The organism is Alkalihalobacillus trypoxylicola, from assembly GCF_001590785.1.
GTDB classification, from domain to species: Bacteria; Bacillota; Bacilli; order Bacillales; family Bacillaceae_D; genus Alkalihalobacillus; species Alkalihalobacillus trypoxylicola.
This window is the reverse complement of the sequence record NZ_LTAO01000014.1, coordinates 1-44899: the sequence shown is the minus strand read 5'-3', so window position 1 is coordinate 44899 and position 44899 is coordinate 1. Positions and strand designations below refer to the sequence as shown.

Annotated in this window: 34 protein-coding genes; 30 read left to right on the top strand and 4 right to left on the bottom strand. The window is 33.0% G+C overall.

Features of this window, described 5'->3' with window-relative positions:
• Nucleotides 1-594 precede the first annotated feature (594 nt).
• Nucleotides 595-1398: an SGNH/GDSL hydrolase family protein gene (locus AZF04_RS11360; RefSeq protein ID WP_061948819.1), complete on the bottom strand. Its 804-nt coding sequence runs from the start codon at nt 1396-1398 to the stop codon at nt 595-597.
• Between the two features lie 374 nt (nt 1399-1772).
• Here AZF04_RS11360 and AZF04_RS11355 point away from each other — a divergent pair, with 374 nt between their 5' ends.
• The 20 genes from AZF04_RS11355 to AZF04_RS11260 all read left to right on the top strand — a co-directional run bounded on the left by AZF04_RS11355 (nt 1773) and on the right by AZF04_RS11260 (nt 29455).
• Nucleotides 1773-2540 carry a peptidoglycan-binding domain-containing protein gene (locus AZF04_RS11355; protein WP_061948818.1) on the top strand — a complete coding sequence of 256 codons (768 nt, stop codon included), beginning with the start codon at nt 1773-1775 and terminating at the stop codon, nt 2538-2540.
• On the top strand, nt 2540-2845 hold the full coding sequence (locus AZF04_RS11350; RefSeq protein WP_061948817.1) for a peptidoglycan-binding domain-containing protein: 306 nt from the start codon (nt 2540-2542) through the stop codon (nt 2843-2845). The genes AZF04_RS11355 and AZF04_RS11350 overlap by 1 nt, the downstream gene beginning before the upstream one ends.
• Nucleotides 2832-4025, top strand: coding sequence for an N-acetylmuramoyl-L-alanine amidase (locus AZF04_RS11345; RefSeq protein ID WP_061948816.1), 1194 nt, complete (start codon nt 2832-2834; stop codon nt 4023-4025). The genes AZF04_RS11350 and AZF04_RS11345 overlap by 14 nt, the downstream gene beginning before the upstream one ends.
• A 160-nt stretch (nt 4026-4185) precedes the next feature.
• Complete coding sequence (locus tag AZF04_RS11340) at nt 4186-5760, top strand: peptidoglycan-binding protein (protein ID WP_161485263.1); 1575 nt, start codon at nt 4186-4188, stop codon at nt 5758-5760.
• Nucleotides 5732-7207 carry a peptidoglycan-binding protein gene (locus AZF04_RS11335; RefSeq protein ID WP_161485262.1) on the top strand — a complete coding sequence of 492 codons (1476 nt, stop codon included), beginning with the start codon at nt 5732-5734 and terminating at the stop codon, nt 7205-7207. Before AZF04_RS11340 ends, AZF04_RS11335 begins: the two co-directional genes overlap by 29 nt.
• A gap of 183 nt (nt 7208-7390) precedes the next feature.
• On the top strand, nt 7391-9376 hold the full coding sequence (locus AZF04_RS11330; RefSeq protein WP_174522658.1) for an acyltransferase family protein: 1986 nt from the start codon (nt 7391-7393) through the stop codon (nt 9374-9376).
• A gap of 105 nt (nt 9377-9481) precedes the next feature.
• The gene (locus AZF04_RS11325; protein ID WP_061948812.1) at nt 9482-12796 is read left to right on the top strand and encodes a CDP-glycerol glycerophosphotransferase family protein; all 3315 of its coding nucleotides are present in this window, start codon (nt 9482-9484) and stop codon (nt 12794-12796) included.
• A 381-nt stretch (nt 12797-13177) separates the two neighbouring features.
• A complete protein-coding gene (locus AZF04_RS11320) occupies nt 13178-14917 on the top strand; it encodes a tetratricopeptide repeat protein (RefSeq protein WP_061948811.1) in 1740 nt (579 codons plus the stop codon).
• Nucleotides 14918-14953: 36 nt separating this feature from the next.
• Nucleotides 14954-16501, top strand: a complete 1548-nt coding sequence (locus tag AZF04_RS11315; protein WP_061948810.1) for an acylphosphatase — start codon at nt 14954-14956, stop codon at nt 16499-16501.
• Nucleotides 16502-16709: 208 nt separating this feature from the next.
• A complete protein-coding gene (locus AZF04_RS11310; protein WP_153017249.1) occupies nt 16710-17933 on the top strand; it encodes a tetratricopeptide repeat protein in 1224 nt (407 codons plus the stop codon).
• A 159-nt stretch (nt 17934-18092) separates the two neighbouring features.
• A complete protein-coding gene (locus AZF04_RS11305) occupies nt 18093-18914 on the top strand; it encodes an ABC transporter permease (RefSeq protein WP_061948808.1) in 822 nt (273 codons plus the stop codon).
• Between the two features lie 17 nt (nt 18915-18931).
• On the top strand, nt 18932-20239 hold the full coding sequence (gene tagH, locus AZF04_RS22150; RefSeq protein WP_061948807.1) for a teichoic acids export ABC transporter ATP-binding subunit TagH: 1308 nt from the start codon (nt 18932-18934) through the stop codon (nt 20237-20239).
• 11 nt (nt 20240-20250) lie between these two features.
• A complete protein-coding gene (locus AZF04_RS11295) occupies nt 20251-21285 on the top strand; it encodes a glycosyltransferase family 2 protein (RefSeq protein WP_061948806.1) in 1035 nt (344 codons plus the stop codon).
• Between the two features lie 159 nt (nt 21286-21444).
• Complete coding sequence (locus AZF04_RS11290; RefSeq protein ID WP_082795317.1) at nt 21445-22716, top strand: CDP-glycerol glycerophosphotransferase family protein; 1272 nt, start codon at nt 21445-21447, stop codon at nt 22714-22716.
• Between the two features lie 22 nt (nt 22717-22738).
• Nucleotides 22739-23932 carry a CDP-glycerol glycerophosphotransferase family protein gene (locus AZF04_RS11285; RefSeq protein ID WP_061948805.1) on the top strand — a complete coding sequence of 398 codons (1194 nt, stop codon included), beginning with the start codon at nt 22739-22741 and terminating at the stop codon, nt 23930-23932.
• Nucleotides 23933-24012: 80 nt separating this feature from the next.
• A complete protein-coding gene (locus tag AZF04_RS11280) occupies nt 24013-24768 on the top strand; it encodes a CDP-alcohol phosphatidyltransferase family protein (protein WP_061948804.1) in 756 nt (251 codons plus the stop codon).
• A gap of 152 nt (nt 24769-24920) precedes the next feature.
• Nucleotides 24921-25316 (top strand): glycerol-3-phosphate cytidylyltransferase, encoded by a 396-nt coding sequence (tagD, locus tag AZF04_RS11275; RefSeq protein WP_061948803.1) that lies wholly within the window; start codon nt 24921-24923, stop codon nt 25314-25316.
• Between the two features lie 129 nt (nt 25317-25445).
• Nucleotides 25446-26840 carry a sugar transferase gene (locus tag AZF04_RS11270; RefSeq protein ID WP_061948802.1) on the top strand — a complete coding sequence of 465 codons (1395 nt, stop codon included), beginning with the start codon at nt 25446-25448 and terminating at the stop codon, nt 26838-26840.
• Nucleotides 26841-27160: 320 nt separating this feature from the next.
• Nucleotides 27161-28594: a lipopolysaccharide biosynthesis protein gene (locus AZF04_RS11265; protein WP_061948801.1), complete on the top strand. Its 1434-nt coding sequence runs from the start codon at nt 27161-27163 to the stop codon at nt 28592-28594.
• A 60-nt stretch (nt 28595-28654) separates the two neighbouring features.
• Nucleotides 28655-29455, top strand: coding sequence for a glycosyltransferase family 2 protein (locus tag AZF04_RS11260; protein ID WP_061948800.1), 801 nt, complete (start codon nt 28655-28657; stop codon nt 29453-29455).
• An 85-nt stretch (nt 29456-29540) separates the two neighbouring features.
• On the opposite strand, the gene AZF04_RS11255 is transcribed toward AZF04_RS11260, so the two are convergent.
• On the bottom strand, nt 29541-29906 hold the full coding sequence (locus AZF04_RS11255; RefSeq protein ID WP_061948799.1) for a hypothetical protein: 366 nt from the start codon (nt 29904-29906) through the stop codon (nt 29541-29543).
• Nucleotides 29907-30241: 335 nt separating this feature from the next.
• Between AZF04_RS11255 and AZF04_RS11250 the strand changes: the two genes are divergently transcribed.
• The 4 genes from AZF04_RS11250 to AZF04_RS11235 all read left to right on the top strand — a co-directional run bounded on the left by AZF04_RS11250 (nt 30242) and on the right by AZF04_RS11235 (nt 34292).
• Complete coding sequence (locus AZF04_RS11250) at nt 30242-31678, top strand: O-antigen ligase family protein (protein WP_061948798.1); 1437 nt, start codon at nt 30242-30244, stop codon at nt 31676-31678.
• A 54-nt stretch (nt 31679-31732) separates the two neighbouring features.
• Entirely contained in the window at nt 31733-32275 is a 543-nt protein-coding gene (locus tag AZF04_RS11245; protein WP_061948797.1) for a hypothetical protein, read from the top strand.
• Between the two features lie 43 nt (nt 32276-32318).
• Nucleotides 32319-33074, top strand: a complete 756-nt coding sequence (locus AZF04_RS11240; RefSeq protein WP_061948796.1) for a glycosyltransferase family 2 protein — start codon at nt 32319-32321, stop codon at nt 33072-33074.
• Between the two features lie 138 nt (nt 33075-33212).
• Nucleotides 33213-34292, top strand: coding sequence for a glycosyltransferase family 4 protein (locus AZF04_RS11235; protein ID WP_235599974.1), 1080 nt, complete (start codon nt 33213-33215; stop codon nt 34290-34292).
• 546 nt (nt 34293-34838) lie between these two features.
• Here AZF04_RS11235 and AZF04_RS11230 read toward each other — a convergent pair.
• Together AZF04_RS11230 and AZF04_RS11225 are read right to left on the bottom strand one after the other, a co-directional pair.
• Nucleotides 34839-36314, bottom strand: coding sequence for an SH3 domain-containing protein (locus AZF04_RS11230; protein ID WP_061948794.1), 1476 nt, complete (start codon nt 36312-36314; stop codon nt 34839-34841).
• A 321-nt stretch (nt 36315-36635) separates the two neighbouring features.
• Complete coding sequence (locus tag AZF04_RS11225) at nt 36636-37670, bottom strand: LCP family glycopolymer transferase (protein WP_061948793.1); 1035 nt, start codon at nt 37668-37670, stop codon at nt 36636-36638.
• Between the two features lie 826 nt (nt 37671-38496).
• On the opposite strand from AZF04_RS11225, the gene AZF04_RS11220 reads away from it, so the two are divergent.
• From AZF04_RS11220 to opp4C, 6 genes are all read left to right on the top strand, one after another.
• The gene (locus AZF04_RS11220) at nt 38497-38946 is read left to right on the top strand and encodes an Lrp/AsnC family transcriptional regulator (protein WP_061948792.1); all 450 of its coding nucleotides are present in this window, start codon (nt 38497-38499) and stop codon (nt 38944-38946) included.
• Nucleotides 38947-38972: 26 nt separating this feature from the next.
• Nucleotides 38973-39962, top strand: coding sequence for an ABC transporter ATP-binding protein (locus AZF04_RS11215; protein WP_061948791.1), 990 nt, complete (start codon nt 38973-38975; stop codon nt 39960-39962).
• Nucleotides 39959-40978, top strand: a complete 1020-nt coding sequence (locus tag AZF04_RS11210) for an ABC transporter ATP-binding protein (RefSeq protein ID WP_061948790.1) — start codon at nt 39959-39961, stop codon at nt 40976-40978. Before AZF04_RS11215 ends, AZF04_RS11210 begins: the two co-directional genes overlap by 4 nt.
• A 113-nt stretch (nt 40979-41091) precedes the next feature.
• Nucleotides 41092-42771, top strand: a complete 1680-nt coding sequence (locus AZF04_RS11205; RefSeq protein WP_061948789.1) for a peptide-binding protein — start codon at nt 41092-41094, stop codon at nt 42769-42771.
• Between the two features lie 79 nt (nt 42772-42850).
• The gene (locus AZF04_RS11200; RefSeq protein WP_061948788.1) at nt 42851-43798 is read left to right on the top strand and encodes an ABC transporter permease; all 948 of its coding nucleotides are present in this window, start codon (nt 42851-42853) and stop codon (nt 43796-43798) included.
• 15 nt (nt 43799-43813) lie between these two features.
• Nucleotides 43814-44749, top strand: a complete 936-nt coding sequence (gene opp4C / locus AZF04_RS11195) for an oligopeptide ABC transporter permease (RefSeq protein ID WP_061948787.1) — start codon at nt 43814-43816, stop codon at nt 44747-44749.
• Nucleotides 44750-44899: the final 150 nt, after the last annotated feature.

Here is a 44899-nt window from a genome sequence, read left to right as displayed (position 1 = left end):
ATTATCATATCCTCCGTGTGTGATGGTTTTTCGTCGAACTCATTGTAACACGGACATGATAATGGCCTTTTCTTTTTACACAATTATATGGACTTAATCAAAAGAAGAGCTCTATTCACCCGAAAAGAGAGCTCATCCAAGAAAGTGGTCAAAAAGGGACAGTCTATTCATCCGAAACACAAGCGCACCCAGGAAAGAGGTCAAAAGGAAGAGCCCCATTCATCCTAAAAGAGCTCATTCTCATCATAACGGTCAAAAGGAACAGCCTCATATCGACTTTTTTGCCACTCTTTCAGACTTCCTTACATATACATGTTATAAAGAAATGACGATTAGCCGACAATGTTGGGTAAGGAGGCTTAAATCGGATGAATGAAGAAGGTAATTTGTTTAAAGGGGTTCTATGGGGGGCTGTTATTAGCCTACCAATTTGGGGAGTAATAGCAGGGGTAATAAAGTGGTTGCTATAATCGTTTAAAGTAGTCATGTGGCAAAAGAGTCGAAGGATTCTTCTCCCACTTCAAATGAACAATCTCCCCGACAAACTGAACTAGAGTAAAGAAAAAAGCTGTAGCTTTGGCTACAGCCTTTCATTTATTCAGTTAAGTAATCATACATAAATTCAGCCCATACTTGATGTCCTGCTTCATTTGGTCTACCTTCTTCTAAATAATCACGTATTTCCTCAGATTGAATATCCGGCCAAGCTTGCCAGTGATCGGCGTATAAATAATTTTGTTGGGCAGCATAGCTTTCAAGTTCTTGTACTTGTGTATAATAAAGCTGTGGAGAATAGATTGGATTAGGCGGCATTACTACCACAGTTGTCTCTTCTAATTCTTCCGAAAAGCTATCCATCATCTGTTCTATATAAATTAAACTATCACTTATTAAGACTACACCATTATCATTTAATATAAACGGTTCAAATAAAATTAAATCAGGGTTCCATTGAATCACTTCTTCTAAGTACTCTGACTGAATCACTTCAGCACTTGAAAGAGAATTAACATTAAAAATCGTAGAGTTTACATCTGTAATCCGCATTAATAAATCATCTAGCTTTCTTGGCCAGCTAACATCGGCAAATCCATCGTTTTCAATTGACCTTGAGCCAAAATATGCAATAGTTAGCTCATCCTCTTTTGTCGGAATTTCTCCTAATAAACCAGTTAGTTCAGCTATATCCCCACTGCCAGTGTTATTATTATTTGTAGTAGAATCGTTAGTTGACTCATTTTTTGTAGATGGGCTCTTTTGATCGGACTCATCAACAGCTATTACAGCGTTCTTAGCATCAGCGGCAATATTGTCCAATTTTGATTGATATGAAATATGGCTGACTACCAAAATAGCTAAACAGCCAATAACCATAATTATGTATAGTGCATTTTTCAATGAAAAAGCTCCTTTCAATTCGCTAACAGCTTAATAAAATAAGCTCTTTTTATATTATAGAGAATGGAAGATAAAAGTAAAAGAGAAATTTGTCAATTTCTCTCATGATTCGTAAGTTTCAGACTTATTCTGTCAATTTATATAATACATGTGTATGCATATGTATGTATTAAAGTTATAAATAGGTAATTTTAAAAAATAGGAAAAGAGACCCTATCTAAAGTCCTTATTTTGTTTAGTGTGTCAATGTGAGTTGATAATAAAATAAAAGACATGGTACTATAATAAGTAGTTATAAAAAGGGTTATTAGGTCTCATGAACTAGTAATTTTATTTTTTGCTGATTGTTCTTAAAGAAAGGGGAAAAATTGATTTTGAATGAAAGTTTTGAAACTAGTCAAAGTAAGACAGCTGTAAATTCTACTATGAAGAGATTCGGATTTTCTTTATTAGTAGTGCTACTCTCATTAATCATCGCATCAAATGTCGTTTATGCCGATGTGGACTCAGAGAAAGAATCTAATGATGAACAGACTACTGAAACACTAGATTCTGATGAAGACAATAACCCTACTGAAAATTCAGTAGAAAATGAGAGTGATAGTAATGAAAATGAGGAAATACTCGATACTGACTCTCGAGAAGCGGAAGATGATTCTATTAAAGATTCGAATGAGGCCCAATTAGAGGAACTTGAAGAGATTGTTGAACCACAAGAAGGTGGAAAACTTACTGAGGACGAGCCTGTAATGAGAGTTTCTAATCTCTCTGCATCAGTACCGGTTTTAAGAAACGGGATGCGCCATGCAGAGGTGAAGGTGCTCAAGAACAATTTAGCAAAGCTCGGATTCCCAGTACCAGGTAACGGTACAACCCTTTTCGGTGCTGACACCGAAAGAAAAGTAAGAGAATTTCAAGCTTATTACAAGCTAGGTGCTGATGGTGTGGTCGGACCCGCTACACAAGCGAAAATTAAAAGTATCTTAGATAGTCCATTACAAAATGGAAAACGTCATAGTTCTACAGTGACCTTAAAAACAGATTTAGGAGCAATTGGTTATCCCGTACCAGGAAATGGAACAAATGTCTATGGGAATGATACTGAAAAAGTCGTGAGGCAATTTCAAAGAATGGTCTTGTAGTGAATGGAATAGCCGATGAAATTACTTTGGCGAAGATAGCTGAATTAAGAGGTTCCTCTGGTTCAATGCCGGTTCTTCGAAATGGAATGCGTCATGCAGAGGTGAAGGTGCTCAAAAGCAATTTAGCAAGCCTTGGATTTCCAATTCCAGGTAGTGGGACGACCTTTTTCGGTGCAGATACGGAAAGGAAAGTAAGAGAATTTCAAGCCTATTATAAGTTAAATATTGATGGAGTGGCTAATGCYACAACACAAGMGAAAATCAAGAGYATCTTAGATAGCCCACTGCAAAATGGAACGTCATAGTAGTACAGTGACCTTAAAAACAGATTTAGGAGCAATTGGTTATCCCGTACCAGGAAATGGAACAAATGTCTATGGGAATGATACTGAAAAAGTCGTGAAGCAATTTCAAAATGAAAATGGTCTTGTAGTGAATGGAATAGCCGATGAAATTACTTTGGCAAAAATCGCTGAGATAAAGAAAGCTCAAGATTCTGTACCAATTCTTCGTAATGGAATGCGTCATGCAGAAGTAAAGGTGTTAAAAAGTAATTTAGGCAAGCTTGGTTTTCAGGTGCCGGGAAATGGAACAACCCTTTTCGGTGCTGATACAGAAAGAAAAGTAAGAGAATTCCAATCTTATTACAAGCTAGGTGTAGATGGTGTCGTTGGACCAGCTACTCAGGCGAAAATTAAAAGTATTTTAAATAGTCCATTACAAAATGGAAAGCGCCATAGTAATACACAGAAGCTAAAAAAAGATTTAGCCGCGATCGGCTATCCAGTACCAGGAAATGGAACGACTCTTTATGGAAAAGATACGGAAAGGGTCGTAAGACAATTTCAAAGAGATTATAAACTAGCTGTTAATGGTATTGCAGATGAAATAACTTTAGCTAAAATTGCATCAATTCGTTCAAGTGGAAAAGTGACTAAAATTTTTATTGATCCTGGGCACGGAGGTAGTGATCCTGGAGCAACAGGTAATGGCCTTCTAGAAAAAACAATAAATTTAGATATTTCTCAAAGAATTGAAAAGTATCTAAATCAATATCAAAATGTTGTGGTGAGAATGTCACGTACTAATGATACATTTGTTTCACTTTCCTCTAGAACTAAAATGGCAAACGATTGGGGCGCTGACTACTTTGTGAGTGTACATGCAAATGCTGACAATCAAGAACAGGCGAATGGATTTGAAAGCTTTATTCATAGTGGTGCTAGAGGCACGGCTGATGCTAGAGCTAAACAATCTATCATTCATGATCATATTGCTAGAAATATTTCAGAAACTAATCGTGGAAAGAAAGAAGCTAATTTTCAGGTTTTAAGAGAAGCTAATATGTCTTCTATTCTATTAGAATATTTATTTATTACAAATAGACAAAATAGTAACCAACTCAAAAATAGTAGTTACCGAGATAGAGTTGCCAGATTAACCGCTGAAGGAATTGCACAAGCATACAATTTAAAAAAGAAATAATAACAAAACATCTAAAGCGAATCTCTTTTAGAGAGGGTACTTTAGGTGTTTTTTATACTAGTTATATAGTCTTGAATTGAATGTGGTACTTGAATGAAGTGTGAAACTATAAGATACTAAAGTAGGAGTTGAAGATAAAATGATAGGAGGTGAAACTAAAGTGAGGAAAAAAATTATGGCAATTTCTTTAAGTGTTATTTTGATAGGAGTTCACTTTAGTTCAAGCATTACATTTGCTCAGGAGGGTGACATTGAAAGTAATAATGAGCAAACTCAGGATGAATCTAGTACTTCTGAATTAGAAGTCGATAATGAACAACTCAGTTCAGAAGATGATGAATTAATCGTAGATAAAGAAGATGTTATAGAAGAAAACGCTATAGAAACTTCAACAGAAGACGAAGAAAAAATCAATTTAGAAGATTCTAAGATTGAAGACGATACTGAGGAAATTACTGAAACAAAAAGTCTCAATCAAGTTTTACATACGGCAAGTAATGAATTGAAAAATGGTGACCGTGATCAAAGAGTAGTTACGCTAAAAAGAAATCTGGCTAAGCTTGGGTTTCCAGTACCAGGTAATGGTACTACTTTGTTTGGCTTTGAGACAGAGAAGCAAGTGAGAGAATTCCAAAAGTACTATGGTATTCCAGTAACAGGGACTTTAAATATGCAAACTGAGAATAAAATAGCTGATATTTTAAAGACCCCTTTGCAAAATGGGAAAAGGCATAATGATACGATTCAACTAAAGAAAGATTTAGAATTTTTGGGCTACCCGGTTCCTGGGAACGGAACCAATGTATTTGGAGATGATACGGAAAAAGTCATTAAACAATTTCAAAAAACTCACAATTTGGTTTGGAATGGGATCGCTGATGAAGTTACATTAGCGAAAATTAAGGAATTAAAATCAGCTCCATTATCCAATGGTATGAGACGAGAAGATGTTAAGACACTAAAGGAAAACTTGGCAAAGTTAGGTTTTCCAGTACCAGGTAGTGGGACGAATTTATATGGAAATGACACGGAGAGAAAAGTAAGAGAATTTCAAGCTTATTATAAACTTCCTGTTGATGGTGTTGCTGGTTCAAGTACGATAAATAAAATTAATAGTGTACTAAATAGTCCTTTGCAAAATGGGAAAAGGCATAATGATACGATCCAACTAAAGAAAGATTTAGCGCTTTTGGGCTACCCTGTTCCTGGGAATGGAACCCATGTATTCGGAGATGATACTGAAAAAATCGTAAAACAGTTTCAAAAAGCACATAAACTAATTCAGAACGGGATTGGAAGAACGCTCGCAAAAATTGAGGAATTAAAATCAGCTCCATTATCCAATGGTATGAGACGAGAAGATGTTAAAACACTAAAGGAAAACTTGGCAAAGTTAGGTTTTACAGTATCAGGTAGTGGGACGAATTTATATGGGAATGCCACGGAAAGAAAAGTGAGAGAATTTCAGTCCTATTATAGACTTCCTGTTGATGGTGTTGCAGGTCCAAGTACCATTAATAAAATTAATAGTGTACTAAATAGTCCTTTGCAAAATGGGAAAAGAAATAATGCAACTGTACAATTGAAAAAAGATTTAGCCTTTTTAGGATTTCCAGTTCCAGGGAATGGAACAACTCTTTATGGAAATGATACAGAAAGAGTCGTAAAACAATTCCAAAGAGCCCATAAACTGATTCAGAATGGGATTGGCGATAAGAACGCTCGCAAAAATTGAGGAATTAAAATCAGCTCCATTATCCAATGGTATGAGACGAGAAGATGTTAAAACACTAAAGGAAAACTTGGCAAAGTTGGGTTTTACAGTATCAGGTAGTGGGACGAATTTATATGGAAATGACACGGAAAGAAAAGTAAGAGAATTTCAGGCTTATTATAAGCTTTCTGTGGATGGTATTGCAGGGCCAGGCACTATAAATAAAATGAACAGTGTACTAAACAGTCCGTTACAAAATGGAAAAAGAAATAATGCAACCAAGCAATTAAAAGAAGATTTAGCCATTTTAGGCTATCCTGTACCAGGAAATGGAACAACTTTATATGGTAATGATACGGAGAGGGTAGTTAGACAATTCCAAAGAGATTATAAATTGGCGGTAAATGGGATTGCCGATGAAATTACACTCGCAAAGATAGCTGATTTAATTAAAAATCCAGTAGTAATAACGGAGTATACTAATTACGGCTGGACGCTTAATCAAGCAATAAATTACCAAATGCAAGGTGGAAGAAGTACGACCGACAAATATAGAGATGCTCCAGCTTTTGTTCATAAAGATTTTATTCAAATACTAGGAAGTACTTCTACAGGTTATAGAGCTAAATTATCTAAAGGAGAGAATATTGGTAGTACGACTGCAGATAGAAATAGAGTAAGAGTTTTTCAAGCTGCTAGTAATACCTCACATCTTTTTGGATATTTAACCTATAATTCTAGTAGGGATACTATCGTTGAAGTTATCGGTGAATTATCAGGAAATTGGTACACAATAAAATATGATACATTCAGATATGCAACATCAAGCGATGTTAGAGAATTTTTGGATCCTAATAGGAACGACCAATTCCAGCATTTGAGGCTTGATTCTAGTGTTGGTGTAGCTTCATCTGAACTAAACAAAGTTATACAGGGAAAGGGTATTTTATCAGGGCAAGGACAAGCATTTATAAATGGTGGTAGAATACATGGTATTAATGAAATTTATTTGATTTCACATGCCCTTCATGAAACAGGTAATGGTAGTTCCGTTCTAGCAAATGGTGTAAGAGTAGGTAAAAATCGAAATGGTCAGTTAGTGAGAGTAACTTCAAGTAATGAACGTAACTTAACTGAAATTAAAACAACCTATAATATGTATGGAATCGGTGCTATTGACAATGATGCAGTGAACGCAGGAGCTATTAGGGCATATGAAGAAGGTTGGTTTACACCTGCAAGTGCAATTGAAGGTGGAGCAAAATGGATTGGAGAAAGATATATTCATAATGCAGATAAACAAAATACACTTTATAAGATGAAGTGGAACCCTAATATGAGTAATGGTGGTTGGAGACAATACGCAACTGATATTGGTTGGGCTGTTAAGCAAACAACCAATATGAAAAATATGTATAATCAATTAAATAATCCAAGATATCATTATGATATAGCAAGATATAATTAATCTTTAAATCTAGTTTTCTTCCTAAAAGAAAACTAGATTTTTTATTGATAGATTACTAAAAAAGGATAATTAAAAAAGATTTTAGTAATTTGTTGAAATTTGAAAGAACGGAATGTTCTCTAAAAAAATATTATGATATAGTTTAGGGTGGAGTAAATTTATAAATAGGAGTTTGAACCCATTTTGAATGAACCTTTAATTAATATTAATCGGAAGTTTAGACCTGAAATAGAGGGTTTACGTGTAGTTGCTGCATTACTTGTAGCGGTATATCATATTTGGTTTAATCGTATTTCTGGTGGAGTAGATGTATTCTTTGTTATTTCTGGGTTTTTAATTACAACATCTATTATTTCAACTATCAATCGAACAGGCGAAATACGTTTTTGGCCTTTTATTATAAAACTAATAAAGAGACTGTATCCATCAGTACTTTTTGTGTTAGGAATCGTACTACTATTAAGTATTTTTTTCTTGCCTTCTTCAATTATGGAAAAAACTATCCGTGAGGTAGTTGCTTCTATGTTTTATTATCAAAACTGGCAACTAGCAATCTCTAGTACGGATTATTTAGATTCTTCTCAAATGAAAACACCAGTTGAACATTTTTGGGCTTTATCAATACAAGGCCAATTTTATATTATATGGTTTTTAATATTTAGTTTCATAGTAATGTTCATAAAAAAGTACAAACATCTTAGTGTAAAAAAAGTAATTAATAGTATTCTAGGAACCTTGTTTATTATATCTATGATTTATTCAATATATTTAACAAATGTAAATCAGCCATGGGCATATTTTATAACATTTACTCGTGTATGGGAGTTTGCTCTTGGAGGCTTAATTTGTATAAATTTGTCTTTTATTAAATTAAACAACTTTCTTGCGACGATATTAGGTTGGATTGGATTGATAGGTTTAATTTTAACTGGTATTTTATTTGAAGTTTCAGAGATGTTCCCTGGCTATATAGCTTTATGGCCAATGGCGTGTGCTTTTTTAATTGTTATATCAGGTACACGCGAAACAAGCTATGGTGTTAAACGAATATTAGCTTTACCATTCATGGTTAAGTTGGGTGGGATTTCTTTTGGTATTTACCTATGGCATTGGGTATTATTACAGTTTTATCGGTTTAACGTACAAGAAACTCCTAGCTTTATTGAAGGGATGCTAATTATTGTTTTATCGATAGTACTTTCTTTTTCAATGACTTATTTTATTGAAAAGCCAATTCGTAGTCATAAGAGTAATAAATATTCTTTTAAAAGGTTAGGAATAATGGTTAGTGTAAATGTAATTCTAATTAGTGGGTTATTTTACAATGGCTATATGAATGCAAAAAATTTAGAAAATCGGGTTCTAGATACAGATTATCCTGGAGCATTAGCTGTAATGTCAGAAGTTGTGGTGCCTGATAAAGAAGCTATACCTGATTTTGCAAATGTTTTTGGTGATTTACCAAAGTCGCATATAGATGGTAGTAATCAAAATCTAAGAAATAGCGATTTAAAGATTGGTGAGTATGGAGAGACAGAAGATTATGATGCTACTATCGCTTTAATAGGAAGTTCTCATTCCCAACATTGGTTAGGGGCTATTTTAGAAGCGACTAAAGATTATAATTATCGTGTATTAAATGTGACACGTTCGGGAACTAGGTTCTCAACCGGATATGATGATGATGATTTAAAAGGAATTTGGAATTTAAATGTTCTTGAATTTTTGGAAGAAAATCAAGATATTGACCTAGTAATTGCTCAAGCAACAGCTGCCAGTACTTCTAATGAAAGAATCTTAAGTGGAATGACTGATCAATTACAGCATGTTAAAGATGAATTCGACATTGACGTCCTAGCTGTTCGAGATAATCCTAGGTATAGTTTTAATATACTTGAATCACTTGAGACATACGGTGAAGAACAAACTATTATAAAAATGAATGATGAAGATAATCAAAAAGATGAAGTGTTCTGGAGACAGTTTGAAAAAGAGAATCAATCATTATATAAGATTGACTTAACAGAATTTTTTATTGTAGATGACGAATTTAAACCGGTAATTGGGAATATTAGAATTTATCGAGATACAAAGCATTTAACAAACAGTTATTCAAAAAGTTTTGGAGCAGTGTTTGAAAGTGAAATTAATGACATACTTTCAAAATAAAGCTTCTTTGTACTTAGTATAATGTTATAAAAATGACAAAATTATTTTAATGATTCTATCCTATAATTGAGCTCTGAAAAAATAAATGTAAGTAGGGATTTTATAATGATTTTCTCAAATTTATTGAAAAGAAAACAAAAAGGCAAAGGTAAATTATCAATTACAATAAAGCAAGAATTAGATTTATTAACATTAAAAGGTGAGTTACAGAAACCTGAACTGCAGATTGTAGAGTTGTGGATTCAAAATCGTGAAGAATCGGATAGGAAAATTAGGGTTGCAACTCAAAATGCATCTAATCAATTCGATTTTACTGTTTCATTAAAGCAGGTTTTGAATCAAATCTCTTACAATGACGAGAGTGCGGTATATGATTGGTTCTTTAAAATAAAATGTCTAAAAGAATCATTACCAAAGTCAAAAGAACTTGCACAGGATGTAATTTATTATGTAGAAGAAGGATTAGAGTACACGGAATATTTTATTCGCTGTGGTAGGTTCTTTAATACATCTACCTACAACTTAAATCCTATTCAAATAGAGGGAAATAAGGTTGAAAATTACATTACCGCTAAAGGGAATTTATCTCTTATAAAAAATGGATCTGCAATAAAAGCTCCAAAAATACAAATTGATACAGTGAAAAGTAAAAATGGTAAAGTGACATTAAAAGGTCATATTTACTCTGGTAGCTCATTATTAGAAAAAATGGAATTAATAACTATTGGGCGACAAAGTGCTAATGAGTTGATAAGTAATTACACTCAAATTACACATGTAAAAGAATACTCTATTCGTAAATTTGGATTAAACAAATATGCTTATAAAGCTGTAATAGATATAGAGGAACTTAATAAATTAGGGACATTAAGAGAAGATATTTATGATTTATATTTTAATGTTAAATTTTTAAATCATGATGAGTGTATGAAAGTTCGTATAGGAAAACCGACAAAAAAAGCTAAGTTATTTACGAAAGATACGTATCTTGTAGAAAAGAATGATGCGATTATTTTAAACCCATATTATACTTTTAAATTGGAAAATTTATCTTTTGAAATTTATCATTATGAAGCTGATACCTTTAAATATTTAAAAACCATTTTAAAGTATATATGGATAGTAAAACTATTTAATAGTCATAAAAATGTATGGTTAGTTGGAGAGAGAACTTACAAAGCCCAAGATACAGGCTATGCATTCTTTAAATATATGCGACAAAATCATCCAGAGAAAAATGTCTATTATGTAATTGAAAATAACTCACCTGAGAAAGCAAATGTTGAACCTCTAGGGAATGTGTTGAAATACAAGTCAAAAGAACATATTTTAAAAACTATTATTGCTAAAAAGATTATCTCATCACATCATGCAGATTATCTTTATCCATTGAGAACACCATTATTTAAAAAGAAAATTAAAGCAACTACTGTATTCTTACAACATGGAGTAATGGGAACCAAAAATATGGTGGCGAACTATGGTCGTAATGCTTATAATTTCGATACGGATTTGTTTATGGTGAGTTCCGATTTCGAAAAGAAAATGATAGTGAACGATTTTGGGTATAATCCAAAAGATGTATTTATAACTGGATTATCTAGATTTGATCAACTTTTTGCCAAAGATGTAACCGTAAAAAGACAAATCTTAATCATACCTACATGGCGTGATTGGATAGTCAACGATCAGAAGTTTTTAGAAAGCGAATATTACGAACGATATCGAGTATTAACAGAAAGTACAATTCTAAAAAAACTTGCAGACCAATTCAATTTTGAAATCGTCTTTTGTCTTCATCCTAACATGCAAAACTTTAGTAAATTCTTTAGTAATACAGGTATTAAGGTCGTTAATCAAGGCGAAGTAGATGTACAGTATTTAATAAAAGAAAGTGCAATGATGATTACTGATTACTCAAGTGTAGGATTTGATTTTAGTTTCCTATATAAACCAATTGTATATTACCAATTTGACCGTGCAAAGTTTATCGGAAAAAAGCCATCACATTTGGATTTGGATAATGATTTGCCTGGTGAAATTGTGTTTGAACTTGAAAAATTACTCCTTACTGTGGAAGAATACGCTAAAAATAATTTCAAAATGAAAGATGAATATAGGAGAAGAGCGGACAAATTTATTAAGTATCGGGATCAACATTCGTCTGATAGAATTTACAATGTTATTCAAAATAATGTTGTAAGAAAAAGGTTGAAAAACAATCCTCACTATCAGTTAGTGCAAAAAGGGATTTACAATAGGTTTAGAAAAAGCCGTCTATATTTTCCTATAATGAAATTTATGTATAAACTTGGTAAGAACCTAATCCCTGTTGATAAAAAATTAATTTTGTTTGAAAGTGGTATTGGAAAACAATTAGGAGATAGTCCTAAAAATATCTATGATGAGATAATTAGACAAGGCTTGGACTATAAAAAAGTGTGGGTATATAATAAACAGTACCGTTTTGAAGATAACAATACAAAGGTTATCAAAAGGCTTAGCCCTCAATACTATTACTATTTATTAAGAGCACGCTATTGGGTTAATAATCAAAACTTTCCTTCCTATTTAGATAAAAGGAAAGAGACAACCTATTTGCAAACATGGCATGGCACACCATTAAAGAGAATGTTGTTTGATATTGAAAATGTTCAAGGTAGAAGTGATGATTATGTGGAGAGAATAGGGAAGGTAATCCAATACTGGGATTATTTAATTTCACCAAGTCGATATGCAACTAATGCTTTTAAAAGTGCCTTTAAGTTTAAGGGGAGCATATTAGAATTAGGTTATCCTAGAAATGATATTTTTTATTCAAAAGATAGAACACTGATAGGTAATGCGGTATTGAATAGACTTCATTTACCATCTGATAAGAAAGTAATATTATATGCACCCACCTTTCGTGATAATCAGACATCAAAGAAAAATAAGTTTTTATTTGATATAAAAATGGACCTTCACCAAATGAAAGAGGCACTTGGAGATGAATATATCATCCTGTTACGAATGCATGTAGTCATTCAAAATAAATTAAATATGGACGAATCACTAAAAGGTTTTGTATATAATGTATCAAGTTATCCGGATATTCAGGAACTGCAGTTAATATCGGATATCTTAATTACAGATTACAGTTCTGTCATGTTTGATTTTGCTAATACAGGAAAGCCTATACTATTTTTCACATATGATTTAGCAGAATATCGTGATAATATAAGAGGTTTCTATATGGAATTTGAAGAGGAAGCACCTGGGCCACTTTTATACAATACAAACGAAATAATAAAAGCCATTAAGCAAATAGAACAATTAAATAAATTATACGAAGATAAGTATAATGCGTTCCAAAGCAAATACTGTGCTTTAGAGGATGGGAATGCTAGTGAACGAATAGTTAGTAAGGTTTTTAAGTGAAATCCTAGAGCAAACTCAATAGAGAAAATAATTATTATCTTTTACATTAATTAAATTAAAATCAGTTAGCATAAGTGATGAAACGTGCTCCTGTTACTTTTTAGCTAATTTTATCTTTTAACTTAAGATCTGCTAATAAATACTGCTAATATTTTTGGTCCTTAAATCAATTATATTTATGTGAGCTAATAAAATAAACACCACTCTATAAAGCAGTAAAGAAGGCAGCTTTGCTCTAGTTATTAAAGAAACAAGTAGAGTCTTTGTAAAGTTAAGATGTAACAAGGATTCTACAGTTCCCCATACTATAAAAAGTGGTAATCTTTATGGGAAATACAAATAAATAGACGAAGGAAATATATATAAATAGGAGTAGGTAAAGTGAAAAGGAAAGAATCGTATTATATAAAAAAAAGTGATAAGGGGCTGAAGCTCTTAGAAGAAGGATTATCCCTTTACCCAAATAATGAAGGTTTGAATAGACTAATGGCAAAGTTTCTTTATGAAAGTAAAATCGCGGATAAATCAGTATATTATTGGGAAAAGACTATTGAAATTCAAGGTGGCAAACCAAACGTTAGTGATTCGATCGGTTTGGCTAAGGCATTAAATGAAGAAGGTTCCAATAGTAGAGCTATTAAGGTTTTAACACAAATAGTAAAAAATAATCCTAAAAATCAAGAAGTTCAATATATACTTGCTAAAACTTATCGATTAACCGAACAATACCAAAAGGCAATTTCATTATGGGAACTTTTATTTAGTAATAAAAGTTTTAATGCCTCAGAAGCGGATTTCATTGAGTCAGCTGATAATTACAGCAACTTACAAAAATATGTAGAAGCAAGTAATATTTTAATAGAAGGTTTGAAAAAAAATAAAAGAAGTTCAAATATCCTAAGTAAATTAATAGATGTAACATTACTATCACAAAGATGGGAAGAAAGCTTAAATTATTTAGAAGAGTATCATAAATTAAAAGAACAGGTAGACATTGAACTCTCTATGGTTCAACAATTATTAGGTAACCATAAAGAAGCAGATTTGAAAATGCAGAAAGTGTTAAATGATGGTTGTAAACTAGAAGAAACATATAAGAAATTAACTATTTTTGATAATGGCAAAACAAGGGTAGAGTTTTATAAGAAGTTAGAGAAAAATAAAAGAGTCATAATTGTATTTGATTCTCTAAATTGGACTTGGAATAGAAAACCGTTTGCCTTTGATTTATTGCTAAGACAAGATGTAGATATTATTGCAGTAAGGAAAGGTAAAAAGGGGTACTTTCAGGATTTCTCCTTTGAAAGTTTTAATAAGACAATCACTAAATTGTTAAGCGGTTATGATGAGAAATTTTCGTATGGTTATAGTTTAGGAGCATATGCTGCTATTTACTATACATCAAAATTAGAATGTAAAATACTAGCTCTTTCACCTCGTTTATCAATTCATTCAGAATTCGGCAAAAAAAATCTAAGAGGAAAACGTTTTTTGCATGATACTCATTTTGAAAAAAACGAGAGAATTGAACCAATTATTGTTTATGATCCTAAAAATAAACAAGACCGGAAGTATATAAATGAAGGAATAAAGCCTTTTTTCCCAAATGCTTGTTTTATTGAATCTCCATACAGTGGTCATGGTGTTGCACCACATTTATTAAAAATGGGGCTACTTAAAGAATTTGTATTAAAATTTCTGCAAAATGAAATTCCTAACTATGATAATAATTTAAGAACTCGTTCTTCTTCATATTACAGAGTACTGGGTGATGAATGTTTTAAGAGAAATAAACCAAGGTGGGCTTTAGACTTAGTAGAACATGCTACCTACTTAGACCCTAATGACAGTTCAAATATGAGGTTGAAAATACACATTCTTAATGGGTTGGGTAAGCATAAAGAAGCAGTTAACTTTGCCAGGAATTGCAAAAAAATAGTTGAAAGTGATCGTACAATTCGCTCTCTTTTAATTGATTCATTGGTATTTATGAATGATATGGAAGGGGCGCGGAAGGAAATTGATGATTATATTGATATCTTCGGAAGGACCCCTGGTATTACAAAAAAAGAACAGAAGTTAAAACGAGAAGCAGAGAATTTAAATGTAAATAAAATTTAAATGCCTTTTGACTGAAATCTCTTGGAGGTATTAACTTTGGATAATAATAATTGGTTAAAGCATCTGGATCATAAAATGTTAAAAGATGCTCAAAGTAGCGCTTTTTGTTCCTATTTAATTGCTTTAGAAGGTTGGAGAAGAGGATTAACCTTAAAATATTACTCTGAAAAAGTAACAAAAAAAAATATTCATGCGCCAGGACTTCTTTATACTCTAAGCTCGGATACTAATACTCATAGATTTTATAAAGCGAGAGGAGATAGAGTTAAAGAACAGGCATTTAGTATAGGCAGTAATAAATTCGCAACCAAAAAATGGTTAGAAAAGCAAGGTATACCTGTTGTTGAAGGAGAAAAATTTGGAAAGGATGTACCGGATTATGAAATAATCGACTATGCTAATAGTTTAGGTTATCCTGTGGTATTAAAGCCTGTAGTAGGTGCACAAGGTAAGGGAGTAATTGCAAACATTAATACAACTGAATACTTAGAGAAATCCCTCAAGTATGTACGTAATCAATTAAATAGTTCGGATGTCATTATAGAGAAACATTTTGAGGGAGAAGAATATCGATTATATGTTATAGAAGATGAAGTGATTGCTGTTATGAATCGTATACCGGCAAATATAATTGGTGATGGTGTACACACAATTGGAGAATTAATCAAGTTAAAAAACAAAGAAAGAAAAAAGAATCCTAGATTAATTACGTGTCTAATAAAAAAGGATTTTGAAGTACTAAATACTTTAGAAAAACGTGGACATACTCTTGAAAGTAAATTAGCCAAAGGACAACAACTTTTCCTTAGAGAAAATTCTAATATTTCTACTGGAGGAGATTCAATAGAAGTTACAGATTATTTTCCTGAGGAAGTAAAGAAGATAGCTGTGGCAGCTTTAAAATCAATACCAAACTTTCCACATGGTGGAGTAGATATTATTTATAATAAAAATAAAACAGGAGAAGAGTCTGCTGTTGTAATAGAATTGAGTCCAACTCCTCAAATAGGTTCTTTAGTGTTTCCGATGAAAGGAGTTAGTCGTGATGTTCCTTCTGCTATAATAGATTATTATTTTCCTGAAGTTAAAGAAAAAAAGAATGTAAATTCAAATATATACTTTAACTTGAGTGCAGTACTAGAACCATTAATAAATAAAACAGCAAGTGAAGTAACAGTAAGTCCTCCACCTTCTAATTTAATCATTTCCAAAAAAATGATTGTTGTTGGTGAAGTACAAAGGGTTGGATATAGAAAATGGGTTAGAAAAAAAGCTATTGAACTAGATTTGATTGGGTATGCAAAAAATTTATTAAATGGAAATGTAGAAATTGTAGTAGCAGGAACCGAAAATAACATAAATCTATTTAAGGATAAATGTAGAAAAGGCCCTAAAGCAAGTAAGGTTGAAACGGTATCAGAAGAAATTTCAGAAGCGTCTTTAAAAGTTGGCTTTGAAATATTAGAGGAACCAAAGAAAAAACAAAAATTAACAATTAATAATAGTAACAATAACGGACAAGTGAAAAAAATAAAAAGCATTAGTATAAAGAGATTCTTAAAAAGACTTTTAGGTAAAAAATAAGCAATATTATAAAATATACTTAATAAAAGTTTCAAAAACTTCAACTAACAAGTATAAGATTGTATTTTTAATACTAAAAAATATGGTAAATGAAGAATATCACGTAAATGAGTTCATTTTTTTGATAAAGTATATAACGGGCTTATAGATAAATTAGAATTAGAAAGAAGATTTATTGGATAGATGTAATTGAGGTGTAGATAAAGTGGTGCAGAGCAATGAAGGTAAACTTACTCGAAAAACATGGGAAAGTGCTATTGATGAGCAAATAAAATATGTTGAACATTCACTTGATAATTTAGAGGCTAAAATTAAGTTATCTATTCTATATAGAGTATCAGGAAATTATTCTGAATTTAGTAAGTTATTTTCAAATATTCTCTTGGAGGAAAAAGAATATTTGAAGGATGATAAACTTGGTTATCGAAAATTAGTTCTATATGACAATGGCCAAAGTAGAATTGAATTTTATAAAAAACTCCAACACACTGAAAGAGTCATCATTACCTTTGATTCTATTTTTATGACATGGGATAATCCATCATTTGCTTTTAAGCTGTTAAGTGAACAAAACATGGATATAATTGCAATTAGAAAAAAAGAAAAGAGCACCTATCAACAAGATTTGTCTCAAGAAGAATTTATTGAAGTTGTGAGTCCACTTATGCAAGGGTATACCGATAAAATGGCGTACGGATTTAGTTTAGGCGCTTATAATACTTTGTATTATGCTTCCATGTTAGATTGTCGTATCATGGCGATGTCACCAAGATTATCGATTCATCCAGAATATGGGCGAACAAAGATAATCCCAAAATTTAAAATGTTAGACAATGAATTATTACCAAAAAACCCAAAAATAAAGCCAATAATTGTTTATGATCCAAAAAATTCGCTGGATAAACGATATGTAAAGGAAGGGATTTTGCCTTCATTTCCTAATGCAACTGAGGTTAAGATTCCATATGTTGGGCATGGTTTAGCTCCACAATTACTAAAAATGGGACTATTAAAATCCTTTGTATATGATTTTTTACAGAATAAAACTCCAGTATATGATCGAGCAAAAAAGATTAAATCCAATACGTATTACACAAATTTAGGTAATGCCTGCTATCAAAGAAATAAATTAAATTGGGCTTTAAATTTAGTTAATAAATCGATAGAGTTAGAATCAAAAAGTAAGGAAGCAACAAAATTAAAGATTAAAATATTAAAAAAACAAACCCGCATAAAAGACGCATGTTCATTTGCAAAAGAAGCAATTCACCGAATTCCTAATAACCTTGATTTAAGACTTTATTTAGTTGATATTTTTATTGAACTTGGGGAGTATTTAAAAGCAGATGACGAAATAAAGAGATGTATTCATAAATTTGGTGAAAATTATTCGATTAGAAAACGTATTAAAAATCTAAAGGACTTAGTGTAATTAGGTTAGTTTTTGTATTATTAATTTCGTTTTAAGGTTTGGGGTTCTGGATTCATGCTAACGTGTAATAGTTGGAATCTTGACCTTAATATTGTGTTTTAAAAATCCATTATGTATAATTTTAAAAAGTATTATTAATTTGTTCGAAAGGATAGCGAGATGAGAGCTACAATAACGGTACTAAAAGAACAAATTCAACATTTTTATTTGATTAGAAGATTATCTGCCTATGAAATAAAAAGTAAAAATAAAAATAATTATTTAGGAATGGCATGGGAAATCATTAGTCCAGCCATTCAATTACTTATATACTGGTTTGTATTTGATACGATAAGAGCTAGAAATCCTATTTTGATTGGTGGAGAAGAAGTTCCTTTCTTCACGTGGTTATTAGCAGGTTTTTTTATATGGATATTTTGTTATCAATCCATGCTGCAAGGTTCTAAGTCTATTTATTCAAGATTACGTATGCTTTCTAAAATGAATTTCCCAATGAGTGTCATTCCTAATTTCGTGATTTTTTCTAATTTTTATATCCATTTACTTATGTTATTTATTTCAATAATAATTTTCCATTTTTTTGGATTTTACGCAAATATCTATTATTTCCAATTTATTTATTTTATTATCGCTGCTTTAAGTTTGCTATTTGCCATCTCATTAATTACCTCTACACTATCTACCATTATTCGAGATGTTCACATGTTTTTAAATTCTACTTTAAGAATGCTATTTTATTTATCGGGAGTATTATGGCCAATTACCATTTTAAGTGACTTTCCACGCCTTATGCAGCTTATGATGCTAAACCCTATTTATTATTTGATTGAAGGTTACCGAGCTGCTTTCTTTGGGACTGAATGGTACTTTATAGTGAATTGGCAATATACGCTTTATTTTTGGGCAGTTGTTTTAGTACTCCTTCTTGTTGGCTCAGCAATGCATATTAAATTTAGAAGACACTTTATTGACTATCTATAAAGGGAATAGTGATATATATGGATAAAGCCATTGTTGTTAAAAATGTAAAGAAAAAGTATAAATTATATAGTGGAACAAGAGAGCGTATTTTAGATATTATTGTTCCCGGACGTTTTGGTGAAGAATTTTATGCCCTCTCTGGAATTGATTTTAAGGCTGATATGGGAGAAGTAATTGGATTTGTTGGAATAAATGGGTCAGGAAAATCCACTTTATCAAACATTATTGCAGGAATTGTTCCGGAATCTTCTGGTACTGTTAGCACGAATGGTCAGGTTGCATTAATTGCCGTATCAGCAGGATTAAAAAATGATTTAACTGGTAGAGATAATATAGAATTAAAATTATTAATGCTAGGATTAAGTAAAGATGAAATTAAAGAATTAGAGCCTGAAATTATTGAATTTGCTGAGTTAGAAAAATTTATTGATCAACCTGTTAAATCCTACTCAAGCGGAATGAAGTCTCGTTTAGGCTTTGCCATATCAGTTAGTGTGGATCCTGATATTTTAGTTATAGATGAGGCACTTTCAGTTGGTGATAAGGCTTTCGCTGAAAAATGTTTAGATAAAATGAAAGAATTTAAGCAAGATGGTAAAACGATGATATTTGTTAGTCATTCAATCGGCCAAATGAAAAGGTTTTGCGATAAAATTCTCTGGTTAGAATTTGGTAAAGTGAAAGAATATGGTGCCGTTCAAGAAGTTATGCCTAAGTATGAGGCATTCTTAGATTATTGGAAAAAAATATCTAAAGCTAAACGTGAAGAGTATAAGCAGAATGTTATAAATAATAAAGAGAAAACCTTTGATATTCCCATACCAGAAGTAGTACAAGAGCAAGAGAAAAGTATCGAAACAATCGAAGAAAGAGCCATTAGTAGAATGGGAATAATTAATCAAGAGGAATGCTTCATTTATAATACTCCAAATGATTTAAATGTATTTAAATCAGCTCATCCATATAAAAAATCTGTTTATTATATAAAGAGAAAGATAACGTATAATGATGAAATTTTTTATTTATTAAGTAATCAGCCCTCAGCTAAAAGTGATGTAATTGGATGGATGAAAGCTAAAGATGTAAAAACACGTCAGCATACTACGATCGATGAAGATAATAAAACTTTTATAATTATAGGAACAGGTAAGGGGTTCAATAGACCTTGGGGAAGCGAGAAGAATTACATTTACAACACACTTAATAAATATAAGAATAATGAGTTTCATGTAATAAAAACAGATCGAGTGGGAAAAACACTTTGGTATTATGGACTTCTTGATGATAAAAAGGTTTGGATTCATGAGAATGATTTAAAAGATTAGAGGATAATAATATGTTGAAAAGTACAGAGCTAATGAAACAAGAGAAGTTATTTTTTACAATATTAGTTGTGACCAAAAACGAAGAAGCCTATATTGGAAGATTATTAGAAACACTAATCAATCAGGATTTCTCTAAGGATTTATATGAAATTATTATAGTTGATGGTTGTTCTTCGGACGCTACCATAGATATAGTAAATAATTATTTAGAAAAATATCCTAGTTTAATAAAAATCTTAAATAATCCAAAGCAAACATTACCCCCTGGATGGAATAAAGGCATAAAGGAAGCATTGGGACAATATATTCTTAGAATTGATGGGCATACAGAGGTTAAGGAAAATTTCCTTCAATCTTATTACCAAGCCATTAAAAAGGAACCGAATGCAACCTGTGTAGGGGGGATTGTTGTTTCAAAAGGAAATGGATTCCAAGGTGAAGTAAATGAATATGTTTTCTCCCATCCTTTTGGTGTTGGGCGTTCTATGTTTCGAATACTACAAAATGCTTGGGAAGGTTATACAACGACAGTTCCTTATGCAGCTTATAAAAAAGAAGTATTTGAAGAAGTAGGTTTATTTAATGAGAGTTTGAAAAGAAATGAAGATATAGAATTCCATCAGCGCGTTAAAAAGATGGGAGGTTCTTTTTTCTTAACAACTTCTATTCAATCGACTTACTATGTGAGAGATTCTATTTTAGGTTTAATTAAAAAATCTATGGGAGATGGAACATGGTCAATGATTGCTAACCGTGTTACCCCAGGCTCTCTTAGCCTATTTAAACTAATACCTCTTATAGCATTTTTAATGGCAAATCTAATGATTATTCTATCCTTTTTTTATTCGAATATTTTTTATGTTCTTTTAGGATGTATAGGTCTTTACTTTTTAATGGCATTTATATGTAGTCTTCGATTAGTTAAAAATAAGGGATTACGTTTTTTGGTTCCGTGTATATTTACTTTTTTTTGTTTGCACTTTTCTCGTGGGCTAGGTTCTTTTATTGCTTTTTTCAAAAAAGAATTTTGGAAATTAGATACGTAAAAGGTAATTATAATTTAGTTAACAGATTTAGATTATTTATTATATAGCTTTATATCTGTTTTTTTTGTTAAAATTAAATAAAAGTTTTAAAGTATGATAAACGAAGAATATATTTATTTTATAAAATGAAATGTATATAGTTAGGGTGATTTAATCAAAATGTTAGGAAATAAAAGTATTAAAAAAGAAGAATTAACTTTTGCAAATACCCCTAAGATCATACTACAAGTTAGAAATTATAAGAAAAAGGTAAAAAACTTGCTTCGCCTTTTAGTGAATCGTCGTAAAATTTATCTTAAATTATATCACAAGATTTTTATAAGAAGTAAACTAAATAAAAATAGAGTACTATTTGAAAGCTTTAGCGGGAAATCATACTCTGATAATCCTAGAGCCATTTATAATGAAATGGTTAAACAAAATTTACCATTTGAATATATCTGGATTATAAATGATACAGACAAAGAAATTCCTGCACCCGCTAAAAAAGTAAAAAGGTTTAGCTTAGCCTATTATTATTACTTAGCAACATCTAAATTTTGGGTACTAAATACTAGATTACCAAATGGAATTAAAAAAAGAGAAGAGGTTATATACATTCAAACTTGGCATGGTACTCCTTTAAAGAAGTTAGCATTTGATATGAATGAAGTGCGAATGCCTGGAACCACAACAGAAAAATATAAAAGAAACTTCTATACGGAATCTCAAAAATGGGATTATTTAGTATCTCCTAATAGATATTCTACAGAGATTTTTCAGCGTGCTTTTAAATTTGATAAGGATATTTTAGAGGTTGGTTATCCGAGAAATGATGTTCTATATCAAAAAAATAATCAACAAGATATTTTAAAAATCAAAGAAAAAATTGGGTTACCACTAGATAAAAAGGTTATTCTTTATGCTCCTACATGGAGAGATGATGAATATTATGGAAAAGGGAAATACAAATTTGATTTGAAGTTAGATTTGCAACAATTTCAAACACGTTTATCAGGTGAGTATGTTCTCCTTCTGAGAATGCATTATTTAATTGCTGATTCTATAAATGTCGAAGGAGTAGAGGACTTTGTTTATAACCTTTCTTCTTATAATGATATTTCTGAATTATATTTGGTCTCAGATGTTTTAATAACTGATTATTCATCTGTTTTTTTTGATTATGGTAACCTTAAAAGGCCAATTATCTTTTTTACGTATGATATTGAAAAATATCGAGACATGCTTAGAGGATTTTATTATGATTTTGAACAAAAAGCTCCTGGACCGTTATTATCTGAATCAGAGCAAGTAATTAATGCAATAGAGGACATTAGTTGTATAAAGAATAAGTATAGTGAGAAGTTCTCTAAATTTTATAATAGATATTGTTCATTAGATAATGGAACTTCCTCTCAGCAAATTATAAATCAAATTTTTAAATCCAAATAAAGAATGAATAGGTGCAAAAAGAATGAGAAAATGTTTAAGTAAACTTAAGAAAACTAATTTAGTTCGTCAATTAACTGCACTCATTTTTTGGACCATATCTTTATTGCCAGTAAAAAAGAAGACGATTTTATTTGAAAGCTTTTCAGGTAAACAATATAGTTGTAATCCAAAGGCGATATATGAATATATGAAGGAACAGGGGTATTCAAACGACATGATTTGGAGTGCAAATGGAAATATCGCAAAGGAATTTGAAAAAAATAATATTCCTTATGTAAAGCGATTTTCCTTACAATGGTTTTTGTTTGCACCGCGTGCCCAGTATTGGATAACGAACAGTAGAATGCCGTCATGGATTCCAAAACCTAAGCATACTAAGTATGTACAGACCTGGCACGGAACACCTTTGAAACGTTTAGTTGCGGATATGGATGAGGTTCATATGGCTGGTTCCTCAAAAGAAGAATATATTAAAAACTTCCATAATGAATCGAGCCATTGGGATTATTTAATTTCTCCTAATCATTATTCAACAGAAATCTTTAAGAGAGCCTTTAACTTTAATAAAAAAGTACTTGAAACAGGCTATCCAAGAAATGATTTTTTAGTAAAGATGAATAATGAAGAGGATATTAAACGTATTAAACAAAGAATGGGCATTCTCCTTGAAAAAAAAATAATCTTATATGCGCCTACATGGCGGGATAATGAATATATAGAAGCAGGTAAATACACTTTTCAGTTAAAATTAGATTTAAATCTTTTAAAGAAAAATTTAGGAGAAGATTGTATTGTTATTCTAAGGCTTCATTACTTTATTTCTAATTCAATCAATATCGATGAGTTCGAAGGATTTGTAATCGACTACTCCAACCACTCTGATATTAATGAGCTATATCTCATCTCAGATTTATTGATAACTGACTATTCATCTGTTTTCTTTGACTACGCAAATTTGAAAAGACCGATGATTTTTTATATGTATGATTTAGAGTTGTATCAACATAAGCTCAGAGGTTTTTATCTAAATATAGAAAGTGATGTTCCTGGTCCAATCGTAACTACAACGACAGAGGTTATAGAATGGATTGATACCTTTTTGTTCAGGCAAGTAAAAGGGCTTGGAGAAGACCCTTACCATGACTTTATAAAAAGATTCTGCTCATTAGAGGATGGAAGAGCAAGTGAGAGGGTCGTACGCCATATTTTTGAATAAAGAAATATGGTTTAATTCTTGACTTTAGGTACCTAGAAAATATTTGTAAATATTGGAGAAAGATATTAGAGGTGCTTCAAATGAAATCACAGATTGGGAAGCTCCCAACCACCATATTTGATAGTAAGAAAATTATTGATTATAGAAATATTGCTCAAGTGTACAGTGCAAAAGAGGATTTATGGTCTTGGTTTATACTAAGAAGAATTTCCATCTATGTGACGATCCTTTTTATTAAGCTTAAATTAACTCCTAATATGGTTAGTTGGTTAAGCTTTTTGGGGATTTTATCATCTGGTTTCTTTATGGTATTATCAACCCCTCTATCGTTTTTTTTAGCTTTTATTTCTTATAATGTAGGTTATTTATTTGATTGTGTAGATGGTGAAATAGCTAGAATAACCAAAAGAACTTCTAAAAAGGGTTTTTTTATTGATATGTTAATACAGGCAGCTACGCTCCCGGTATTTATTTCATTTATTTTTACTTTGTTAATTCAAAATGGATATTTAGTTTTAACTATTTGGGAAAGCTTCGCTTTGTATGGACTGGTTGCCTTTACAATTATGAGCTTATTAATCCCTCTTTCTTATCAAATAACCTTAAGTAAAGAAATGGAACAGGATCCAGTTAATAAAATTAGAGCAAAATCCTTCTTGTTTTCAATAGCGGGATTTTTACTTGGATTACCTGGCTTTTATGTAACTTTACTACTACTAATCATCGTTGAAAGATATATTGAGCTGCCTCTTACGCTCTTCTATATCTTTTCATTCTTAATCATTTTAGTCCTAAAAGTGTGTGCTCGATTATTCATCACTTTAAAATCTATATAAATTTGGGACTTTGTAAAAAATCTCCTAATCCTATCAAACTTATAAATTTTATGCTATAATTTTTTATCAGATACTGAATTCACTAAATTTTAATAAAAAATAAATAAACTTTTTATATAATTATAAATTTGTTAGGTTTTGGAGGGTGTTTTATGAAAAAGGTTATAACGTACGGTACTTTTGATCTTTTGCATTGGGGACATATTAACCTATTAAGACGTGCAAGAGAGTTAGGTGACTATTTAGTAGTTGCCATTTCAAGCGATGAATTCAATGCAATAAAAAATAAAGAGTCTTTTCATAGCTTCGAAAATCGAAAAATGATTTTAGAGGCAATCCGTTATGTAGATGAGGTAATAGCGGAAGATAATTGGGAGCAGAAGGTACTAGATGTTCAAAAGCATGACATTGATGTCTTTGTTATGGGTGACGATTGGGAAGGTAAATTTGACTTTCTGAAAGAGCATTGTGAGGTTATTTATTTACCTAGAACAGCAGGTATTTCAACGACCAAAATTAAAGAAGGCTTACAAGCTATCAACGATTAATATATTTTTTGTAAATATATTGTCTTAATATGGTTAACTTGTAAAACTGTCTATTTTTTTAAGATCGATATGTTCTTTACAAATTTTATGTTAAAATACCCTTAGACTATATATGCTAGGGGTTTTTTTATGTCAAATATATTTCCAGAAAAGACATCGCGATTTTCTGTTATTTTAGTCGATATATTAATTATTTTATTTTCATATATGATTTCCTTTGTCATTGCCTCTAATTATCGGGTTATCCAGGAAAGGAATATTGAAGCTTTTATAAGTTTAGTTCCTTGGGTGCTTTTAATCGGGGTCTTTTTATTGTATGCATTTGAGCTAGATCGTCTTGTGATGCGTGACCATTATGATATTGCACGAAAGCTAATCGTAACCGTGCTATTTATGTTTATTTTTACGACAGCTGCTTCTTTTTTATTTAGAGAATTTGCTCTGCCTCGTTCGGTTATTTTAATGAGTCATTTCTTTTCATTCGTTTTAATGTTCGGATGGAAAATGTTGTATTTAAAGATTACGAGTCAAAAGTTTAAAGACCGAGCCGTTTTTATTGGTGATGAGGATGAGTATGATCTAATGACTGAAAACCTGGTTGCCTCTAATTTAACAACAAGCAAAAAAGGTCTTTCCCGTTTGCACAATCATTTTTCTATTAAAGAAACAGAGAGGCTTTTAATGCCTTATAATTATATTTTTATTGGTTCTAATGTAGATGAAAAGCGTAAAAATGAAATCCTTTATTATGCGATGAAGCATCATAAGCTTAGCTATCTTGTTCCAAATATGAATGATTTATTTGTCATGAAAACCTCGGTTACGACTCTAGGGGATTCAATGGTTATTCAAGTTAAGCCTTTTAATCTAACAAAAGGGCAGGAAATGATTAAGAGATTAGTAGATGTTGTATTTGCAGTGATTATGCTTATCCCAACTTTACCTGTTATGGTGATGGCAGCTTTGTTCATAAAGCTAGAGGATCGGGGTCCTATTTTCTTTAAACAAGAGCGAGTTGGCAAAGATCAGAAGTCTTTTCATGTATTAAAGTTCCGTTCGATGATTGTAGATGCTGAGGCTAAAACAGGCCCTGTTTTAGCGACAAGTAAGGATAATCGAATTACAAAGGTTGGAGCTTTTATGAGAAAGACAAGAATTGACGAATTACCTCAGCTCCTTAATGTTCTAAAGGGAGATATGTCCTTAGTCGGTCCTAGACCGGAGCGTGAATTCTTTACAAGGCAATTTACTGACCAAAATAAATGGTTTCATTATCGTAGCTCAGTAAAGCCAGGAATCACAGGCTACGCTCAAGTGCTTGGGAATTATACAACAACACCAGAAAGAAAGCTAAAGTTCGACTTATATTATATTCGCCACTATTCAATCTGGTTAGATATAATGCTCTTAGTTAAAACGGTCATTGTTGTACTGAATAAAACTCAAGCAGAGGGAAGTACGACTGAAGATAAAATCGACGAAAAGCTTAATAAATCTAAATTTGGCTTTATGAAAATTCGATAATCCTTTAAAGAAAAGTACTCTAATGGGCTTTACAGAAAAACCATAATTTCTTAAAGAAACGGACAGAAAGACTGCTATTATCTTAATGATAATGCAGTCTTTTTTTGTTTCCAAAATAATTAAGGTCAGTTGAAAGTCTAATCTTACTTTTCTAGGTTCATACTGTTAACAATGAGCTCCATTCATTCATATTACTTCACAAACGATTTACATTAAAACTGAATTTAAGAATACGCCAATTACCGATATTAAAAGTAATTTGATACAATTTATAATAACCTATCAACACCGTTTTTATTGAAACAGGAAGGGTCCGTTTTATGATATCAAAACATGCAATTGCTTATTTGTTTTCTCATGGTGTTCCTGCTTTAGTAAGCTTTATCAGTATTGCTGTATTTACTAGGCTGTTAACCCCAGAACAATACGGTATTTACGTATTAGTGTTTGCTGTTGCTGCAATGCTTAATTCAATTGTTTTTGAGTGGTTAAAGCAAGGATTATTACGTTTTTACCCAAAGCTTGGTGAGCAGCCCTCCTTCATTCACACATTAAAGCTTTCATTTGTAGCTTGCATTCTTTTAACCGCAGCGGTCGGAAGCGTTGTTTATTTTTTAATTGAAGATATAGATTTGTTGTACCTTATTTTATGCCTCGTTTTAGCTTGGAGTCAGTCTTGGAATGGAATGAATTTAACCTTAATGAGAGCTAAGCTTCAGCCTTTATCTTATGGCTATTTAGCGTTCTCTAGAGCTATTTTAACGTTAGGGATTAGCATTGTTCTCATAACCGTTGTTGGGTTGGGTGAAACGGGATTATTGTTAGGGTGGATTATAGCTCTAATAATTACGACACTTTATCCAACAATGGTGCATTGGAGAGGAAATAAAGCAAGTGATAATTCATTTAATCCAGACTATTTTAAAAAAATCTTTTCCTATGGCTTTCCGTTAACCATCACTTTTTTAATGGCTATTATTATTCATAATTCAGACCGTCTTATGATCCAATTTTTTATGGGAGAAGCAGCTACGGGTGTATATTCTGCGACCTATGATTTAACAGAACAAACGATTTATACGATTATGATGATTATTAATTTGGCTGCCTTTCCTATCGTGATTAAAACGATGGAGCAGGAGGGGGAGAGTCAAGCCTTTCATCAAATTAAAAGGAATACGAGCTTAGTTTTAATGGTTGCTTTTCCAGCAGTAGCAGGTTTTATTTTATTATCAGAACATATCGTGACTTTCTTATTAGGAGCAGATTTCCGAAAAGAAGCTTTAATGCTTATTCCTTTTATTGCGATTGGTGCTTTTTTGAAAGGCTTTAAAATTTATTGTGTTGATATTGTGCTTCAGGTAAAACAAAGAACCAAAATTCAAATTATACCAGTAGCCGTAGGAGCAGTTAGTAATATCTTGTTTAATTTTTGGTTGATCCCACAATTTGGATTATTAGGAGCAGCTTATTCGTCCATTATTGCTTACATCCTTGCAGTAGCAACAAGCTGGGTACTCGTTTCTATATATATTAGTGCTTTGCCTTTTCCTTGGCGGGATTTTTACAAGATAACATTAGCTACCCTTACTATGATAGCCGTTATATGGCCACTTTCATCAACTGTCGGGCTCATATCTCTTATCGTGCTTTCTGTTCTAGGGGCATTGATTTATGTGCTTATACTCTACTTATTAAACGGTTTAGATATAAGAAATTGGGTAAAAAAAAAGACGAAAGCAATTCATCGATAAAGAACGATCCAAATAAGAAAATTAAGCTATTATTTGAGCAATGAAAAGGAGATAAGGGAAATGATTAGTGTGATTGTTCCTACATTAGGTACAAGGATTTCAGAGCTGAAGAGATTATTAGAGAGCATACAAAATCAAGATGTCCGGTTTATTGAGGTTATTATTGTTTCACAGGACCATCATGAAAAAGTAGCTGAATTAATAGGACCATTCACATTAAAAATTAAGCATATCTGTATCAATCAAAGAGGTTTATCATTAGCTAGGAATAAGGGAATGGAGCATGTAACAGGAGATATTGTTACCTTCTCAGACGACGATTGCTGGTATCATCCAGAAGCATTTATAAATGTTCAAAAATGGTTTGAAACTCACCGAGATTCTAGTGTAGTGACGTTTCAAATTTATGATCCCATCTCTAAAAGTTTATATAAAGAGTATCCGTCAGAACTTAAGTTACAAATATCTAAAAAAGAATTATTTAGAAAATCCTCTATTGAGATGTTTATTCATCTAGATATGGTCGATCGAGATGATATCTTTTTTGACGAGCAATTTGGTTTAGGAGCAGCTTATCCAAGCGGAGAAGAAAATTTATTTTTATTTCACTTATATAGAAAAGGGTATTACATCAGCTACTGTCCGAAGACCGTCGTTTATCATTTAAAACCAGAATTAGCGGCTAAATTGAGCTATTCGATGTTTGTTAGCAAAGGGCCACTCTTGAAAGCTATATATAATACACCGATTGGCATTGCCCTGTTATCAGGCTTATTCATAAAAAAATTTCGCCATTTGCAGCAGCCCTTTCGTTTATACCAGGCAGCTCTAAAACAACTAATGAGCTATCAAAAAGATTGATGGAAGAGACAAGGCATTGAAGTGATCATTAAATATAAAATAACCATTCATCTGAAATGATATAGGATGGATGGTTATTTTTGCGTCATTGAGGTGCTATTTTCAAAGCATTAAGTTGTAAAGATTGATCCTGCTCATCCTTTGTCCAAACGGTATAATATAGCAGTTCTCCATCGATATTAAATCGAAAAAGCTCTTCCTCTATCATAATATAGCGAGTTTCGTCATGATCTCTAATCACGCGCTGAAGCTCGATGAATTCTTTATCGGTTACACCGCTATCACTGCTAACCATTTGTTCAAAAGAATCAAAAACTAATTCTTCAATATTATTTCGTAAATATTGATCCGCCTCGAGAGGTGTTCGAACGACAAGTAATGTATCGCCACAACCACTTAAAATAATCCCTACTAACATGTAAGCTATTAATAAGCTATTCCCCTTTTTCATGAAGTATCCTCCTAAAAACCTTGAAATGTTCCTCATTTATATCGTAAGAAAATCCAAAATGTAATCCAAACAGGATGATGATTAAAATTGTATATGATTAGTAAGGATTTGGGATTACTTTAGCGAAATATTGACAAACACTTTAACTATTATTTACAAAAATAACGTTTTGAAAACAATAAATCGGGAGAAGCTAGGATTTAGATTGAGTTTGAGATTGATGAAGCATTTTAAAGTACTACTTCAAAAGTTAACAATGATTAACAAAGGGAACACCGGTTATTTACAGTAACCATGCTAGAATAGTGAAAGTTTATTCAATGAGGAGTGCTTGAATGAAACAGCTCAGTCCGAATAAAGTAGATGTCTTTAAAAAAAAGAGCTCCTTCCCGATATGGAGTAATCAGCTATCGAACAGCTTAATTTATTGGGCTATGGCTATTTTTTTTCTATTGGCTCCATTTTCTGTATCTAGCTTATATCAAAAAATTACACCATTGCCGAGCTCAGTATTAATCACTTGTGCTTGCCTTATCATACTAGGAATAACCTTTATTCAAACAATGGAAAAAGAAAATAAAGTAATTGACACCTTATCTATTCCAAAGGAGCTAAAGTTTTTTTTATATGGTCTTTACATCCCTATGGGTTTATCAATAGTAGCAGCAGCTTACAACGTATCAATAGTCACTTCAAACGAATATCTTTCCTATGTTCTAAATTCCATGCCTACAAGAACTCTTAATCTTTTTCTTTTTTTAGGTATTATCATTTTTTTTATGAAACAGCTTCACTTGTTCTCTGAACAACAGTTAAAAAAAATCCTACATTTTTATATTGTGGCCATAGTCATACTATGTCTTGTCGGAATCTGGCAATTTCTCCATTTTTTAATTGGATATCCTTTTATCCCTTTATCTAGTAGGGCTTACGTGCATAGTGTGGACCAAGATGTGCTCTTTAATTTTAGATTAACTTCTTTAACAGATGAACCGAGCTTTTTGGTGCCTTTTTTAGTAGATGGAATCATTCTTTCTTATTTTTTAATACAAAACAAAAGAAAATATATTTTATATATGGTGCTTCCAGCTCTTTTTGTATTAATTTTCTCTTTTTCGGTTAGTGGATATGCTAATTTATTGTTACTTTTACTGTTTGTTCTTTTCCTATTTGTTTTGACGGTCATGGATCGAAAAGATAAAAAAAGAATCCTTCTGTTCAGTAGTATTGGGCTAGCCGCGGGTATCATTTTACTTACTGTAACTTGGCCATTATGGAATGGCTTATTACAGCCGATCCTTGGCCGTTTTGATACTTTGTTTGATATTGAAAAGCATAGTCGTTTATTCATGCTAGTGATGCCATTTGTTTGGCTCTTTGATTATTCACTAGTGAACGGACTATTTGGATTCGGACCAGGTAGTTATGAGTTTTTAGCTAATACGAAGTTTCTTTATCATCAAGGACCGTTAAGTGCTACCTCAAATAATGTATTTGTTGACCTGTTCTTTGAGCATGGTGTCGTTGGGGGAGGAGTATTTTTAGCTGTTTTCTTGTATATATTTTGGTACTTCTTTAAAAAAAGAAAGCAGGACCCTTATTATTTGTGTGGATTATTATTGTGGTTTCAATTAGGAATCACTTCACTGTATCGTTCCGATTTTGCTTCACCTAGATTCTGGGTTTTAGTAATATGTGTATTTGTGTTTGCAGAGCTTGCTAAAAGGAGAATGAGGACTAGGGATAGTGAAAAGGTTATAAGCATTGGCTGAAATTCGGGATAGACTATAAAATCTTGCAAATACTAAGATTGTGGAGGGTTTGATATGAAAAAATCAGTCAAACTATTGTTATCAATGGTGCTTACGCTCTTTCTAGTTGGTTTTTTCTTCTTAGATGAGGACCACCTTTTTGCTGAAAGTGGGCAACCAGCTCCAACTTCATTAAATGGTGATTATAGTCGGTTTGTTTTATTTCAAGAAGCGGCAACCTTTAAATTATCTTGGCTAGAGCAAAATAAAACTCAGTTATTTGAGGAAAAGGAATGGCTTGATTATCTTACTCCTCACTTTTCTGGAAATGCACTTGAAATGGCTATGATTTATGTAGGAGCCGAAAAAGTGACAGAAGAAGAATTTGCACATATTCACGAAATCATGACTTCATTCAAAGATTTAGAAACGAACGATTTGTATCCTACTCTTGTTTCTGATGATCCAGATTCAAAATTCATATCAATCATTTGGCCAGAATACCAAGGTGGGAATTTCAAAATTACCTTTATTCCTAATGAACATAATTGGTTAATTGATGAGATTGAAGAAGTAGCTTTCGAATATGGCGATAAGCAAAGTACCAAAGAAGAATAATTTTTATGCTTTCATCCTATTCCCATTAAAAGGAGAGTTTTCGATGAATACAAATAGGCCACTCGTTTCGATTGTCACTCCTGTCTTTAATTCTGAAAAGTTTATTGGTGAAATGATTGAATCGGTTCAACAGCAAACCTATTCACATTGGGAATTAATTATGGTCGATGATCGTTCCACTGATAGAAGTGTAGAGATTATAAATAAAAAGAGTCAGGAAGATGGACGAATAAAGCTTATTTCTCTTAAAGAAAACAAAGGGGCTGCTATTGCGAGAAATACAGCCATTCAAGAGGCAAGAGGAAAGTACCTTGCTTTTTTGGATAGTGATGACTTATGGCTTCCACAGAAGTTGGAAAAACAAGTTCAATTTATGGAGAAGCATAAATATGTCTTTAGTTTTACCGCTTATCGATTAATTAAGGAAGATGGAGAGAAACGTAATAAAGTCATTCCAGCACCAGCTGTCATTTCCTACGAATATCTATTGAAAAATACCATTATTGGCTGCTTAACGGTCATGATTAATATCGAAGAAGTTGGTAAGGTACAAATGCCTACTATTCGCACGAGACAGGACTTTGTGCTATGGCTACAAATTTTAAAATCAGGATATCATGCGTACGGTATCAATGAAGAGCTTGCATGTTATCGAAAGGTTCAACATTCAATTTCTAGTAACAAATGGAAAACAGCCAAAAGAAATTGGGAAATCTATCGACAATTTGAAAAGCTGCCTTTTCTTAAAGCCTGTTATGTCTTTATGAACTATGCTTGGAATGGCTTAAGAAAAGTATAGAATAATTTGGAAATAGTTAACTTAGTAAAGGTATATTAATAATTGTTAAAAAGAAGTAAAAATGAAAAATAAAGGTTATATATTTGTTAGTCTTATATAGATAAATTACGGATGATTTTGCGAAAGAGGTGTGAAGGGTTGGCTTTTTTCTGGGGATTTATAATCGCTCTATTCGTATCGGTTGCTTCTATTCCAATTATAATTAAAGTGGCCATTAAATTTGGTTTTGTCGACGAGCCTAATCATCGAAAAGTACATAGCAAAGCAATGCCTCGTATCGGAGGTTTGGCTATTATTTTTGGAACGATTTCTGCGCTCCTTTACTTAAAACCAAGTAGTCCTTACTTATTAGAAATTGCTATCGGAGCAGCAATTTTAATTACTATTGGCTTAATCGACGACCGATATCCTTTATCGGCAAGAGTGAAATTATTCGGTCAGCTTTTATCGGCTATTATAGTCGTTTCGTCTGGATTAACGATTGATTACATGAATATTCCATTCTTTGGAGATGTTCAATTCGGGATTTGGAGTTACCCTATATCAATTGGATGGATTTTAATTATGATTAATTCAATTAATTTAATAGATGGTTTGGATGGACTAGCAGGTGGGGTCTCGACTATAGCCACTTCAACCATTTTATTAATGGCATTGATGAGTCCAGGAGCACATTTTACGATTATCGCCTTCTCGATTGCTATAATCGGAAGTACGCTAGGATTTCTTATCTTTAATTTCCACCCCGCTAAGATTTTTATGGGGGATACAGGTTCTTTATTTTTAGGTTATGGAATTGCTATTATTTCAATGCTTGGCTTTTTTAAGAGTGTTACAATTTTTAGCCTAATTATTCCTATTTTAATATTAGGTGTACCAATATTAGATACCTCCTTTGCAATAGTAAGAAGATTTCTTAATAAGCAAAAGATTTCTGATGCAGACAAAGGACATTTACATCATTGCTTATTAAATATGGGCTTTGATCATCGTAAAACAGTTTTTATAATTTATGGAATGAGCCTCGCCTTTAGTGGCGCTGCTATCATGTTCTCAAGATCGACATTATGGGTGTCCATTTTAAGTCTATTTATTTTAATGGCAGTTGTACAAGTTTTTGCTGAATGCATTGGATTGATCGGGAAACGGAGAAAGCCATTAATTAATGCATTTAAAAGACTATCGACTGTAGCTCAAGTTTATAAAAGAACAGAATAGATCATGAAGTCTACATTGTAAACCACAATTAAAAAATGAATGGATAATAGAGAAGCTCTTCTGGTAGAAGGGCTTTTTATGGTGGAGTGGAAGGCTCATTAACTAAAAGTGCAAAAATGGGGTAAATAGAAATAGATACAATAGTAGCGTTCTATAGGAAGGAAAAGCAGCTGAATTAGTAAAAGAGGTCAAATGGTGACGCTCTATTCACCTGAAAAAGCGACGGAACTAGTGAAGAAGGTCAGAAGGAAGCTGTCATCTAGTCAGAAATGATAGCCTCAGCATTAAAACAGTCAAAAGGAGAAGCGCTATTCACCTGAAAAAAACGCTGGACCAAAAAACTGGTCAAAAGAGAGCACTCTATTCACCCGAAAAGCAGCTGAACTAGTGAAGAAGGTCAGAAGGAAGCTGTCATCTAGCCAGAAATGATAGCCTCAGCTTTTGAAATTAATCAGTGTCTGTCATTCCTGATTAAAAAGGAAGAACTTTAAAAGACCTCTGTCATTATTTAATTGACAAAGGTCTTTTGTAAGTAGTATATCTTTTTTACTTTAATTGCTGGATATAGTTGGTATGCACCCAGCCTGTTTCGTTGTTGACGAGTACTTCAATCCAATCACCACTTTGATGAATTTGATTATTTTTGATGGTCGCTGTTAACAATTCTCCCTTTTGTAGGTGGTCTTTTATTGGGCCGTCGGGTGTTTCTCGAACATTCAGTGTACCAGAAGTAATGTCGACCTTAAATGCATTCTTTAATTGAATATAATCGCTAGCCATCCATCCTTCTTCTTGGTCTAGTTTTACTTTATACCAACCATTTTTATTTTCTCCAGTGATAGAGATTTCAACTCCACTCGCAATCGTTCTTACAAAAGAATCGAATGAAGTATTAGGCTCTGTTCGGAAGTTAACTCTTGTGATCGTTTCACCGACAGTTTGCTCAGAAAAAGGAAGTGCGTTTTTAGGCTCAAACTGCTCATTAGAAGTTTGGGCAAATTGAGGTTTTCCTCCTGGTTGATTTGGATAATGAGGGATTTCGTAGCTTAACGAATGATTAATAAGATTAGAATATAAATTTGCCATTCTGTTCGTTTGTTTTACAGCCCAAGCAACATCAGTAGCATATTGGTTATATCCGGGATTATCAGGATTCCAGCGCATTTTATATAACGTATCCTGACCGTTTTTAATATAATTTGCTGCCACAAATTTCGCCCCATCTTCGATTGCTTGTTCAGGTGTTGTCCAGCCTTGATTATAGGCATACTGGGCACCACACAATTTCGCGCAGCCGTCAAAGGCACCAATTCCATACATATTGTAAACTTTTACACCATTATAAATTATGCCATTTGCTAACTCAGAATGACCATTACCGGTCTCAAGTAATGCATGAGAAATTAAATAGATTTCATTAATTTGATGCTTTTGGCTAGCATTAACAAATGACTGACCATGACCTTGAAATGCTCCTTTACCATTCAATACAGATTGGTTAAGTTCTTGTGAAGTGATTTGAGAGCTTTGAGATAGGTTAAGAAACTGATAAAAGTGAGCTGAATCTGTGGAAAAATTGTTAGGATTTAAATAATATTCAATATCAGTTGGACTAGCATTGACCCACATTTTATTATATTGAACTTTATACCATGTATACCCATCACTTCCTGTTAGTGAATCGATAACGGTTAATCGTTCACCTGATTGAGCTTGTCCGATAATCCATTCGTTTGTACTAGGTCCTCCTCTAACGTTCCAACGAGTATCAGAGCCATTTGCTCCCGTGTTAACCGTTCCTACTTTTCCTGTTCTTGTTAAAGCATCTGCACGAATAAAAGCATCATAGTTTTGATCGGTTTGACCTTTAAGACTTAATTGTTTTTCCAGTGCTTTTTCATAAGAGATATTTGTTTGGTAGGTTTTTAAAGATTGTGCCTCTACAGAAAAAGAAAAAGGTGTGAAAAGGACTATGATAAGAATGAATGCAATAAAAATATTAAAGCTTTTTCGACTTAACATGATAGAAAAAGGTCCCTCCTGTCTAATTAGTTCTTTTTAGCTATTCAATAAGAGTACTTTTGTAATATCGACTTTCTACAATAAAATCTTACCATAAAAGAATTTGAAATAAATAATAAGAGTTTGTAAAGGTTAGAATGGACTATTATCAATGTAAATTCAGTAAAAGACTACTCACTAAATCCCTATACCCTTTATTTAAGTAAAAAAAATATAAAAAAATACCTAAATTATAATTGGGTATAAAATAGTGTGAAAAAAGGATTGGGTTTTTTCGGCCAAAAAAAGCCGTTGCGATTGCAACGACTTTTCTTATACTTTTTAATAATTAACCGTTTCGGCTTCTACATCATTTTCTTCTTCAAAAGGATTAGGGTCATTCATGCTATGACCATCTAATTCTAAATGCTGTTTTAAACGAGTTTGTAAATGATTCAGGTAGTCCTCTTTAATCTGTAAATAATAAATTCCATTAATCCTTGAGTTTTCACCTTCAACTTGAAGCTTTTCAATTTCATTTAAAGAGCCTGCATAAGAATGAAGAGCTACTAAGTTAGGGAAAGAGAAGTTTGTTCTAATATTATCATCAACAGCGTTTACTAAGTCTTCAAAATTAAAGATAGTAGAAAAGCTAGCTGCTTCCTTTATAATACCTTCGATCACTTGTTGCTGTCTTTGACCACGACCAATATCACCTAATGGGTCATCTTTTCTCATTCGTGCAAAAGCTAAAGCTTCTTTTCCGTTTAAGCGCTGACGTCCTTCAGTAAATTGTAGATTATAGCTTTCAGTACTTGATTCATTAAAAGTAAAATCAAATGGAACATCTACATTGACTCCACCTAGTGCATCAACGACTTGTACTAGCCCATCAAATTTAACATATCCATAATAATCAATAGGGATATCTAAAAAGTTTTCTACTGTATCAATCGTTAAATCTAATCCACCTCGAGCATGAGCATGATTAATCTTATCCAAGCCCTTACCGGGAATATCTACGTAAGAATCTCTAGGAATACTTGTTAGAATAATAGATTGGTCATCTTTATTAAAGGTAGCAACGAGCATGGCATCTGTACGTGCTCTTGTCTCCCCTGGACGAGAATCATCTCCTAATAATAGAACCGAGAAATTGTCTTTACTAGGGTTTACCGCTTCAGTTCGTTTTTCCGACTTTATACCACGCTGTAATTCTGGTTCGGTTGCACTAGTCACAGCAGAAGATAATTGATGAACTGAATAGGCTATTGTTGCACCGACTGCTAGTAATGCTATGACAAAAAAAGTTAAAAATAACTTTAATACTTTTCGTTTTCCGCTCTTTTTCTTTTTTCTTACTCTGGATCGTTCCACTATCATACCTCGTTTCATACTTAATATTAATTTATTTAAAGATATTCACTTTATTTATTTTCTATAACTGTTTGTATCATAAAGGCGATATCTCTACAATTTTATCGAATTATCATTCTTTCGTAAAGTGGAAAAATTGGTAATAGGCAAGATAGTGTAAAGAAATTCCTTTATGAAAAGGGAAGTATTTATTAAAAAGAGTAAATTTTGAAAAAAAATGAAATGATTTTTGCTCATATTATGAGTTCCCCAATATTTAACAACGCAAACCGTTTTTTGAGAAGGTAACGTATGGAATGAATATTTAAAGGGAAAATGCATTCATACAAAAAACCAAAAATTAGTAGAAGAATGTATGATTATGTGATTTTTTTACACATTTGGGCAGTTATAAGTTTAAATTTTAAAAGTATACTTATATTTCGGCTTTTAAATCCAATAAATTTTATTTCAATAAAGTATTGAAGCGGTTAAATGGAATGTAGTAGGAGTGGTTCTCATTTATGAATTCGAAAAAAAATAGTCATAAAATACTAAAATCGTAAAAAAACCCTTATAAAACTACGTTTTTACATGTCCGAAATATCAAAATAAATAGTTAAGTCAGAAAATTTAACAAATTAATTATTATTTTAATATTGAAAAATCAATTTAATTATTTTACACTATCTTTATCCAAAGTGAGATAAAAACACATTATTTTTTACATAGTTTACAGAAAGATGAAAATTTACGGAGTTTTAATTATCAGATTATTCTTATTTAATATAATTTTCGATTTAATAATTCAGCCTTATTTATTCTATTGTAGCTGGAGTGAAGCAGAATGATGAAAGTAGACACATTGGATACATCCATACTTAAGCTTCTTCAAATGAATGGAAAGCGCTCTTATACAGATATTGCTAAGCTTCTCGATGTGAGTGAAGGGACCGTTCGCTCAAGGATTAATCGTATGTTAAGTGAGCAAGTCTTTGAATTTATCATTCATATGGATCCAAATAAAATTGGTTTACAAGTTCAAGCTATTATCGGCATAACAACAAAATTAGGATATCAGGAGGTAGTAGCAAAAAAACTGAATGAATGTAAAGAGGTTCGATTTGTAGGTGTTTTTTCAGGAAAGCATGATTTAATTCTTCAAGCCTATTTTACAAACAATGAGGCGCTAGTTGATTTTGTTAATAGCGAGCTTTCTTCGTTAGAAGGAATCGACCATGTGGATGTCAGCATTGAATTAAAGCAATATAAAGACACTTTTTCATATATACCATAAAGAAGTCATAAAATCGGGGTGATGTTGTGGGAGCAAAGCAGCCATTATTAGAAGTTAAGAATTTGAAAACGTACTTTTATAAAAAGGGCAAACCATTGCCTGTAGTAGATGATGTTTCCTTTCAAGTTAATAAGGGAGAAACAGTAGCTATCGTTGGAGAATCAGGATCAGGGAAAAGTATGACTACTTTATCCATTATGAGGTTGGTACCGAGCCCAAACGGAAAAACGATTGGTGGAGAAATTGTTTTTAATGGTACTGATATTTTAAAACAAAAAAATGACGCGATGTATAAAGTGCGCGGTAATGAAATCGGGATGATATTTCAGGAACCGATGACTTCGTTAAATCCTGTTTTCACCATTGGTGACCAAATTACCGAGACATTAATCTATCACAAAAAAATAAGCAAAAAAGAAGCTTATAAAGTGGCGAAGGAAATGTTAGAGCTTGTTGGTTTTTCACGGGTCGACCAAATCATGAAAGATTATCCGCATCGATTATCAGGTGGGATGAGACAAAGAGTCATGATTGCGATGGCATTAAGCTGTGATCCAAAGCTACTCATTGCAGATGAGCCTACGACAGCTTTAGATGTAACCGTGCAAGCTCAAATATTAGATTTAATGAGAGAGCTAAGTAAAAAATTAGATTCCGCTATTATTCTCATAACGCATGATTTAGGTGTTGTAGCAGAATTAGCAGATCGTGTCGTTGTGATGTATGCCGGACAAGTTGTTGAAGAAGCGGATATTATTCCTTTATTTGATAAACCTCTTCACCCTTACACGGTTGGTTTAATTGAATCTGTTCCAAACGTAGATGATGAAAAGGAACGATTATTATCGATTGCAGGAAACGTACCAACTCCTGATAATTTTCCTTCAGGCTGTAGATTCGTCACAAGGTGCCCTCATGCTATGGAACGATGTACAAATGAACAGCCTGAAATACGAGAAGTAGAAAATGGACGTAAAGTCAGATGCTTCTTATATGAGGAAGGGGTGCAATCATGAAGATTAAAGTCAACCAGGACCCATTAATTTCTGCGAATGAAGTGACGGATGAGAAGCTACTAGAGGTAAAAGGGCTAGAAAAACACTTCCCGATAAAAAAAGGCTTTTTTCAAAGAACCGTAGGGAGTGTAAAAGCGGTTGATGATATTAGCTTTTATGTTAAAAAAGGAGAAACCTTTGGTTTGGTAGGAGAATCAGGCTGTGGTAAGTCAACGACAGGAAGAACCCTGATGCGTTTGTATGAGCCGACGAATGGACAAATTATTTTCGATGGTCAAGATATTTCAAATTTAAAGGAAAGAAAAATCCTACCCATTAGAAAAGATATCCAAATGGTTTTTCAAGACCCTTATTCATCATTGAATCCTAGAAAAACGATTAAAACGATTTTAAGTGAGCCTTTACAAGTACATAACCTATATAAAGGAAAACAAAGACAAGAATATATTGAAGATTTAATGGATAAAGTTGGATTGAATCCAGATTATGTCGATCGTTATCCTCATGAATTTTCCGGTGGTCAGAGGCAAAGGATTGGAATAGCTAGAGCCCTTACTTTAAATCCCAAAATGATTATTGGAGATGAGCCTGTATCAGCATTAGATGTATCAGTTCAATCACAAATTCTCAATTTATTCAAAGATCTTCAAGGTGAATTCAATTTAACCTATCTATTCATTGCCCATGATTTGGGGGTTGTGAAGCATGTTTCTGACCGAATTGGCGTGATGTATCTAGGGAAAATGATGGAAATTGCCAGCAAAAAGGATTTATACAATGAACCATTACATCCATATACACAAGCGCTTTTATCAGCAGTACCACGCTCTCACCCTACAGAGGTTAAAAGAGAGAGAATTATATTAAAAGGAGAAATTCCAAGCCCAGCTAATCCGCCAAAGGGGTGTGTGTTCCATACTAGGTGTCCTGCAGCTATGGATACCTGTAAAGAGATAGTGCCAGAGTTTAAAGAAATTAAACCAAATCACTTTGCCGCATGTCATCTTTATGAATAATTTCTATTAGCAAGTTCATTAATTGAAGGGGGTGTGTTCTTCTCAAAACGTAAAGAAGAAGAAAAGGTAACAAGTAAATAAGATTTATCAATCAAAATGAAGGGGGAAAAAAGATGTCGAAAAAAAGCTTATTATTGCTCTTAAGTATGTTTTTAGCTGTCATGGTCGTTTTAGCAGCTTGTGGAAATGATGAAACTGGAGGAGAAGCAGAGGGAGAACCTGAGGAAAATCCAGAAGAAACTACCGATGAAACCGAAGATGAAGGAGAAGAAGAAGCCGCTGTAGGTGAACCTCAGCAAGGTGGAGAAATATTTATTAGTAAATCTGGAGAGCCTGTAACCTTTAACCCTTTATATGCACAAGATACAGCTAGCTCCGATGTGTACGATTTAATTCATGCGAAATTAATGACAACTGATACAGAAATTAATGTCATACCAGAATTAGCGGTTGACCATCCAGAGATATCTGAAGATGGTTTAACATATACGTATACGATTCATGAAGGCGTTACTTTCCAAGATGGTGAAGAGTTAACAGCTGATGATGTGAAATTTACTTACGATGTATTTATTCATCCAGACTACACAGGACCTCGTGCCGGTGATTTTGAATTTTTAGAAAGTGTAGAGGTGGTGGATCCTTATACAGTAAGCTTCCATTTATCTGAAGTTGATGCAACCTTTGAAACGCGTACTTCCTATGGTATTCTACCAGAGCATATTTTGGGTGAAGTACCGGTTGCTGAATTAGAGGATTATACAGCATATAACTTAGATGCTCCAATTGGTGCCGGTCCGTTTAAATTTGTTAATTACGAATCTGGTCAATATATTGCGTTAGAAGCTCATCCAGATTTCTTTGGTGAAGGTCCTTATCTTGATAAAGTAACCTTTAGAATTTCAGCAGATTCGAATGCCGAGCTACTATTATTTGAAACTGGTGAAGTGGATTGGATGATTCTCCCTCCAACTGAATATGAAACTGCTGAAACGTATGACCATGGAAGAATTTCATCTGTGCAAGCATATCGTTACGACTTCATTGCTTGGAACAATGAGCGTCCACTTTTTGAAGATCCAGAGGTTCGTAAGGCTTTAACAATGGCCATTAACCGTCAAGCGATTGTAGATTCAATTATGGATGGAAAAGCAGAAGTCGCTCACGCACCACAATCACCAATTAGCTGGGCTTATCCAGATAGTGTTACAGAATTACAATTTGATCCTGAAGGAGCTCTTGAAATTCTAAATGGATTGGGCTGGGAAGAAGGATCGGATGGAATTTTAGAGAAGGATGGAGAGCGCTTCTCTTTTGAAATATTATCCAATGATGGAAATGTAGTTCGTCGTGATATCGGTGTTATTGTTCAGCAAATGCTAGGAGATATCGGCATTGAAGTAAGTCCTCGCCAAATGGAATGGGGAGCTTATCTAGAGCAAACGAACACACCAAACAAAGATTTTGATGCAACGATATCTGCATGGGCTCTTGGAACAGATCCAGATCCTTCAGCAATATGGCATTCACGTGAAAGTGAAGAAGGTTTAAATAATATCACGTATGCCAATGATCGTGTTGATGAATTAGCCGATGAGCAAAAGAAAATCATTGATCGTGATGAGCGTAAGGAAAAAATTGGAGAATTACTATCAATCGTAGCTGAAGAGCAGCCTTATACATTCTTGTACTATCCAGAGCAACATTTGTTAATTAATCAAAAATTAGAAGGTGTCACTCATCACCCTCGTATTAATAGTTATAAAGTGAATGAGTGGTATTTAGTAGACTAAGCTTTAAATAAGGGGGGAGGTTTTTCCTTCCCCCTACTTATTCTATGAAAATATTAGATGAGGGATAGAGGGACATATTATGATTAATTACATTTTTAGGCGTTTATTAATGACCATCCCGATATTAATAGGAATATCTATCATATCTTTTGCGATTATGTATTCAGCACCTGGTAACCCAGCCGTACTTAATTTGGATCCGAGTATTTCTCCAGAATATCGTGAAGCTGAAATTGAACGATTAGGATTAAATGACCCTGTACCTGTGCAATATATGAGATGGCTAGGTAATGTCGCTCAAGGTGATTTAGGGCATTCCTTTATGCGTAAGGTTCCGGTCACCGATATGATATTTGAACGTTTACCTAATACTTTATTATTAATGGGCGCTTCCTTATTTTTAGCTGCCATTGTTGCGATTCCAATAGGAATCTATTCGGCAAGAAAGCCTTATTCAATGACCGATTATGCAGGGACGTTTGGTTCATTTGTTGGACTAGCTGCCCCTAACTTTTGGATTGGTATTATGGTTATTATGTTATTTTCTGTTCAGCTTGGCTGGACCCCCGTTGGTGGTGTTGCCACAATTGGAGCAGAGTTTAGTATCCTAGATCGATTACATCATTTAATATTACCCGCTCTCGTTTTGGCAACAGCAGATATGGCAGGACTCACTCGTTATACACGCTCAAGTATGCTAGAAGTCATCAATCAAGACTATATTCGAACGGCTCGAGCCAAAGGCTTTAGAGAAGGTCGAGTAGTTTATAAGCATGGCTTACGAAACGGGCTCATCCCAGTCGTTACAATGTTTGGGTTGATGCTTCCAACATTAATCGGAGGAGCTGCAGTAGTTGAAACAGTATTTGGTTGGCCTGGTATTGGAAAAATGTTTATTGATGCTACCTTTCAGCGTGACTATCCGGTTGTAATGGCGATTACGATGTTTGGTGCAATATTAACTGTTTTTGGAAATCTTGTTGCGGATATTCTTTACGCTATTTTAGATCCGCGTATCGAGTATTAAGGGAGGGAGTAGATTATGGAACAGAACACACCACAAGTATTCCAACCATCGCCGCCAGCAGGAAAACCACCAGTAGTGGATAAGCAAATCATCGGAAAGCGCCGTTCTTTGCTTTCTATTATGGTCGCTAAATTTTTCCAAAACAAATTAGCTTTATTTGGACTTATTATTTTATCTATTATCACTTTAGGGTGTATTTTTGCCCCTCTATTATCACCACACGACCCAGACTTTCAGGATTTATATAATCGTTTAGCCCCCCCGAGTGCTGATTACTGGTTAGGAACTGATAATTTAGGAAGGGATTTATTTAGCCGCATGCTTCACGGAGGTCAGGTTTCTTTATATGTAGGCTTTGCCTCTATGGTCGGGGCAGTCATAATTGGAGCAACAGTAGGAGCGTTGGCTGGTTTTTTTGGCGGAATTATTGATTCCTTTTTAATGAGAATTGTAGATATTATTATTTCATTTCCAAATATCTTTTTACTCATCACGTTAGTTACCATTTTAAGTCCAAGTGCTAATACATTAATTATGGTATTTGCCTTGCTGAGTTGGACTTCGACGGCACGTATTGTTAGAGGGGAATTTTTATCCTTGAAAAACAGAGAATATGTCCTCGCTGCGAGAACAATTGGGATGTCTAACTTACGAGTGATTTTTTCACAAATTTTACCCAATGCAGCTGGGCCAATTATTGTTGCAGCAACACTAGCGGTAGGAAGCTTTATTTTAGCAGAGGCAGCACTAAGCTTCTTTGGATTAGGTGTTCAGCCACCTCAAGCCTCTTGGGGGAATATGTTGACCGATTCAAGAAGTGTAACGATATTTAGAACAGCCTGGTGGTATCCTACATTTCCTGGTTTGCTCATCCTATTTACGGTATTGAGTTTTAACTTTATTGGGGATGGGTTAAGAGATGCATTAGATCCTCGAGTTGTCGAGAAATAAAGGGTTAATGAACGAATATTTATTCTAGTAAAAAAGCCATGGCGGATTTTTCTGGGCTGACCCCAAAAAGTGAGACAAATATAAAACACCTTTAAGTAGAAATCGGTTATTGTTAACCTAAAGAATACTTGGAGGTGTTTTTTCTATGGG

Excerpts from the sequence above, each read along its gene's own strand:
- tagH (WP_061948807.1), top strand. The coding sequence starts at position 18,932 with ATGGATAAAGCCATTGTTGTTAAAAATGTAAAGAAAAAGTATAAATTA.
- AZF04_RS11290 (WP_082795317.1), top strand. The coding sequence starts at position 21,445 with ATGTTAGGAAATAAAAGTATTAAAAAAGAAGAATTAACTTTTGCAAAT.
- AZF04_RS11260 (WP_061948800.1), top strand. The coding sequence starts at position 28,655 with ATGATTAGTGTGATTGTTCCTACATTAGGTACAAGGATTTCAGAGCTG.
- AZF04_RS11245 (WP_061948797.1), top strand. The coding sequence starts at position 31,733 with ATGAAAAAATCAGTCAAACTATTGTTATCAATGGTGCTTACGCTCTTT.
- AZF04_RS11295 (WP_061948806.1), top strand. The coding sequence starts at position 20,251 with ATGTTGAAAAGTACAGAGCTAATGAAACAAGAGAAGTTATTTTTTACA.
- AZF04_RS11265 (WP_061948801.1), top strand. The coding sequence starts at position 27,161 with ATGATATCAAAACATGCAATTGCTTATTTGTTTTCTCATGGTGTTCCT.
- AZF04_RS11270 (WP_061948802.1), top strand. The coding sequence starts at position 25,446 with ATGTCAAATATATTTCCAGAAAAGACATCGCGATTTTCTGTTATTTTA.
- AZF04_RS11280 (WP_061948804.1), top strand. The coding sequence starts at position 24,013 with ATGAAATCACAGATTGGGAAGCTCCCAACCACCATATTTGATAGTAAG.
- AZF04_RS11220 (WP_061948792.1), top strand. The coding sequence starts at position 38,497 with ATGATGAAAGTAGACACATTGGATACATCCATACTTAAGCTTCTTCAA.
- AZF04_RS11345 (WP_061948816.1), top strand. The coding sequence starts at position 2,832 with ATGGAACGTCATAGTAGTACAGTGACCTTAAAAACAGATTTAGGAGCA.
- tagD (WP_061948803.1), top strand. The coding sequence starts at position 24,921 with ATGAAAAAGGTTATAACGTACGGTACTTTTGATCTTTTGCATTGGGGA.
- AZF04_RS11230 (WP_061948794.1), bottom strand. The coding sequence starts at position 36,314 with ATGTTAAGTCGAAAAAGCTTTAATATTTTTATTGCATTCATTCTTATC.
- AZF04_RS11200 (WP_061948788.1), top strand. The coding sequence starts at position 42,851 with ATGATTAATTACATTTTTAGGCGTTTATTAATGACCATCCCGATATTA.
- AZF04_RS11285 (WP_061948805.1), top strand. The coding sequence starts at position 22,739 with ATGAGAAAATGTTTAAGTAAACTTAAGAAAACTAATTTAGTTCGTCAA.
- AZF04_RS11325 (WP_061948812.1), top strand. The coding sequence starts at position 9,482 with ATGATTTTCTCAAATTTATTGAAAAGAAAACAAAAAGGCAAAGGTAAA.
- AZF04_RS11305 (WP_061948808.1), top strand. The coding sequence starts at position 18,093 with ATGAGAGCTACAATAACGGTACTAAAAGAACAAATTCAACATTTTTAT.
- AZF04_RS11210 (WP_061948790.1), top strand. The coding sequence starts at position 39,959 with ATGAAGATTAAAGTCAACCAGGACCCATTAATTTCTGCGAATGAAGTG.
- AZF04_RS11255 (WP_061948799.1), bottom strand. The coding sequence starts at position 29,906 with ATGAAAAAGGGGAATAGCTTATTAATAGCTTACATGTTAGTAGGGATT.
- AZF04_RS11205 (WP_061948789.1), top strand. The coding sequence starts at position 41,092 with ATGTCGAAAAAAAGCTTATTATTGCTCTTAAGTATGTTTTTAGCTGTC.
- AZF04_RS11240 (WP_061948796.1), top strand. The coding sequence starts at position 32,319 with ATGAATACAAATAGGCCACTCGTTTCGATTGTCACTCCTGTCTTTAAT.
- AZF04_RS11250 (WP_061948798.1), top strand. The coding sequence starts at position 30,242 with ATGAAACAGCTCAGTCCGAATAAAGTAGATGTCTTTAAAAAAAAGAGC.
- opp4C (WP_061948787.1), top strand. The coding sequence starts at position 43,814 with ATGGAACAGAACACACCACAAGTATTCCAACCATCGCCGCCAGCAGGA.